Consider the following 57671-nt stretch of genomic DNA (forward strand, 5'->3'; position numbering starts at 1 on the left):
CAAACCCTGAAATTCTAACCCAAAGTTACCGTATTGGCTCAAACAAGATAAACAATGGGTAGAATGAAAAGAATCAAAATTTCTAACCTTAATTTGATATTTTTAATCGTAGCCAACCATTGTTCCAAAATCAATGGTTAAGAATCCTTACAGGACAGCGCACCATCCTCTTTAATAGTAGTCATAGGGTTCTCGATTATGTGATGTCTGAATTGGGCTCAAGAGAGGTAATTCAAGACGTTTTTTTAATTGACTGACCGCTCCGTGCAAGGCGTCTGGACCATCGTCATGGGTAGTGGGAAACAGATGCATTTGGGTGATAAATAATTCAGGCAATGTATTTGAGAATAGGAGGTAGCCATTGGAGATGAGAGGCTCTAAGGTAGAAATTCGCTTTGCCTTATTTTGAGTTTGGGTGACCGGAATGACGGATAAGCTTTGTTGTGGATATTCCAGGGCTTTGTCTTTGTAATTCATTTGCAAAATCCCTTGAAAGTTATTGGTTTCTAGATATAAGCGTTGAAATCCCCACTTGGCCTGTAAATGATAAGCTTGTTCCAATTGTCTGGACACCGGTACTTTTTCGAGGTAAGCGTCTAAACAGTATAAATATTCTTCTTTATCCAGGCCCACTACCACAATGGCCGCATAATCAGAGTCTTTGCTGGATGCCATTGCCGGATCATGGAAAGCTACGATTTGTTCAAAATCTTTGAAAAGTACTTGTCGGTTTGAGCCATCTTGCCAGCAAACCCCAACAGGGAATCCTTGTTCATAAAGGAAGGTAAACCGCTTGGCTTGGGGCATATTAAAAATCTGACGCTCTGGATCAAAGGGTTCGTTTTGCTTTTCAGATTGAAAGCTGGCCTTACCTTCATCTATTTGCATACAAAACAGCTTTTCATAAGAATCACTCTCAGGCCACAGAACTTTGACGCCTTGCATCATGGTCATTTCATGATTTTTAAAATATAGATGTGCTGTTTCTTTTCGGTGGAGATCGCTCAAATTGGTGTATCGGCTCTTATAGTCATTCCAAAGGCTTTGATGATCGGCGAAGTGTTCAACGGCCTGATAAAAATGGCTATTCCATCCCGGGTTTTTTAATAAGAATGAGAGCAGAGACTCTGGATGAAGAACTGTGCCGACCACCGTGATATTGGTACTGTTGTTGGATTGCCCTAATTTTAAAATGTCTTTTTGAAACCAGTCCAACGTTTTTTCTCGTTGCTTTAATTCGTAGACCCCTTCTAACGATTCGACATCATCGCAAATGATCAAAGAGGGACGATCTGCACCGTGTCGCATGCCTCGTGATGATTGCCCTCGGGATATGGCAACGACTCGACAGCCATTTTGTGCTGTGAAGTCAGAAGTTCCCCAGCGGGCACGCCCCAAATAACGGCCGGGCTTGGGGGCCAGCGCCCCAAAGACTTCATGTAACAGCAGATTATGAGTGAGCTCATCTAGTATGTCTTTGACTTTTTGAACGGCTTGAGGGCGTGAATAACTGGCAATCACGACAAAAGGCTCATAGCCATAAACAATGGCATGCACGACTTTAAATAGCGTTTTGAAGGTGGTTTTGGCATGACCACGAGGGGCGGCAATTACATCCCTACGCTGTCGAGCGTATGGATTCTGCTCGGCTTGGCAAAAATCCAGATGCATTCTAGAAAAAGGAAATTCGCAATAATGTGCAAAGAAATAGCGGACAAAAAACTCGAAATCATATAAGCCCCGGGCCTGAATGACTGCTTTAAGCTCGTCAGAAGTAAGCTGCTTACTGGTTATTTGTAGTTTCTCCAAAAAGCTTGGTAAGGCCATCGACAAGAGCTTTTGGGTTAGAAGCTTCTCGGCTGACATGATTTTTTTCTTCCTCTTTCTTGATGGATTGATAAATTTTATATTCTTCAACAAGGGCAGCGCGTGCGGCATTTAGATCGGGATTCACTTGTTGAAGCGCTAGACGATACAAATAACTGGTTTTGGAAAGTGTTTCGTATAAATACTCATCAGCTGAAAGTGACTTTATATCCAGACTTCGTTCTTTACGCACTAGCTGGATATCCCGATAAACTTGTCGATCAGAAATTGCAAATAATGGCTTTATCGTTTTTACAATCTCGGAGGTGCGAATGCCAATATCCAAGAGCTTATGAATGTAGGTTTTACGCTTTTCCTGGTCTATATCTTTGAAGGCTTTAGGCATGTTTCTTCTCCAAATGTTGATGACATAATTGAATGAACTGTTGCGTTTTCTCACCTTGATAGAGTGCCAGTGCTTCTTCAACGACTTTGGCGTCTGATTCAAAGAGCATAAAGGTGTAGGGAATGGGTAGCAGAGCCTTTTCAGCTTCTATCTGGGCTTTCACCGCTTTTTCCAGCTCTGCTTCATCCAGTTTCAAAATTGCCAGTAAATCTTGGATTTGGGTTTCGGTTTCTGGCAACAGATTTGCCAAATTAGTCATTCCATAATCTTGTTGCAGGATGTTAACTAGTTCTGCCCGTTTTCGGATATCGTCGGTACCCCGGAGCGTGTTGAGAGTAGCCAGGGCCAAGGTCGCATCTTGCTCATCCATTTCCCAGACCTGGCAGTCTACCTGGGTATGATTTAGTTTCCTCAGGATCTCAAGCCGATGATGTCCGTCGATAATGAGGTACTCCCCTGGGCGCTGCGGGTGGGGTCGTACAATCAAAACCGGATAGCAGTGAGTGCGCTTAATGTGGGTTTCAATTTTGGCCAGTCGATCTGGCGGACAAACATTACTGTTTCTGGGGTCGGGGTGAAGTTGCTGAATATCAATTTGCATAGGAAATTACCTTTCGTTCAGTGCTTGCAATAATTAGTAACTCTTGATTGTGGTTGGACTTGGAAACGTGTGCCAAGTGCTTATAGGCCTTGGCGAACCCCTGGACTTTGCGGGATCCCGCATGGCGTTGTACTAAGGCGATCAATGCATTTAAGTCCAGGACCTGATTCCCGTAAGAAAGCATCCAGGTGGGAAGATGCCGGACACTGTCAAACAGAGTGTCCAGACTTTCGGTACTTTTTGAGAAACTTGAGGGGGTGACCTGTTTGTGGCCGGTTAGAAGATGATCAATAACGGCAAAGGTCTTTTCATAGGCACTGGTGTGAGCGTAAGGTGGATCTGCATATAAGATGTCGCCTTGAAGGTTGGGTAAAATATTAAGTGCATCCGCCTGATGAAAGCTGATAGGTGCGCCTGAGAAGAGGCCCTGATTAACGGTTTTTATCTCTTTGGTCAGCCAATCACAGCTGGGAATCAGGAGACTATCCAGGCTGCCATCGATAAAACGCTTTGGGTTTAAGCTGTCCCAGCTTCTGATTCCATCTAATGCTTCGGCGAAAGGTCGGTTTGAAGTGTTTACACTGGTGGGAATGCAGATAAAACGGTAAATACAACGCCAGATTACCAATTTCATTAAAGCTTTCAGTGTTGTATTTTGCACCTGGTTTGCCCAATAGAGCCATTGGTCAAGAATCTGGGCGTGTCGACAGCTAAAAACAGAAGGTGAGTACATTGATTCGACTAGTCCAGGCTTTTGGTTAGTAGGAATCGGTTGGCTGAGATAAAGCAAATGCGATCTTTGCAGGCGCAGGGTTCCGTTCATTAGCGCTGCTTCCGCAACAATTTTTGAGCGGCCTGCGCAATCAACGGCACAGATTTTTTTGAAGCCTTGAGTTTTGGCAAACAATGAAATGGAGCCACCCCCCATAAAGAGATCAATGAACTCGGATTGATCCCACTCTTTTTGAGGAATGGCGTGTTGTAGGGTGTTGAAGATCCATGGCGCTAAGGTGCGCTTGCCTCCAAAGTAGGCAGGTAGTATCGATAAAAAACGGGATGAAACAGTTGTCATTACTGGCCTCGCTTGCTGTTTTTTTTAGAATGACATCAAACGGACGGGAGTATAATGATCAATACTGTCTTATTTCAGACAGCAACAAATGGCATTAGTCAACAAATAAGAGAATTGTCAATTATGCCTCAACCGACCATTCGAAGTACGCTGAATGCGTTTATACACGGCAAACTTCAAGACAGTGATGGGAAAGTCAGTAATTTTTCTCCATTGATATCAAAAGGAAATGCCATTTTGGTAGAGCCTGAAAGCCAAGAGCTACTTGCTGGCTTGGGGCTGAGAAAGCTGGAATTTGCAGAGCGTTATATTAAGCCATTTAGATCCTTTAGCCCAAAAGAACTCATGCAAATAGCAGAAGTTTTGAAGCACACTGTTTTTGATGATGCCCATCTTCTGTTGGACGTAAAACCAATCCGCATTTTTGAAGTGCTTAGATGGACCATTGCACAGGTGCATTTGTTATTGCCAAACGAAAACATTGTTGCACCTGAATGGGACGGTAACATTCTCATAGAGAACCCCTTGGAGCGAAGAGATCTAGGCGAAGGCTTTTGGGAATTTGTTTATTCTGACCATTATTCTAAGGACTATGACCTTATTAAATTGCTAGCCCCTGCAGAAGCGTTTATAGTCCCAATATTCCAATGCTGGATTTGTGGACAAATGGATCGCGATAAACGAGGAAAGCCTTTTCGAAAGAACTCAAAGACTTGCCATGTTGAAGGCTGTAATAGTTTTAGTTCGGATATGAGTGATCATAAGCAGGGTTGCTGCTTTTTGGCTTGGCGGAAGTTGAAAAAAACATTTTATTCGAGTCAGGAATATTACAAAAATAACTCTGAAAAATCCTTAAAAAAATTCAATGATATTTGCGAGAAGCAATATCTCAATAATCTCAACATCCTTCACCCAATCCGGGCAGCTGAAGAAAGGGATGAGAGTAGTAAATTTTTTCATGAAAAGAAGCCTCAGTAGCTGTTTAAACCCTGATCATAAAAATCTTAAGCTATGGGGTGTAGGATCGTCAGAATTGGGTGCTTTTTGTGTCAGTAAGCTGTCATCAACACGCTGTTGGGTTGTGCGTTTGATACAGAGTACGCTTTAGAATCTGGATTCTCTGTTTTCGCTGAGAGGGCAAGCTCCCGACAGACTTTTCCCCGTCTTTTCACCGGATACCTGGCTGCGTATGGACGCAATAATCTGCTCTTCTGTAAAACTGGAGATCTTCCTTGTTTAAGGTTCCTTTCTTTCTATGAATAAAAACCTTAAGTTTTAAATGATTCCCTATTATGGAGTGCAGATCAGTCTGGCCATCATGCCCAGCTCAAACCCATCTAGCAATGTTAGAAGGTGGTTCAGGTCTGATCACTAGGTGGGTAATGATCTGAATGAGGTTGTCAGTTTAGGGGGTAGCAATCCTTTGAGGGCTTACGGAGTCAAGGACTAATAAATTGGCTATTATTTGGCCCCAGCGGCATGAAGTGCTTCGGCAATTTCCGTATGCCCGTTTTCAACTGCTAATTGTAGAGGTGTATGTTTTGATTTTGAAGGAATATTAAGTTCAGCGCCAGCATTGATGATCAGTTTAGCTATTTCGGTATGCCCCCTGGAGGAAGCAATCCACAAAGGGGTTCGATTGTGCTTTACTTCCGAGGTATTTAGGTTGGCGCCAGCATTGATGAGCAGTTTAGCGATATCGGTATGCCCACAGCAGGAGGCTGCCCACAAAGGTGTTTGATTGCCCTCTACTTCAGGGGTATTTAGGTTGGCGCCAGCATTGATGAGGAGTTTAGCGATATCGGTATGCCCATTGCGGGAGGCCACCCACAATGGCGTTTGATTAACTGTTGTCGACCCTTTTTCCACAGTGGCACCCATCTGAACCAGGAATTCTGCGGCCTGCAGTTTCCCTTTTTGAGCGGCCCGGTACAAAGGGGTGCAATCATTTGAATCCAGCGCATCAAAATCCACACCCTGTTTTACCAATTTTTTTAGAGCCTGAATATTATCGTTGCTAATTGCCCCACAAAGTTTATCCACGCTTTGGGGGGAACGATCCAAGGGGCCCGGTAGCCGTTGTGAAAAAGGGGCTGTAAGTTTTTTAGGGAGACTGGGTTGGCTATCAAGCCCCAGTGCCTTCACGCTGAGCAAATCTCGAACAATATCGCTGTGGCCAAAAGCCTGTGCTACTCTCAGTGGTGTAACCCCATTCTCATCCGCCATATTAAATGCGGCGCCACTGTCTATAAGAATATTAACCACCTCGGTGTGCCCATTTTGGGCCGCAATCCAAAGGGGAGAACGATTTTGTAGTGGGAAGCCAAGCTGTAAATCTGCCCCATGCTCAATTAAGAATTGAGCGGCATTCACTTGGCCATGTTCCGCAGCCCGGTAAAGCGCACTGCAGTTCTGCTCATCCAGGCGGTTAATAGAGGCTTTTCTGCTGATCAATTGCTTGAGTTTATGAACATCCCCTTCCTGGGCGGCCTTCGCCAATGCATTCGCGCTGGCCTGGCTCCGGTCGTTGGCTTTTCCAAGGCTACTGCTCAACCCATAAGTGCCCCACCCCATCATGCCAACGCCTGCTGTGGTTACAGCGGTACTTTTTGCGGGTGTAGTGACATAAGGCAGCACATAATAGCCTGTAGCAGCCATGCCTGCCCCATAGCCTATTTGCCTTAAGGGCTCAAAATTTTGAAGTATCAGTCTGCGTCCATTGCGAACCGCATTGTTAATCAGTCTTGAGGCTGTATTTTCGGTGGCTGTTACCGCTGCCAAACTTACTGGCTCGTGCAATTGATTAACAGCCTGACTGGCAGACTCAGACGCAAAGAAACCCAAGTGCTTTGCCGCTTGTGGCGTCAATATTTGAAATCTGGCCTGGTCAGCGGTTTGGCCTGCCCAGTTGGCGATATGTTGGGCAGTTTGCGGCACAAAGAGCTGATTTCCGATGTGGAGTACCGTATTTGCGCCAAAATCAGCTAACTTTTTGGATTCGTCTTCTGTAAGAGTCAAATTGAGCGTTTTTTTCACAAAGTCTGCCAGATTTTGTGAATTCTCTGAATTCAGTACGGTTACTTTTAAGTCCTCCATGGCTGGGGCCATTAAGGTTTGAGCCAATGTGGGTTTCTTGTGGTAACCGAATATCCCTAGGAAGCCATTTCCCATTTTTGTAAAAAAGCCTGGGTTGCTGTCATTTCCGCTAAATTTGGGTGCAGTAGCACTAGAAGGCTTGTGGACTGCCGTCTGTATGGGGTAAGTTTGTCTGACAGGTTGCGTGGAGGTAGGTGGATGCAGTGGTTGAGTAGGGACAGTGAGCATAGCGGGAACCTTTTAAAAACGGGAGAGTGAACTTCAGAAGTTTATACATATTTAAATTCAAACTTGCTGATTTCGCAACTCCTATTGATGCTGAATCTTAAAAAATAATGCTTAAATTTACAGAGCGGTGCTTTTTTAGAGGTGACCTGAGTGTCGGTTTGGGAAGAATTCGAAATGAAACAGAGTACCCTTTAGGGCATCCATATGTAAGCCCTAAAGGGCAACGGCTTTGGGTAAATGGAAACAGAAATACGGTGGCATGTGCATTTAATGAAGCCCGGCGGCTGAAAGAGCTGGAGCATGCAAACACATGTTTAAAGCGGATTGTGGCGAATCTAACGCTGGATAAAGAGGTCCTGCAAGAAATTGCATACGCAGTCGTTGCCTGATAAGGCTTACGAATGTGGATGCCGCTCACGGTAAAAATGTGAAAGCTTCAATGGGAGACTTCGGGATGAATGCCTGAATATGGAGCAGTTTGACACCCTTAAAGAGGCTCAAGTCGTTATTGGAGCTAACACAACTCTTTTCGCTCCCATTGTGCATCATCCCCTTGGGGAAAGCGCTGTAGGCTACCATCCTTCCGACCAGTTTCGCCCATTACCGGCATGCTACGCATTCCAGCCATCCCCTAGGGGAGGTGATAGAATCCCAAACACGCTACTTTCTCATACTACCCAAAGTAAACCCTAATTACATGAAAATTTAAATTGGAATCCGGGCGCCTTCTAAATGGCACTGATCCAACAATTCATCAATTGTTATCCGTTCTACAAGCCTTTGAGTGTCCTCCGGGTTGACCTTGATCACTGAGTCTGGGTCTTCTGAATCAAACCGCAAGGAATACCAATGATTACCACCGTTCTTCTTAAGGGCGCTCCAGGTATCCACATTGCCAAATTCCCGAGTGTGGGGCAATTGTGCCACATATTCCTTAAATTGCTTGGCTCTTTTACGGAAAGAAAATTGAATACCCCCAATAAATTGCTTAGCACCGGGATTATTTTGCAGCTTGATGGCTTCTGTCTTGGATTGTTGCCAGCCAAAAATACGCTCTATGGCAGAGGTTGGATTGTCAGTTAGAAGAGTAGCACCCGGTGTTTTTAAATAAGCCTTTTCAATCAAGCGTATCCCCAATGGCCCCTCAGCCATACGGTCTGCCAATTCGGCATTCGATACCGGAATAGGGTTGGGCTGACCCGGGAATTTGACATCGTAGCCATTGGCTGTTCTGTAAACTTGAATCTTTTCTAATGCTTGACGACCGGCTGGATGCTGCATCAAGCTATCCAGGGCGGCTAGCAAATAACATGATAATGTCCCGGACTTTTGCTTGAAAAAGATTTGCCGGATGTCATTGGTTCCGTATAATGCCTCAAAGCTCAACGCGTCCTGATTTTGAGGGACTGCTGGCGCTGATACAGGCGATGCCGCTTCGGACCCTTGAGAGGGAGCGGTGGGTGGATGAGACTCCGGCTGATCTTCAGATAGAGGAGTTGCGGAGTCCGCTGTAATTTCTGGGGTTGGCGGGGTTGCGTTATCCGAAGGCCCATCGGGTTGAGCATTAGAAGCTGAGGAATCCTGTGGGTCATCAGACGGGGGCTTGGAATTGGATTGTTTATACGCCTGCACACCACCCCAACCCATCAACAACGCCCCAACCATACCCAGCCCTAATCCAACTGGAACCAATATGGGAGCCGCCAGAACAGTTGCTAGCGCAAATGCCTTAATGGCAAGCCCTGCCGCCAAGAGTACGGTACCCACAACCAGCTTAGGCACAGGCCCCTGTGTGACTTTTTCAAAAAAACTTTTAGCTTGTTGAGGAGATTGAGTGGGAGAGCCTTTAAATCTTGCTTGAAACAAATCCTGTGGAAGCGTTGTGTTATTAAAAATATTCAACTGCCTAGACGGTTTAACTTGCGTCAATACGTAGGAGTGGTAATTTTGCCCTTCGACCTTCAATTGAATCACTCCTATGCTTTACAAAACGTCTTGAGAGAGCCCTATCCATTGCCAGCTTTATAAAAACGCGGCGAATCGATTTGTTGCTATCTCTTCAGTGTTAACGAGGAGTGGCTTTAGTAAACAATGTCAGAAAGGAGGCTAATCCTGGTATACGTAAAAAGCCTCTTCTGGCACTGCCAGCCCAAGCAGTCCTTGCAGTTCGTCGGGGGCTTATCCATCTTCAATGAGATCGGCGGGTAAAAACAGCTACAAGGTTCCCATTGGATACCGTTCGCCCAAGGCGCCCGGTAAGGCATCAGGATCTTCAAACTGAAAGGTTATCTCGGTCTGCCCGCTTTGTTTGCGGGGTTTGACATACATCCCGTAGTACAGTGGGAAATCGACATAGGCCAAGGGTTTTTGGTTTTTTTGAGGTTGAGATACTTTGCTTATGAAAAAAAGCTTCGGTAGTTGTTTAAACGCTGATCATAAAAATCTTAAGATATGGGGTGCGGGATCGTCAGAATTGGGTTCTTTTTGTATCAGTAAGTTGTCATCAACACGCTGTTGGGTAGTGCATGTGATACAGAGTACGCTTTAGAATCTGGCTTCTCTGTTTTAAGAGATGGCAGTAAAATGGCTTTCTCTGATGACATTTTTGTGACCTTGAAAATTTAAAATGCCTTAAAAGGCAACTATATTAAGGTTTCTGACCACCGCTACGAACCATGAGGTCGGGAGTTCGAATCTCTCCGAGCGCACCATTTTTTTATATAAAAAGGCCTCGTCATTATTAAAATGAGGCTTTTTTAATATCTATAGATGTTTATGATCAAAGTTAAAGATACAAAACGCTGTAAGATAAAAAGCAGAATAGTTCAGATTGAGGGTGTGAGAGCACTGTGCAAACTTCTTGATGAACAAAAAACTTCTGACGAGGGTCAATTCAATTTAAGCTTTTCTATAACCTATAAAGATGATTCCCGCACGGAAAGCTCAGATAAAGCAATTTTCGGGGATGGTACTATTACGAACTCACAGCCAATATCTTCGATAAGACTTTACCTTCATGAGTTTTATACTGGAAAAAAAGTTGAAATTTATTTTGCAAGTGATTGTTATAGCGAAAGTTATTTTAGCGTGTCAGGTGATGATGATATTTGGGTTCGAGGCCTTTTTGATAAGATTCAGCAAATAATTCAATCATTCCCTCCTCAGTCGCCTTTGTGTAGTATTAATTATTTTTTTGCACAAATTGCTATGATGCTAGTGATTTCTATTTTTATATTGTTATTTTTTTACTACTTTACGGCTGCTTTTGTTACCACGGATTTGCTTAAAATACTTACTTTGCCTGCCCTTATTTTGAGCTTTTGGGCTGTGACTTTAGTACAAAAACTATTTCCTGTTGTTGAAATTCAAGTTGGGGCGCAACATGCTTGGAGAGAAAGAAATTGGAGAGCTCTGTTTGGGGTAATATTTTCAATGGTCATTTTACCTTTCGTTATAACGTTTATATATGATAGGATTTTCTCGAAATAAATATATGATTTCCAACTCTACGAATCATGAGGTCGGAAGTTCGAATTTCTCCGAGCGCACCCTGTATTATGCAAAAGCATCCATTGCGGGTGCTTTGCTTGCGTTATGGGGTATCTATGGGCATTACCCATGAGTTGCAATTACGGTGCTTGGTATTTCCCTTTTAACTTTTTGAAGAGAGGAATAAGAGTTTATGAAAAAGTTACTGGTTCTGGTGTATATGGCTCTAGCGGCGGCGGCGGCCTGGAATTTTTATAATCATCCCAATCCAGACCCCACCACCAATTTCATCAGTTTTTTACTGTGCGGATGGTTATTTGTGGATAAAGTGCAGGATATGACGGTAGAGGAAGATATTCGTTATCCCAGAAGAAGATTTTAAGGGTGAGTGAATGAGCGGCCCTACTCTCCCGCAAAATAACAAAAGTTTTTAGTTCTCTTGCAATTCAGTGGTCACTAAATGGTTGATTTTGGAGAGTGACCGGGTCCCTTTTTCAGATCCACTTGGCGTAGAGATTTTGGAAAATATTAGCACAAGTGAGACTGAGCATTTAATTTCTTTTTCCCTAAATGCTAAATCCAGCAGAAATCCGGATGTGTCAAGGAAATTGCGGCAGGCTAAAGTTGCTTGCTAGTGAGCAAGTTTCCTTGATACATCCGGATTGGCGCGTATAATATGCAGTGGGGAAAGGATTAAGCAGGGGTTGCTATTAGGTAGGGTGGTGCAGTCGCCCATTGCTGGGCAAATTCGTGTGGGGTCAATAATTTCAGAGCCCGGTGAGGTCGGAACGTGTTGTATTCTTTCCGCCACATCTCGATCAGGACTTTGGCTTCCCGCAACGTTCTGAACCAAGTGGCATTCAGGCATTCGGTTCTCAATTTGCCATTGAAACTTTCACATTTCCCGTTCTGCCAAGGAGAGCCTGGGTCAATGAAAATGGAGTCAATTCCTTTTTCTCTCAGCCATTTCTGAAGTGACTTTTCAATGAATTCAGACCCATTGTCACTGCGTAAATAGCAAGGATAACCTCGTTCTTTAGCCACTTGAGCCAGGGTTTCTTGCACATCTTTGGCTTTCAGGGAACGTTCCACCCGAATGGTCAGGCATTCTCGCGTAAACTCGTCCACCAATGTAAGCATTCTCAGCCGCCCCCCATGGCCCAGACGGTCCGCCACAAAGTCTAATGACCATACATGATTGGGAGCCATTGCCTGACAAGGATACTGCTCGACACAAGGGCCTCTTCGCCGTTGTTTAGGTTTACGTTGAGGTACTTGTAAGTGGTTCAATTTCCACAGACGTTTGACGCGCTTTAAACTGACGTCCCAGTGTTCACGCTTCAATAAGGCCCAGATCCGTCGATACCCGTAGTGAATATGCTCAAAAGCCAGCTCCTTCATACTAGCTACCAACGCCTCGTTAGGATTCCTGGCCACGTATTTGTCCACACTGCGGGAAATGCCTGCTAAATGGCAAGCTTGGCGGTGGGAGAGTCCTTTCTCCTGGAGCATTCCCACCACCTCGCGACGCTCACTGGGCCTTAAAGCTTTTTTAAAACTTCCTTAATGGCTTCATTTTCCAGCATGAGATTGGCTACGATCCGCTTCAATTGAGTGTTTTCTTGTTCCATTTCCCTCAACCTCCTGACTTCGCTTACGCCCAAGCCACCATATTTCCGCTTCCAGATGTACCAGGTGGCATTGCTCACGCCCAATTCACGCTGCTGGTCCACAGCCTTCTTGCCACCGGTTTCCACTGCTTGCAAGGCTTTGACGATCTGCTCTTCGGTAAACTGTCCAGAGCCGTTGCCTGTTAAGGCTTACGGATATGGATGCCCTTTAGGGTGCTCTTCTTCATTTCGAGATTCTCCTGCTTTCAATTTTAATGGAAAATCTCTACACTCCACTGGCTCTAATTTTCGGACGCCTGTCAGCATAGGTTTGCATCATTGTTTTGTGATGAATGAAATAGCTAGAGAGTCTATTTTTTGATCGATTTGATTTCATGTTTCTTTTGAACCAATGCTCTTTAATGTGCCGGTAACATTCTAACCCTTGAGATTCATATCGGTGGCGATTTTGGGTTGCAACGATAATCGAAGTGCGTTGAGAATCGCAATGAAATCAATTATCTCTTGAGCAATAGCACCCTGTACGGGCGAAAGATACCCAGCTGCCGCAAGCCCCATGCCGATGAAACTTAAAATCATCCCACCCAGCGCACATTGTAAAACGATGCGGCGGAGTGCAAGACTGATATGCATCAGTTCATCTACTTTTAACAAGGTATTTTCAAGAATAACAGCTCCAGCAGCTTCACTAGTAACGCTGCTATGCTGCCCAAAGGCCAGTCCAACCGTGGCAGCTGCTAGTGCGGGAGCGTCATTAATGCCGTCCCCCATAAAAAGCGTTGCTGCCTGAGCTGTTTCAGCACGTACAATGGCCACCTTTTGCTCAGGAGATTGTTCTGCCAACGTATCCTGAATCCCAAGCACTTGAGCCAAATAAGACACTTCTGAAGCTCTGTCGCCTGACAATAACAGAATTTTGTTAAACTGGTGCGCAGGACCTAGATGATGAATGAAGGGTTTACCATCCGTGCGAGGCGCATCCCGCAGGTGAAAGAGACCCGCATACTGTTCATTGCAGAGCAGGATACATTCCAAACCAACAGCAACTGAAGGTAAACCCCTTACCAGATCGGGCCATTTTTGTGCGACTTTATGGCGACTGGTTAGATTCCACTGGCGACCATTAACCATGCCATATAACCCTTCTCCAGGCTTTTCAGACACTTCAGTGGCTTTTGGCAAAGGAAGCTTCTCTTGGGCGGCAGCGTCCAAAATAGCGCTAGCCAAAGGGTGTTTTGAATAACGCTCTAAACTAGCGGCGGCTTGTAGGATTTCGCTCCTTTGAAACTCGGCTGCACATAATATTTCTGTTACTTGAGGTTTTCCATAGGTGAGTGTCCCCGTTTTATCGAAGATGGCGGTACGGCAAGTTGGTAAGCGTTCCAGTACCACCGGATCACGGATGATAATCCCCTCTTTGGCCGCTCGAGAAATCGCGCTGATTATGGCAATCGGGATAGCAATGAGCAATGGACAAGGCGTTGCAACAACTAAAACGGCCAAGAAGCGTGTGACATCTCCCGTAATTCCCCACGCTGACAATGCAAGTAAAAAGGCGATAGGAGCAAAGTACATCCCGATTTGATCACCCAAACGGCGCATCGTCGGACGTTTCTGCTCTGCCTCTTGCATTACGGTCATGATGGTGGCATAACGCGAATCTGCCGCCACTTTAGTGGCTCTGATGACTAAAGCGGCTTCCCCGTTGATGGCACCTGACAAAACGGAAGCGCCGGGTGCCTTTTCCACGTGGTAAGGTTCGCCTGTCAGGTAGGATTCATCCATCGTGCCATTCCCTTCCAAAACGGTTCCATCTGCGGGTGCCGTTTCATGGGGGAATATAACGAGTTGGTCACCGATTTTAATATCGGCCAGCGAAATCTCTTTGATTTGGCCTGCAAGCTGATGATGGGCGCTGACAGGCATTCGTTTTGCTAAAGCATCCAATACGGATGAGGCTTTCCGCAGAGCAAACTTCTCAAGAGATTGCCCGCTTGCCATCATTAAAACGACTAAAACAGCGGCCAGATACTCTTGTAATATCACGCTGGTGATTAAGGCGAGAACTGCCAGAATATCGGCGCCAAAGTCTTTCTGAAGTGCTTTTTTAAAAACTTGCAGACAGAGCGGGATAATCCCCACACCTAAAACAAAGTACAGAGGCCAACAGGAATAGCCTGGAGCGAGGAAAAAGAGCGCGCCGTATAGTAGGAGCCCAAGCAAAGCAATCGTTGTGAGCAATTCCGGCCATTTTTTTAAGCTTTTCATAAACGCATTGTATGACTAAAAACAGCATTAGCACAAAGTAGAACCAGGAGGGTGACATTTATTGATCAAAAAAGAGTGCCGTTTCCAAATCAAACTCACAGCTTTTTGATGACAAAGGACAGCGCCTTTACCTTACTGAGATTGAACGGGACGCTTTCTTGGCGGCTGCCGATCAGGATTTGAGAGGTGTACGGACGTTATGCCTGACCTTAGCCTATATAGGGTGGCGGGTTTCGGAGACCTTGGCGTTAACCCATCTTGCGTTTGTCTGGCCAGTGAAGCACCCATCCCCTGGCAGAATGCCCTGGACTTTAAATCTACGACATTCTGCCAGGGAATGGGTGGCGGTGCTGAAGGGGTTACTTTACTGGTTTCCCTTGTTTTTCAGGCATTGGCGGAAGCGGTAGCTATCGCCGTTCATTTCCAGGAGGTGGCGGTGGTGGGTCAGCCGGTCTACCAGAGCGGCGGTTATGGCAGTGTCCTTGAAGATGGTATTGACCTGAGTGTCGTTTTGGGAAGGGTTTGAAAGTAGAGATTTCCGTTTACAGCCTGGGTCCAGCCATAGATGACCGGCAAAACAATCAAGGTCAAAAAGGTAGAGGTGAACACCCCACCGATGACCACGGTAGCCAGTGGCTTCTGCACCTCCGCGCCTGCACCGTGTGATAAAGCCATCGGCATAAAACCCAAAATAGCCACCAGCGCTGTCATCAGAACTGGTCTCAATCGGGTTTCAGCCGCAAGTTGTATTGCCTGAGATAAAGGATGACCCTCTTTCAGGTACTGGTTGATGGTTGAAACCAGAACCAGGCCATTTAAGACGGCCACCCCGAATAGCGCGATAAAGCCGATAAAGGCTGGTACGTTCAGGTACATGCCTCTGAGCCATAAGGCGATCACACCCCCAATCAGGGCAAACGGAACATTTAGCATCACTAACAGGGAATGGCGCACCGAAGAGAAGGTAGCCATCAAGAGCAGGAAGATCACCACAATAGACAACGGAACCACCATCATGAGCTTTTGCATGGCCCGTTGCTGATTTTCAAACTGGCCGCCCCATTCAATGTAATAACCCGGAGGTAGCTGGACGAGTTCCTTGATCTTTTGCTGGCCTTCTCGCACAAAAGAGCCGATATCACGGTCATCCACGTTGCACATCACCACAATTCGGCGCTGAGCGGATTCCCGGTTGATCACCTCAAGCCCTTCTTCCGTCCGGATGGTGGCTACTTGCCCCAGCGGAATGCGCTGGCCCGTGCTTGTATCCAACAGCAGGGATTGTAATAAAAGCGGATTTGTCTGACTGCCCCCTGGGAACTTGACCCGCATCGTAAAGCGCTTGCGGCCTTCCAGCACTTCGGAAACAGGCTCTCCCAAAACAGCCGTGCCTACCAACGCTTTCATGTCAGAAATTTGAACGCCATAACGCGCCATTTTTGTCCGATCTGGCGTGATGACAATTTGAGAACTGCCTTCCAGTTTTTCAGTTTGCAAGTCCCGTTGGCCTTTTACCGATCGCATGACACGCTCTATGTCCTGCGCTTTTTCCGCCAACACCTTAAAATCCTCGCCAAATAGCTTGATGGCGATATCGGAGCGCACCCCGGATACCAGCTCATCGACGCGCATGGCAATCGGCTGGGTGAAATTGAAATGCGTGCCAGGAATATCCCGATTTAAACGGCGGTCAATTTCGGCAATTAATTTCTCTTTGGTGATACCACTTCGCCAAGTTTGCTTTGGGTTCAGCATCACATAGACGTCCGCCTGATAGACACCCATGGGGTCTGTGGCCAGGTCTGGACGGCCCAGTTTGGAGACGGCCGTTTCAATTTCAGGAATATCACCAATAGATTGCTCAACTTGCGTGGTCACTTTCAGTTTTTCGGCCAGTGAAATACTGGGCAGGTTGACGGTTTCAATCAGGATGTCACCTTCATCCAGTTGGGGCACAAATTCCGTCCCCAAGAAGGGCACGCTGGCCACTGTGACTATAAACAGGGCAACGGTAATGGAAACGGTCATGTTACGGTGCGCCAGTGCCTTTTTCAGCAGATTCAGGTAAGCCGGGCGAATTTTTTGAATGAAAAAACTTTCCCGTTCTTTGACTTTTCCCTTGAGAAAAAACGTGCACAATACCGGTACCAGCGTTAAGGCACAGATTAGAGAGCCCAACAATGCGAAACAAACCGCAAACACCATGGGCGAAAACATTTTGTATTCCATGCCCTCTAAAGCCAAAATGGGCATATAGACCACCGTAATAATCAAAATCCCAAACAGAATCGGTCGGGCCATTTCTTTCAGAGATTGTTGCACCACGGCCTCGGTGTTGTGGGTAACACCCGGTTCCGCATGGGCCAGCTTGCGCACGGTATTTTCAACCATGACAATGGCCCCATCCACAATCATTCCAAAGTCAATCGCCCCCAGGCTCATGATGTTGGCGGTCAAGCCCAATGCTTTCATCCCCATCAGGGAAAACATCATGGAAATAGGAATGACTACCGCTACAATCAGGGCAGCTCTCAGATTTCCCAGCAACAGCAGCAAAACCGCGATCACCAACATGCTCCCTTCTAGCAGGTTGGTTTGAACCGTGTGAATGGTTTGCTCCACCAAGCGGGTTTGATCATAGAAGGGTTTCAATTGGATGCCTTCAGGCAGGCTTTTGCGGATTTGTCGGACTTTCTCCTTGACCCGTTCAATTACTTCACGGCTATTTTCGCCCTTCAGCATCATAACCAGTCCGGTGACAACTTCTCCCTGACCATCTTTGGTCACAGCCCCTTGCCGTAAAGCATTCCCAAAACCAATTTGGGCAATGTTTTTCAGGGTAACAGGCATTGTCCCTTTACGGGAAACCACAATATTGCCAATATCGTCCAGAGTTTCCACCCGCCCCAGACCTCGAATGATATACTGCTCGGCGCCATGCTCGATAATGCCGCCACTGTAGTTCTCGTTGTTGTTTTTCAGTGCGGCAAATACGTTCTGTAACGTCAGGTCATACTGGGTCAGCCGCTCTGGAAAAAGCGTAATCACGTATTCCTGGGTCTGTCCGCCCCAGGTATTGACCTCATTAACCCCTGGCACGGTTCTCAGTTGATATTTAATATCCCAGTCATGCAGGGTTTTTAACTCCCTGGCTGTATAGCCTTTGCCTTCCACCACATACTGGTAAATTTCCCCCATGCCGGTGGTGATAGGCCCCAACTGCGGGCTGATTCCATCTGGCAGTCGGGAGCGGGCGCTTTGAAGCCGCTCATTAACCAATTGCCGGGCAAAGTAGGTATTTACATTGTCCTGAAAAACAACCGTGACAATGGAAAGTCCAAACTTGCTGACTGAGCGAACCTGCTCCACCTTGGGCAAGCCGTTCAGGATAGACTCAATGGGAACTGTCACCAATTGCTCCGCTTCAATCGGTGGCATGCCAGGGGCTTCGGTAATGACCTGCACCTGAACGTTGGTCAGATCGGGAAACGCATCAATGGGCAAATTGCAGTAAGCAAACACGCCGCCAATAATGACAAAAACAAAGGCCAGGCAAATCAAAAGCCGCTGCTTGATCAGGTTGGCAAGAAACTGTTCCATCTTATTCCTCCCCGAACTGATTTTTTAATAATTCGCCCTTCAGGGTAAAACTCCCGTGGGTCACCACAAGTGTTCCTGCTTTTAGGCCATTGCGAATCAAATACCCCGCCGAATCATGACTTTCAATCTCCACGGGCTGTTTGCGGTATCTGCCCTCTTTCATCGGAATAAACACAAAGGTTTCCCGTCCATATTTTTGCAGTGCGCTTTCCGGGATAAACGGCTTACTGCCCTTTGGGGCGGAATCAATTTCTGCCTGCCCAAACATGCCAGGCTTGAGGCTGTAATCCGGGTTACTCAAAAAGGCCCGAACCATAAACATTGGGCTTCGGGCATTGGTGCTGGCCGGAATGTAATTGATGCGCCCGGAGAACACTTTATTGGGGAGACTGTCGCTGGTAAAGCGAATGATCTGGCCTAACTTCAGCCCGGCCAGTTCTGGGGGATAAACCGTCATATCCAACCAAACCCGGGACAAGTCAGCCACTTCATACAAAATTTGGTCAGCACTCACTGTATCGCCCAAGGTAATGGTTTTTCGGGTGATCACCCCGCTTCGAGGGGCCAGGATGGGGCTACCGGTTTGTAAATGTTCGGACTGACTGTTGAAATCCACCCCATAAGTGCCCAGCAATGCTTTCGCCTCGGAAGTCACATGGGTCTCATGCTCCTGATAGCCGCTTAAAGTGGATTGGGCTAATTCCATCTCAGACTGGGCCTGTAGCAGATCTTTGTGGGGGGAAACCCCTTCGGCGTAAAGCGCTTTTTCCCGCTGATAATTTTGGCAGGCCAATTTAAGGCGGGTTTTTGCCTGTTGAATGGCGATTTCATTGTTATGAAGCTCATGAATCGATGCCGCTTGGGCTTTAACTACTTCCTGGTTGCGTATGATGGCCACGGTCTGCCCTTGCCGGATCGTATCGCCCAAGTTAGCCTTATCACTGATGACGCGACCACCCACAATAGAGCTGAGATGAAACACTTGGTTATCATCGGCCTTGACCTCCGCAATAGTCGTAATGTGGCTACTGTGAGAACGATCAGTGACTACTGCCACCTGAATACCACTTTTTTGAATGGCTTCTGGCGTTAAGCGAACGATATCGGATGATGCGGCCTGTTTCTCGGTTTGTGGCAATTCAGTTTGGGAGGCCCCGCAACCAGCCAGAAAAACTAGTCCGGTCAAGATCAAGCCACTGAAAGAGGGTAATGGATGAGAGATCTTCATAATCCGGTTCCTATCGCCTTTTCTAAATCACTAATCGCATCTTGATGATCGCTCATGGCTTGCAAATACCCCAGGCGGGTATTGATGAAGGCCTGTTGAGCGTTAATTGGCGTCAATATGGAGGACTTCCCTTCCCGGAAGCTTAACTGGGCCAGTTTGACAATCTGCTCCGCATCAGGGAGTAGTTCTGCCTCATAGCGCTTTAGCCGTTCCTGGCTGGCTATAAAAGCCGTATGGGCGTTGATGACTTCATAAGTTATCTGGGTTTTTAAAGCCTGTTGTGTAATCTGGAGCTGTCGTTGTCGGGCAGATTCCTCCTCGATAGGGCCTTGTTGCCGGTTAAAAACAGGGATATCCACTGCTCCAATCACATAGAGGTTCAAACGCCTTTGACCGGGTTCAGCAACCAAGTCTGGGCCAGCCGAAAGACTGAGGTTGGGAATTCGGTTACTCTTGGCCACAGCCAACCGCTGTATAGTTAAAATCTCGTTCAGCCTGTTTTCCTGAAGCTCAGGTCGAATTTTAAAGGCCTGTTCAATCAGAATACTCAGATTCAGCGCTGATTCGGTCAGCGATGCTTGCAAGGGCTGGCTAGGCTCCTGCTTCTGGGGCGTCAGCAACGCTTCTTGGGCAAAATTTGGTGGGGCTGCCAACAGCTGTTCTTGGGAGAGGGGCTGGAACAGCAAGGCGCTCAGTCGGTTTCTGGCAGAAACTACCTGATAAAAAGCGGTTTGATGGTCACTTCTTGAATTGGTAAATGCAATTTGAGCACTCAGAACATCCACCTTGGGAATATCGCCCACCTTCTCTCTTTTTTTGGCGATGGCCAGCAGGTGCTGTGTGGTTTCAACGATTTCTTCATAAGCTTTTTGGCGCTCTAAAGCGGTATACAGTTCCGTGTATGTTTTTCTGACACCCATCCTGAGTTCTAAAAGCTTGGCACTCGTTAGGATGTCCGTGAGTTGGCTTTGGGTTTCAGCGACCGCAATACGTTTTTTTCGTTTTCCACCCAACTCCAGTGTTTGTTGCAGGCCCAGGCGATAGGTTTTTTCGGCGATGCCGTTATCGGAAATCAACAAGGGATTCAAGCGTGCTTTGGCTGTTGTGATCTGGGCCTGACTGATGTCTTTTTGCGCCAATGCGGCTTGATAATTCAGGTTATTATGGGCGGCAATTTCAATCGCGGCCTCTAATGTAAAGACTGGGGGCGTGTCTGCCCAGCTCCAATAAGGCATCGTTACAGCCAGAGTGAGCAGCAATGCGTTTAGTAGTGGGGAACGCAAACGAGAATCTCCTTAATCCTTTTTATTGGCACGCTCAAGCAAGCTTCAGCCTGATTGCAGCAAAATGAAAGCAGATTAAGGTGATTTAAATAAGTAAGGCAATAGTTTGACGGAAACGCAAAGTCTGATTGGGCGGCGGTGGATGGGCATATAAATGGTGAAGGGACGTTTTTTGACCCGTCAAGGGGTTGGACATCAGGAGAAATCCAATGAGAACCGAGCCCAGAGGCTCAAAGGAAAGCGGAAGTCGATTTTCATTGGCGATAAAAGTTTTAAAATCTGCTTTAGACAGCAAAATCTTGTGGTCTGGCTTATCGGGATGATGATGGTGAAAACTGGTTTCCGCCGCGTTTGAGGCTTGCAGGCCATGGTGGTGAAGTACCAGGGCTTTGTTTCCCTTGGCATCAGCTTGAATTGATAGGGCATGAGGCCCATCCACAATAAGGGTGATGGCAGCCAGGGCTTCAGGTGTGAACACGCTCAAAGCCACATAAACAATTAGCCCCATCAGGGTATGCCATCGCTTTTGGTTGAATACCATTGCTTTCAAGTGTTTGTATTCCGGATTTTAGCTTGTGGTGGATCTTGTCTCTCTATTATGCCAGAGGCACGTGTAATGATCTATGCCCTGAAGACTCCTCCAAGCACAGTCAAATAATTCGGCTGCGTGGTGCAAATGGCAATCAAAAACTGAGCCAGTGGGGCCAGATCCTAAAAATGGGGGGACTGACTGGGGTTCAATTTGGGTCGCATGAGAAAATAGAGTGTTTGGTATTATACCACCTCCCGCAGGGCATGACTGGCATGCTACGCATCCCAGCAATTGTCAAATTGGTCGGGAGTTATGGGGTCTAAACGATTGTATTCACCCCGCCAGTAAGTAAGATAGATAGTTGTATTAAGGAAAGAGCCAGTTCCCAATCATGAGGCCAGCAGCGAGTGAGCCGATAACGAGAACGAGCCCCCCGCCGATCTGAGCATATAAAGCCGCAGCGCGGATTTTAAACAGTTCATTTTCGCATTGGGTTTTAAATTGCTTTTCCCAGCTCTGGATACGTCTTTCCAGGTGATCATCAAACTTATCCAGGAGGTGTTGGGTCTGTGCTTCAGCCTGCTTGGCGGCTTGCTGGCCCAGTGTGGTGGTTTCCAGATGGGCTTCCCGAAGTTTAGTTTGGAGCGCTTCCACATAGCGCTCCAAGATGACTTGATTCAGAAGGACATTGGCCAGAATGGGATCGTCCTTGTGGACTTTTTGATTGGCTTTCAGGTGTTTATTCACCTCCGCCAGTAGTGGCTCCATTTCCAGAGTGGTCATGACTAACTGACCACCGTCAACTGGTCATAGATGCCGCGCCGGTACATGGTAATGCGTTGCTTGGACATGATGCGGAACACGTCGCTTTCCAGGGCTTCGCTGAAGGTCAGACGTTCGGCGATCAATTGCTCGATGGTCTGGCCAAAGGTGTCTTCATTTTGGCGGGGGAGCTTGACGATGGCATGAACCCGGTCCTTGTACTTCTGGTAGGCTTTGGATTGTTCAAAGGTTTTGCCGTCGGACTCGATTTTGCCAAAGTGTTCATTCAGCCAGACAATGATCTGAGCCTCTTCCGGCATTTGCTCAGCGAGCTGGGTGAAATCGCTGAGGTGACTGAGTCCCTCGGCCGGTACCATGCAAAGCTAGAGTTTCAGAATATTTGGTCTTGACCCTAGAAGCGTACCAGTTCAAGTGAGAAAAAGGGGAGTTAAATAGCCTGGCACGCTAGCTATTTGCGGCGGCGAAGGAATGAGGTGCAATGTCTCCTAAAGCGCTATGCAGGCGAGGGACTCAGTCAACATGGGTCTAATTGGCGACGAAGGCACCAAAAACTTGCTCAACAATGCCACTTGGCTACACGACTCGCCAGGAACCAACTTAAATTACAGCTGCAGTAATAGAGTGGAAAAAAATAATACTTATGTTAATCTAACTGCTCAGTTTACTGTTAAAGAAGACTGCAGTCGCAGTAGGTGCTTCGGCGATCGCCTCAGGCTGCTATAGATTGGTCTATGGGTATATCTCAGTTGGGTGCAAATTCAGGTTCTATATCACTCCAAAATGGTAAAGCAATGATTACATCTGCTAATTTACCTCGCGGGACCGCTGTCTTAAAGGTCGGTGTATTTGCTTTGCCTGGTATCGCCCTAGATTGGGCGTATCAAGCTGGTCAGGCGACCCGGTCACATAACGAGAGCAACAATTGAAGATCGAAATGGGATTTAGGTCAAAGCGATGAAAAAACTTACATTTAAAGTCTTAAAAAAAAATAGTGAAACTGGGTTAATTTTCTTTTTACTTGGAGGCACGTATACGATCGCCTGGGCAATCGTAGGTGGAGCCGGCATGATCCTAGTATTATTGGGCTTGATTTCATTGATTCGAAGCTTGGGAGATGCAATAGTGCCTCCTGATCAAGACATCATTATTGCGGTAAGGGAAGCGCTTAAAATTATATTTCTTGCTCCTTGTGCAGGATTTCTAATGGCATTTTTTTCATGGATTTTAACAAAAAAGAGCATGAACCTTTTCGGGACAAGTAAGGGTGTTTACCTATTTATAGAATGCAACGTGCTGTTATAGAAAGTAATTTGGCGTTAAAGAAACTATACGAACTTTGTCTGAATAGCCTGCCTCAAATAGGGCCTGCAAGTGTAACAGTAATAGAATCGGATTTGAGTTCAAGTAAAAAAAAGCGCTTGTAAAAGGTTATAAGAAAAGGTTTTACCGAGGCGAAACAGTTGAGTTCTATTTTGTAAATTTATCCTCTGAGGAAATCCAGATTAATATTAAAAGTTACAGTAATGTCTTGGTTAAAGGAATGGACGGCGCTCAAAACATTAAAAACCTTCACGGTATTTGTGATTATCTGAAAAAAGAAAAGGAAAGTGGATAATGCCTGAATGGCAAATGTTTAAAAAAAAACTTATAATTTCTTTAACATACTTTTTATTACTCCCTGTTTATTTACTTTCGTTATTTGCTAGTTTTTTGCTTTATCCACACATGCATGGTGTTTTTTTACTAAGCACTAAGCCATATGAAGTAGTAGCGCCTAAAATACTTTTTCTGGGATTTGCCTTTAGTGTTTATTTATGTGCTCAGGTTTTTTATCAGAAACTACTAAAACAAAAAGAAGTGGTCGCTTTGGGTTATGACATTTTTGTTGTGGCATTTATTTGCTTGATTCTTCAAATTCAAGCAATAGTCAGTTTTTTATTTTAATTTAGCAATTTAGCGAGAGGTGCAATATGGCAAATACACAAAGTGATCTTGATTTGCTTTTACCTTCATTTGGTGAATTTTTTTTGAATCAATTACCAATGGCTTTCATGCGCTGTTTTCTGTGGACAGCAACCGTGATGATGCTATTACAAGTAGTGATTCTATCTGGAGTCAGTTGAGTGTTTGGGTCGACGCAGATCACGATGCCGATGTTGATTCTGGTGAATTGAAAACCCTTGCTGAATTGGGGGGGCTTAATCTTGTCAAGAATGTGACTGGGTCCCTTTTTCAGATCCAATTAGGGCAGAGATTGGGAAATTTTAGCACAAGGGTAATTAACCATTTCATGTCCTTTTTCCTAAACCGCCCCATTCAGCAGAAATCTATAGGCGTCCAGGTGATCTGAACCCCGTATCGGGATCCGTTTAAAGTAATGGGTCTTGTTTTTTGTCTTGCCACTAAAAGGTGATCCCTTCGCTGGCGCATAATAGAGGCACTGGCCGTGGGTATCAAAAAAGGGAGAGGGTGGGTGGGGCTAGTCGTTCCAGTCATCAGCATCAGAGGCATCCACGGTCAGGGGGGGCGGCTCAGGCTAGCCCAGTTCCTACTGGCGCAGCTTGTTCTGGTTGCAGTCCAGCCAATTGGCGGTAGGCGTTCTCCATATCCTGCCCGGCCAGAATGAGCGTCCAACAGTTACCCAAAGCTTATACTATGAGCCGTTAAAGCATGAATTGATAAAATCGCGGGGTTTAAATTGATAAAATCGCGGGACTTTTAATGCTAAAATAGCGGAGCATCAATTGTAAAAATCGCGGAAGTAAACCATGTATACACGCTGGCAAGAGTCTGTTCTTCAAGAGGCGCTTAAGTCTCGCCGGGTTATTTTGCTCACTGGGCCTCGTCAGTGTGGGAAAACCACCTTGGTCAAAACCCAAATGGGCGATAACACAACATATCGCACGTTGGATGACCAGAACTTACTGCAAACAGCTCAATTAGACCCCCATGGCTTTGTGAAGCATGAAGGCCAGCGGATGATCATCGATGAAGTGCAATTAGCGCCAGCTTTACTCTCAGCTATTAAAAAAGTAGTTGATGAAGATACCCGTCCTGGACAGTATCTGCTAACAGGTTCAGCCAATATCCAATCTCTGCCTAGCGTGAAAGAATCTCTAGCGGGGAGAGTGCGTAAAATTAGGCTTCGTCCGTTTGCCCAGGGCGAATTAGCCCAAAAAGCGCCCTCCTTTTTGGAAAAAGCATTTAAACAAGACTTTCCTTTGGAAATTACCGATGCCGATGACCGGGAGGCTATCCTACAAAGAGCTTATAACGGTGGATTTCCCGAAGTCCTTACCCTAAAAGAAGCTGAGCGGCGGCAATGGTATAACGATTATATCGAAGCCCTCATGGATAGGGACTTAACCGAGCTAATCAATATCCGTAGACGTGACGCTATGGTAGAACTGCTACGAATTTTGGCGGCCTGGTCCAGTAAGTTTATGGATATCACTGCCATTGGAAGCGGTTTAGGCCTTCAAAGAGCAACACTAGAGAGCTATATCAATGCTTTAGAAGCTCTTTATTTAGTAGAGCGCCTCTCCCCCTGGACTCGCACGGATTACGAGCGGGTTGGCAAACAACCCAAGCTATTTATGGCTGACTGTGGCTTGATGCGTTCTATTTTAGGCTGGCAGTTTGATCAAATCTGCTTAGACTCAGATCGTTCCGGCAAATTGTTAGAAACTTTTATCTTTCATGAACTCTCTTCTCAAGTGGATGCCAGTGAAGGCCTATACTCACTTTTCCATTACCGGGACCGTGAAAAACGGGAAATAGATTTCCTTTTGGAGCGCGAAGGCGGCGGACTGATAGGTATTGAGGTCAAGGCAGGAACAACGATAGGAGAGAATGCATTTAAACATTTGGAATGGTTTAAAACCCACTTGGCCAAGGCACAGTCGTTTGTTGGAATTGTGCTCTATACCGGTAAAACAACCATTTCGTTTGGTGAAGGACTGTGGGCAGTACCAATTTCCATATTATGGCAATGCGGCTGAAGGTGATGAACCAGCAACAAAAAACGGCCTATTTTACTCTGTTTTATGTCCGATATGTGTCCAGTTATGTCATCAATCATTTGTTGATTATGGTTTAAAACGCAAATGCTATCAGCATTTTTAGCCTTGGCTTTTGAAAGTGCGTCACTAAAACGGTATGTAAAGTGACATAAAATTTGAAAAATTTTTGGTTTTTGCTCTGAATTGACTGATAAAACCTGGAAAGCCAATCAGTATGGGTCATCCCTACGAACCATGAGGTCGGGAGTTCGAATCTCTCCGAGCGCACCACTTTTAAAGCCTCTCAAAACACCCCTTCTCGGGTGTTTTTTGCATTTTGGCCGGTTTTAGATATGCTTTTCAAGAGGATCAGTAATTAAAGACTCATCCCATAAGGATTTCAGCTGAACCGGGCATATAAATTATTCAGGTTTAAAAAAGGAATATGGGAATGTCTGAAACTCAGTTTGACTTAGATGATATTTCTAGGATTGCACTTACTGGAATCAACAGGGCCTATGTGTTTTTAGGGCTTGGTATTAATCTGGTTAATGATGATATGCAGCACCCTTTTCACTTGTCTGGCGGCCATCATATGATGTTGGTTCCAGAAGAAGTCTCGGATGAGACATACGCAGATTTTAAGACTGGCTTCGGGCAATGGATTGTAGGTAATGGCCTGAGAGAGCTTATAGAAAATTTTGAAGTCTATTTAGATAATATGTATTGTGTTTTGATGAAAGTGGAATCTTGGGCTATAGCGCAGCAAAATAATGGCTGTGACGGGAAAGCTCAAACAGCTAAGTTCAAAAGTTTTAAACATTTAGGCGTAACGAGTAAGTTTCAGAGATTAAAGGCGGAATTTTCGATCGAGTCAGAATTTGAAGAGGAATTGGATTCGATTAAACGTGCTAGAAATTGTATAACACATAGGCTAGGGATAGTCGGAGTTGAGGATTTGAAACAAAATCAAGCTAAACAAATTATAGAGCAGCAGTTAATTGTAAAGTGGCGTGCTGCTGAGTTGTATGGCCATCATCCTGATGGCTCGGAGTATATTTCTCCTGATTATAATATGCCAATTGCCTTTCCTCTGGGAAGTTCAATAAAAATGAGATTTCCACAGAAGCAGCGGGCTTTTAATGTCGGAGAGATATTATTGCTAAGTCCTGCTGAGCTGCATGAAATTTGCTTCTGTTTTCGTATGGTGGTTGGACAGATGCATAAATCTATAATCAAAGCGCTAGAGCTATTAGGGGTTGTTATCGATATAAAAGAGCCTATCACTACGGTTGAAGTGCCAGAAGCCGTAATTCGCCGAGCGGCAAAGATTAATTCAGAGGCTAAAATAATTTCAATTAAACTGGATTTTTGATTATGCGTATTCTTGTTGAAAAACAAACATCCGAAATTGAGTTTAAAGCTGGTGATTCTAATTTAGAAATTTTTGAAAAATTGTTGGAACATCAAAAGTACAAACTGTTATTTAAAATTCGTTTGTCTCTTACCGAAACAGAAGCTGAAACGTTGAGACAAAAAGGCACTGGGGTGATATTTTGATTAGGTGCCAGATGTGGAAAGATAGAGAATGAACGTTTTTGAAGAGAGGGATAAGAGGTTATGAAAAAATTACTGGTTCTGGTGTATATGGCTTTAGCGGCGGCGGCGGCCTGGAATTTTTATAATCATCCCAATCCAGACCCCACCACCAATTTCATCAGCTTTTTACTGTGTGGATGGTTATTTGTGGATAAAGTGCAGGATATGACGGTAGAGGAAGATATTCGTTACCCCAGAAGAAGGTTCTGATTTTTAAATAAATGGGGCCTTGTTCTTCCCCAAAAATAATACCCGCTTTTCATCTTTTTGCATTTCAGTCCTCACTGGACGGTTAGTTCTGGATGGCTTTCCAGCTTCTGAAGCCGCTGGACTGAAGCTGGAAATCGTCATTGCCATAAGCGCTATGGGGTCGTTACGGCTTGCCAGATGAGTCTTCGTCAGCAAAGTAAAAAGGCTTATTTTACGAGGGTGTTTACTAGCCAGTTCAGGAGTAGACAAAGCATGAATGGCTTGAAATAATAAACCGCCAAAGGAGACATTTATGAATGTTTTTAAGCCGAGCCAAAAAATAAAAGCAGGCATCTATGGCGGTCTGATAGCTACTTTGTTGATGAGTGTTTGGATGCTGGCCGCGAACACTTTAATACCAACGCGTCAATCTAAGCCCCTACCACCCGAAAAAATAACTGAAGAGCTGGAAATCAAAGCAGGCCTAAAGCCCATCCTTACCAAAAATCAGCATAAAAGCCTGAGCTTGCTCAATCACTTTCTTTATGGCTCAGTACTTGCGATTCCGCTCAGTTTTATCAATGCTCACGTCAAAACAAGGTCATTGGGTAGCGGTTATGGTCTGGGTATATGGCTGAGTCACTACCTTGGCATTTTACCGGGCCTAAAGCTTTACCCGCCCGCCACCCAAGCGTCCCAGCGCATGAATTTCATCATGATTATTGCTCACCTGATTTGGGGAAACACGGCCAATTTTGTGATCCGAAAACAATTAAGCTGAATAAAGTGTGAGACACCAGCTTTATAGGCTGCTGTCTCAATGAAGGCGGAATAGGTTTGTCTGGGCGCTTTTTAACTGGGGTGGTCATCAGTTCGTTTTTTATTGAATGGCAAGCATATCGGATAATGTATTTTGTTTTTCGTGTGGCTTAAATGCGATATTGGGTGAAGGTTGTTCAGTTAATATGGGGTTGATTCCATGTCCTGGTTTGGCCTTTTTCAGGATGTTTAAAATAAAATTTTCATCCTCAAATCGAGTGGAGGCGCCAAACTGTTTCAAGACTGGATCGTGGCCCGTAATACTGGGAATTGCTAATAAAGCACCCATCAGCAATCCCATCCCTTTCCACAGGCTATTTTTCCGGGAGATTCCCCGGTATATTAAGGCAGTTCCAAAAATACCCCGAATGACCCGATCCAAACCGCCTACATTCTGATCAAAACTGGCCGTCGTCATCGTTAAAGTCCTTCTATTTATTACAAGTGCTATTCAGCCTGATAACCGGTGAGTGCGGCTTCACGGCGGTGTGGTACCTGCTGACGCAATAATCCTTGTGGATCAAATACAAATTTTTGGGCAACGCCTTGTTCAAACTGGCTATACGCTTCTTCAGCCTGCTCAAAAGAAATGGGCGTGGTATTGAGGATTCGGCTTAGCTTAACCCGATCAAACAAGATTGCCGTCATCAACTGGCGATTATATCGCATAACCGGTGTTTGGCCGGTTGCGATTGAGAGGCCTTTATCCCAGGCTCTTCCAAATTCAAAGGCAGGGCGGCCTATCTTTCCAGTCAAGCTTGCGCTTTTTGGATCTAACGACAAGTAAACACCCGGCACACCCAAATGACCCCCTGAACGGGTAACGGATACAATCGTATCCAGCGCGTCCGAGGGGACTTCTCGATTGGATTTGTGCCCATGACCATGCGCTTCATACCCAATGGCATCAATGGCACAATCGACTTCTGGCACACGGAGGATTTCGGCGATTTGATCCCGGATAACTTCATGCTCGGTAAGATTAATGGTTTCGCAACCCAGCGTATTTTGGGCGTGCTCTAACCGGTCATTATTGGTATCGCCTATAATGACACAAGCCGCACCCAGTAAGTAACTGGAAATAGCGGCGCATAAACCCACAGGCCCAGCTCCCGCAATATAAACTGTTGCCCCGACGCCGACCCCTGCCGTGATGGCGCCATGAAAGCCCGTGGGAAAGATATCGCTTAACATGGTGAGTTCAATCAGCTTTTCTCGAGCCATTTCTCGATCCGGGAATTTTAATAGATTGAAATCAGCGTAAGGAACAAATATATATTCTGCCTGTCCACCCTGCCAAGGCCCCATCTCTGCAAAGCCATAAGCAGCCCCTGGCTTCAAATCATTCGTGGTTAGGCAGATATGGGTATCTTGCCCTTTGCAGTTACGACATCTGCCACAGGCCACGTTAAAAGGTACGGAAACAATATCCCCGATTTCTAATTGCTCAACATCGTGTCCTTTTTCAATCACCATCCCGGTGATTTCATGACCCAAGGGTGTCTGTGGCTCTATATCGGTTCTGCCTCGGTACATATGAAGATCGCTACCACATATATTGGTGGCTAATATTTGTAAAATCACACCATGGTTCACTGATTTTCCTTTTACTTTCATTTCAGGATAACCAATATCTTCTACCTTGATGGTGTAAGGTCCTTTATAGACCACAGCCTTATTAGCGGACATGCGTAAGACTCCTATCGTAATGTTGTTGGAATATTGTAATGATTAATGCCCACTATCTCTTTTACCTGTCTGGACAGTAATAGGAGTAATCTTTTGCGTGTTCGGATTTTGGGTAATGTTTTAGTTTTAATTTAAAAAATAAGCCTGCTAGGGAGGTGAAACTTTTATGACCCGGCACCCACGAGGTTTTTCGGAAAAGAAAGTTAGAGTTATCCGCTTATATTGCAGCGGGATTCGTTTTCGGCAAATCATCTTTTGGCGACTTTACCTGCGAATCCAGCAGCAGTTTCACTTCAAACTCTATTGTACCGACCACTGGGAGGCTTACCGCCAAGTGACTCCTTGAAGAGCGGCTGATTCAAAGCAAGGAGGGTTATAGGGCCTGTCAGTTCGCCCCAGTTTCAGGCGTAAACTATCCCTGGTATATCGTTTTAGTCTCTATTGCACTTCTGCAGGGAAAAATGACCTAAGCACTCAATTGGTTGTACTTCTCAGACAGCCTCTTACCCGGTCGCTCTTCGCAGAAGTTTTTGTGGAGGGCTTTATTGTTTGCCAGATTTCCTGGGCCAGATCATTGGATTGCTGGTCTACCGAGGTGCCGTGGCCTTTTAGGGTGACTTGCGCCAGCATGGATGGATTCAATCCGCACAGCAGGGGATGGTTGGGTTTATTTTCGATATGAGTGGGAAGGAGCATGGGTAAATCGTTTTCAGCATTTCCGGCTGTCACCAGTTTTTGAATGCCGGGTAACGCATTTATTAGAAAGCGGACGGGCGATGCCTTATCCCGCCGGGCTGGCATGAAACTATAGCATCGTGTTTGCAGTTCTCTGGAACCGTTTTTTTTATCCTCGGTGTCACAATGAGCCTGAATCCCTGATTTTTGTAGGGAGAGGATGATGCGATTGCTTAGCGCTTGTCCAAAAGAAGCAACGGTTTCTGGTGAGCCTTCTAGCCGATATTCCGGCTCATTGGGCCACGGTCGAACCAATTTAACCACTTTTCCGGTCGGCAAGGTTTTGGGGTTTTCCGTAAATTCCGCATTCAAAACCTCGTTTACGATGTGAGCTGTTTTGGGCGCCTGCCAGCCGGTCTCCTGAAAAACCTGGGCCCGCCACTCCGGCTGCTCATCTTCCTCGCAAAGCCCGCCTAGCCATTCAGGGGTGGCTTGCCCCCGCAGGTTTTCAAACAGCATAGAACCGTTCATTAAGCTTAGAAACTGCAGGGGTAGAGTTAATTGAGGCGCGATGCTTTGGACGCTACTCAGTGTGCGACCCGTATTCATATGCAAAACGAATCGGTCCCGGTGAGTCTCGGCTAGTTTGGTGACTGAAGGCAAGTGGCGAGATAACGTCCCATCGTAATCGAGGCTGATCAGGGTGCGCGGATCGTTTTTTGGGGAGGCCTTCATCCTCACGGCAGAGTTGCCTACCCCGAAACGGGGTAAAAGGGAAGCTTTGGTTGCGCTATAAGGGGACAATGTTGACTGAATCATTTTTTTAATCTCTTTTTGCCTGTAATCTTTTTTTGGAGAGGCGGGGATAATGAATTGGAGAGAGGCTTCCCTACTCGCCAATTCTGGATTGGGTAGCAGGCGGCTTGATATAATCGCTGAGCTTGATCAGCGCAGAGTGAAGTCCCGGCTCCTCGGGTTCGATAGGTCGCAAGGTCAGTTGAGGCGGTTTGGGTATCGCGGTAATCACCTTGGGATCAAGCACCATGATTTCCCCTTCTTTTAACCCTCTATACCCGGATGAGAGGGCCTTAATGCCCGCCTGCTCCATGATGCTGCAATAGACGATTTTTTTGGCCTTCATTCGGTACTCTGCCTTTACGTTGTAAAAGAGAGGGAATTGCTCGGCCAGTTTGTCCAGCTTTTCGCTAAATTGATGCTTGATTTCATCGTAACTAAGCAGGGGGTGGGGAATATTTAAAATGCAGCAAACCACACACATCTCATCGTCAGCAGAATTGCCCGCTGCTGAAGGTTGCCCTGTTTGGCCTAATCTGGCGCTCATCAGGTTATTAATGACTTCTCGGGACGGTGTTAAGAACGCTGCCGCCCCTGATGAGGCGAAATATTTGCTGAACCCTTGCGATTCGATCTGTTCCTTACTTTGCCTGGAAGTCAGGTGATACAGAATTTTTTTGAACTTGCTGGTGGCGGCCCACTCTTTTGCCTCAGTCAGCGGCATGCTGGGCTTCCACTGTTCAACAACGTGCGCCTTCACCGGATACTTTTTTCGCAAGTTATGGAGAAATTCCTGAATGGTGGATAGGTACTCCGGGGATAATTCGTTGAATTTGGCCTGCGTGTAGGCTTCTATGGCTTGAGCGTGATCTTGCTCAAAAGTGGGAATCTGGCCTGGTTTGAGCTTCCAAAAAGCTTTCATTTCATAAATTGAAAAAGTTTTGATGATTTCCCTCAGCGCTTTTTCCGCCTCTTTTTTTTCTTTAGGGTTCTGGCCAAAGCGAATGACCACTTTTTCCTGGGTCAATGGAGAGGGTAGCGCATACAGGGGTGGTTTTGCCGACTGGCCATTGGGTGCAGCCGATTGCTTTGGTTGCGAATGCGTTAAGGTAAAAGAGGCAATGTTATTGAGCATCGTTGGTGGCTTTCTGTTGAGGCGAGTTTTTGGGTAACAGCAGCGTTACTAGTTTCGGGTCGGTCAGCATCACTTCACGGTCTTTACGATAAGCCGCGTAAACGGCTCTTAATCCCGCTTGATGAAGAACATGATTCCAGATAATACGGCGCCGGTGCTTTTGGTCTGGCGGGATTCGAAGGGGGTAATCGCTCAGATGCTTTTCAATTTCAGTAATTCGGTCTCCAAATTGTGCTTCCAGCGCCGCCAAATCAGCCATGGGATACGGGATATTGAGTTTCAGCCTGCAAATATGGGGCCGCATGTCTTTTTCGGCTAATTTTAGAAAATATGACGGTTTTTCCGGGTTCAACAGGTCGTTGAGGACTGCTTTGTCGGGGGTTACAAACAGGTTAAATCCATAGCGGGAAAACATGGCGCCAAATCCCTTTTCCCGCAAAGGCACACTGTTTTTTTGGGTGGTTAAGTGATACATGGGCCCTTGATAGTGACTTTTTTGGGCCCAGGCATTGGCTTCATCTTCTGTCATGGCTGGTTTCCAGCCTGCCACGGAACGGGTTTCCGTGGGGTATTGCTTCTGGATATCGTTAATCAGTGTGGTCAGCGTTTTAGTGAATGGAACATTCTGGCGAACGCGTTCAGTCACTAACCGTTCAATCTCCGTCCGGTTCTGGTCAAGATAGTGGGAGATGGCCTGAGGGTTGTAATCACGATGGCTGGTATCAAAGCGCTGGTGCAAAACGACGGTTTCAAAAATAGCGCGCAACGCTGTTTCTCCGGCAGAAGCTTTGTTTTGCCGGGAAAATTGCACGATATCCAGCCTGGCTGGGGTAGGCCGAACCGGATTTGGCTCAGGGGCCTTGCAATCAGGGGCGGAGGTTGAGGCTGGTGAGCTTGAATGAACAGGGCGGATCATCATGGTGGGTTGTTGAAGACTCAGGGATTCATGGGTCATGTTTTATATTAATGCAAATCTAAATTTAAAATTAGCAGTTTCAGAGGCAGTGGTGACAATTCGTTACACCTGCAACGCCCATTGAGTGAGCCACTGGGGGCCTCAATTACCAAACGCTTGGCACCCCTTTGCAACCGGTGAAGATCCTGATGCCAATGAACGTTGGTCCCTTGCTCAATTAGGGGATATATTTTGAGTGACCGCTTTGCTATTTTGAGTTGCTGAATTGGCAATGAGGCTACCATGGTTTTATTTGACAAGCTGGACAATCTCCAGGAGTTAAAACGGCTGGAGCATTTACAGGAGCTGAAAAAGCTGGATCAGCTTGACCATCTCAATAGTCTCGAACATTTAAAAAAACTTGAATATCTTGACAAGCTGGATAAGTTAGACAAGCTTGACGGTCTGAATCAACTTCAACAGCTGCATTTATTAGAGCCTTTGAATAAACTGAACCAGATCCAGCACTTGCAAGAGCTGGATAGGCTTAAATATTTGGAGCAATTGACTCATATGCAAGCGTTAAACAAGCTTCAGAATTTGACGATGCTGAAGCAAATGAATCAGCTCGAGCATCTTCATCACCTGGACCGCGTACAGCAGTTACAGATACTTCAAAGACTGGAAAAGCTGGAGCATCTCAATCAATTGCCTCAATTACAAGCGTTAAACAACCTGAATCAATTGTCCAGTACAGATAGTCTCTATCAATTAAGCCATTTGAAACAACTGGCTCAACTGCATCCACTAAACGAACTGAGCGCCATTGACCGTGTATGGGACTTTAACTATGCCTCTCTCCTTTATTTGGCCAGTGTTATTGTGCCGGGTCTTGTTTTTCAGGAGGCAATTACTCTTTTTTCAAAAAAAAAGCTTGGGGTGAGGCGGGCCATTGTATGGATGTCCATTTATAATGTGTTCACTTTATTTCTTTGTATTGGTTATGTTTACAACCGTTTAACCCTAACCCTTTTAAGCTCAGATCCCGTGTATTACTACTTTGTCTGGTTTTGTATCATTTTGTTTTTCCCTTTTATCTTTGGGCGTTTGGTTGCCTTTTTGCTGAATCGGTCTATTTTAAAGATTAATCCCAAAAAAGTTTTGGCGCCTGAATCCAGACTTTCTATTGCAAATGGCTGGGGGGCGTTTTTAACAAAAGCCAAAAGTTATCAGGTGATTATTACCCTAAAAAACGATACAAAAATTATGGGCACTTATAGCAACGAGATGCCGATGCCTGAAGCCTCTAATCCCAATGATATTTATGTCAAAGAAACCTCACATTTTGATCCTTTGACTCAAAGCTGGAAAGCCTTGGAGCAGCCCAGAAGTGTTTGGGTGAAAGGCACTGAAATTAAAATGGTGGAAATCACGCCTCAGGCTTGAGGTGCTTCAACTGGTGAGCGGGGTTCATTGGGGGGTGGCCTGTTGAATTTCTCAAGAATCTTTACCCACTACTATTGTTCCCCTATCCCTGACTTGCTGGTGAGAGAGCAGACCCGTCATGGTTAGTGCTGCCTACGGTGCCAAGGGTGATGTAACCCGGCTCAAAAGGGTGCTTAAAGTCAAAACCCACCAGGGAAGGCCCGTACGTTTCTCGGTGGGCCAGTCGAAGCTTGGCTTCTTCCAATGTGGGGAGGCTGCCCGCTGGAATCCACCACAGAACATAATTGGGGGTATTCATGCTCCCGAACCACTCCCGGCGTCGTTGCATCATTTGGGCATGAGCGCCTTTATACGTATATTCTTTTAACGCTTCCACCGATTCCCAAACCGATAAATTGAATAGCAAGCCCGGAACACCGTATAAAGCCAGATCGGCGGGGTTGTTAATATCAATTTTCAGGTGCCACACAAATCCGGGACTGCTGTAAGCCAGTTCGTTAATTCTTTCCAGATTTTCCACAAAGCCTGACATTTCAGGAGCTGAGAGGGGCGCATTGGCGGGACCAATATTTAAATGGCAAAGATGATACTGGGGGATAGTCATTGCGTTTAATCCTTATCAATCAACATCAATCAACAAAAGCTGATTCAACCCACAAAAATTTAATCGAGTCAGAAAAAGTTTAACTTAGCGTTATTGTATTGTATAACTATTTATACAGACTGGCTCAACATTGCCTCTGAAAATAAATCAAAAACCCGAGAGAAATATTAAGGATATACTTATAAATTCAGATTTTGACAAATTAACAGGTTTTATTCTTTCAAAGAGTGGGTAGAAACAATTAGAAGCATTTAATTGTTACTGAAATCGTTGTTAAAGCGAAAAGTCGAGGACCGTCTGGCCAATGGTACCCAAAAATCTTGTCAATGGGCGTTTAGCCTCCCCAGACGTCTCCTTGCCCATTCATGCATTTATCAGCACGGCATCGCCCAGCCAGAAACCCATTGCGGAAGCGCTGGTAAAGCTGATTCAGAACCGGGCCAGGGGCTTCAATCCGCCCGATACCTTTGGGAGCAGCCAGAATGTTCAGGCTCTGGGTCATGAGTCCTTATTACCGGCTTTGGTTAAATCTAAATCCATGGCAGAATCGCCCCCAAAAATAACCATTGGAAGCCGACAATGTCAAAAGCCCTATCCTGCATCCTACCTCAATGCCTCCGCCCTTAGTTTTGGCCCTATGGGCAAGCCTTTTATACTGGCCTTGAATCAGGCCGCCCGTCAGGGAGGGTTTTATCAAAATACCGGGGAGGCTGGATTAAGCCCCTTCCATTTGGGGCGGGATGTCAACATCGAAGACCCTGATTTCAACGCCAATGCGTTTTTTGCCACGCTAACCCCGGAACAACTGGAGGAAACCGGCGATCTGGTTTGGCAACTGGGAAATGGGTACTTTGGTTGCCGAAACCCGGATGGATCTTTTGCCCCTGATTTGTTTGAGCAAAAAGCCCTCCTGTCCCCGGTTAAAATGATTGAAATCAAGCTGTCTCAAGGGGTAGAGCCTGCGGCCCACATGCCTGTAAAAGAAGTTACTTTGGGAATGACCCGACTGATGGGCATAGAGCAAGGCGCTCACGCCAAGCTGGAAAGCGCTCATTCCGCTTTTTCAACGCCGGTGGAGCTTTTGCGGTTTGTGAAGACCTTAAGGGCATTATCTGGCGGAAAACCCATTGGGGTTAAAATGGGTGTTAGTCACCGTCATTACGTTTTTGCCCTGTGTAAGGCCATGCGTAAAACGGGTATTTTGCTGGATTTTATTACAGTGGATGGCATGGAAGCTGGCACCGCCGCCGCCGGGGCAGGAACGCTGGGCTTTACAGGCACGGCTTTGCATGATGCTGTTTTATTTGTGCATAACGCTTTAACGGGTTGTCATTTGCGCTGCGAGGTAAAGATTATTGCCTCCGGGCAAGTGTTTACGGAGCATCAAATGGTGTCGCTACTGGCCCGTGGCGCCGACAGTTTTGCCACCGCCAGAGCCATGCTGCTGGCCGTAGGCTGTGATCAGCAACTGGAATGCCAAAAAGGAAACTGCACCCGGGGAATCGCCACCCAGGAACCTCACTTATTGAGTAAGTTTAATATTGAGCAAAATGTGAAAGCCCTTTATCAGTTTCACCGTTTAACCATTGAAAGCCTGCAAGGCCTGATTGCAATCGCGGGTCTGGAACATCCACAGGCGCTTCAGCCTTTTCATCTTCAAAAACGGGTCAGTATCAGCGAGGTGCTGCTGCTGGATGAAATTTATCACTTTATAAAGCCCGGTTCCCTGCTTAGCTGGGTGCCTTGGCGATTTCCACGTGAGTATGCCCGAGCCTGGCGCAAGGCGAACCCCGTAGACCCGTTTACGGCTCCCCGGCTTTAGCGCCCAGCAGTGAGATAACCGGATACCCCTGAGCCAGAAAAGCGGTAAACCCCTCTCGTTGTTCAATCTCAATGGACTCAAACCCTGGAATGGCTGAATGATTGGCCGAAACAGGAATGCATTGCCATCCGGCCTCTTTTAAACGAACGCCCCACATTTCACCCGTTTCAAACTGCTCAATGCGTGCCTGATCTTTGCCGATGACATCCATAATTTCTCGCCCAAAGAAAACGGTTTTTAGCAGGTTACGACTTTCCAGCGGGGCTTCAATTTGATCGATGGCCCAGAAGGCCAGTCCATAATGACGCCAAGCGTGTTGAAATCTGTCTTTCAGGCTGGGTGTCAAAAAATCGGCGTAAGGCTCAATAAACCCAAATATAGCGGGTTTTAAGGTCTGAATTTTCTTGAAAAATACGGTTCTGGTTGTGGTGGGGTGAATGTGGTGCAATGCAAAAGAAGCGTTGGCAATCCATTTCCCGGAAAAATCAGCGGTTAGCGCGGCGATTTCGGCCCAGTCCGTTGGCTGAAGGGCCTCAACCGTTTTGGCGATTCCTTTAAAACGCAATGAAACCCCCGCGGCATCACAAAATGCCTGTAGGGCCTTCTCCGCTTCTGTCAAGCTCTCCCCAGAAGGCTCTAGACCAATGATTGTAATTTCCTCAGGTCCAGCAGCGTTGGCTTCCTGAATTAAAGCTTGCAGCAATCGCACGATTTGCTGGCCGTTGCCCATTCCGATATCCCACAGCAAAATGCGGGTTTCTCCTCGCAACACCTGAAGATGCCATTGGTTCATCAGTTCCTGGGCATAGCGCACCACTGGAAATTGCTGCGCCATAAACGTGAACATTTGAATTTGTTGCCCTTCATCGGGCAGTAAATACAGGTTGTCATCCAGAGCGGGTGAGCCAGACAGCCTTTGCTCAAGCGCTTTTAGAAAAAAGGAGGTGTGAATAGACTCGGCATCAGATTGCTGGGCGGGCAAACTTTCTGAAATGGCTTGCAGTAAGGCGCCCGCCTCCGCAAGTTGATGATGCTCTATGGCCTGAATGACCCGTTCAAACTGCTCAAACCGTGATTGATGAATTTGGCCAGCCATGGTTTGCATTCCAATTCCCCACACACATTAATATTAATGATCAGTATAGAGGACTTCAGCCAGTAAGGTTAGTTTTGGATTAAGGGTAATTCCACATAAAAAGTTGCACCCTGACCAGGGCTGCTTTTGGCGGTTATTCGCCCATGATGTCTCTGCACAATGCGCTCGCAAAGTGCCAAACCAATGCCGGTACCCGCATAAGCCTGACTACTTTGCAAACGTTCAAAAGGCTTGAACAAATGGGGCAAATATTTCTCGTCAAAGCCAATGCCATTGTCAGTGACTGTAATCAGGCATTGTTGAAAGGCGGTAATAACGGCTGTTACTTGTACTTTCGGCACGTTGTCTGTTGCTTGAAACTTGAGGGCGTTGCTAAACAGATTAATCAATAACTGTCTCAGTTGAAAAGAATCGGCCATGAGTTCTTGTTCAACCCCCAGTAACTCGAAATGCTCTATCAGACTTTTGGGACCGGGGCTGACTTCCTGAATGGCCTCCTCAATCAAGTGCTTTAGGTGGACCATTCGATATTGAGGCCGTGTCTGGGTTACCCGAGACAAGCTCAGTAAGTCTGTAATCAGCGCACTCATTTTTTTGGAGGTTTTTTGTATACGCAGTAAATAATCTTGAGCCTCTGGGGTGAGCGATGGGCTTTCTCTATCTAACTCGTTGGCAAAAAATATGATTTTCCTGAGAGGGGCTTGCAAGTCATGAGAAACCACAGAGGTAAATTGCTCCAGGTCTTGATTGCTTCGCTTTAAGGCTTGCTCTGCCAGCTTGGTTGCCGTGATGTCTCGAACGACATTGATAATACCCAGCGTTTCGCCCATTTCAGAAACGTAAGCGCATTTCATGGCTTGAAAATAGCGCTCCTCGCCATTGAGAGGGCGTAAAAAATCCTCAAAAATCTGGGTTTGACCCGAATCAATGACACGTTGGTCACTTTCCGCAATAAATCCGGCTGTTTCTTGCGTAAAAAGCTCAAAGTCGGTTTTGCCAACCACCTCAGAGATTTCTCTTCCCAGAAAGGCCGTCCCAGCGGCGTTAATCGTGAGATATCGACCCGACAAATCCTTTACGGCAATGCAATCGCTAGCCTGTGCCAAAAGAGCGTTCAGCACACTATTGGCAAAGCCACTGCTGAGTGACCTGGGTTCAAGTAGTGGTGTTTTCAGTGATTCCTGGACGAGAGGAGTGGCAATGCTCATACAAAACCCTTTTGGAAGCGCTCTGGAGGCACGCTAACAAGCTAAGACTTTTTTAAGTGATTTAAATTGTAATGGTAACACCCTTGCGTTGCAATATTAAGCATGCCGTTTCCACACAAAGATTAACCCAGAACACATAAAGAGATGGGATACAGGAGCGTCAATATATTTGGTGCTTTTTTTAGTTGCCTAGGGAATTGTAGAGTAGAGCATCTTGCTTTATTTTAAGCTAAGCAGGGAGGAAATTATGTATTTGTTGCAGGCCTCTGTCACCAATCACGCATTGCAAACAGTCCAGAAGATGGTGAAAAGCCTGTATGATCATTTGCCGTATTTAGTTGCGGGGCTGATCGTCTTTCTCTGTTTTTTGATTGGGGCTAATATTGCCAAGCGAATACTCGTTAAAATTGGTGAGAGGACCCGTTTGGACGTTACGCTGGCTTGTTTGCTAGGGCGGCTTGCGTCCGCCGGAATTGTCATTCTTGGCATTTTAGTCGCTGCGGTCATTATTTTTCCAACATTCAAGCCCGTGGATCTCATGGCTGGTCTTGGTTTAACCTCGGTTGCCATTGGCTTTGCCTTTAAAGATATTCTTCAAAATTTCTTTGCAGGCATTTTCATCTTGTGGCGTAAGCCTTTTCGCATTGGGGATCAAATCAATGCCAATGGTTTTGAAGGAACCGTGGAGGATTTAAATATTCGCTCTACCCATATTCGAACATATGATGGCACAGTGGTGGTCATTCCCAATGGGGCGCTCTACTCCAGGCCGGTTCAGGTAAAAACAGCCTATGAGCACCGTCGGGTTATGGTTAGCGTTGGCATCGGGTATCTTCATTCCATTGAAGAAGCCAGAAGTCGAATTCAAAAGATTTTGACTGAGAATGAAGGCGTGGAAAACGATCCGGGGCCGTGGATTTATGTGGCTGAACTGGCGCCCTCTTCTGTCAATTTTAATATTTATTTCTGGACCGGATCGGATCAGGCGACTGTTCTGAAAGTGACGGATCAGGTTATGACCGCCATTAAGCGGACTTTGGATGAGGGCGGCATTGATATTCCTTACCCACATCAGGTGGTTCTGTTTCATGATGCCACTGGCACCCGTCAGGACGATATTCAGCGCTCGGCTTATCTCGCCTCTTTAACCGGAGGCAACGGGGGAGATGGGTCGGGATGATTTTTGCGTGATATTTCCATGGCTTTCTGAACCAGATGAAATCTCTTTCGGATGACGGAACGGTCATATTCCTCGGGAAATGCCTCCTGGCTTCCCCGCTCAATCATCTCCGCTTGTTGATAGAGCGCTATTCTAACCGCTTCAGTTCTGGCATCCAGGGTAATTTGAGAGAGGGCTTCCATTAAATGAACCATGACCGGAACGCTGGTGCGCCCATACTGACGAATTTGATTGAAGGCCGTACCAATCACCTCCGGGGCCGTAACATTTCGGTGAATCACTCGCAAATTGCCACGGTCGTCCAAATGCTCATCGGATGGGAGATGTCGCCTGAACAGCAGGGCCAGCGCGTTTGCCAAATGATCAATGCAGGTGATTGCGGAAAAAGGATCGTTAATACCGGGAGATAATGCCCGAATGGCGATTTCAACCAACTGATTAATTGAAAATTCAACATCCTGAGTGGGTGTTTGCCGGGAGCCCAAAATAAAACCGTTGTTCACAGCACCGGTGAGTTCTTCCATCTTATCCGTTTTAGGCTGGTTAGTTGCAGAATCGATGAACAGCAGAGCGTGCTCATGAATAATATAATCGCCGGGCCGCAAAGAAACATGAAAGCAAGTATCAAACTCAACGGCCGCATTCACGAGAGCCGGATAATCAATGGCTTGTAAATAACCATCATTCATTGATTTAACCGCAATTTGCTCAGGCCGCGATGGCTCAGCCTCAAATTTTGGTAGCGGGGTTTTTTGGGGCCATTTGTTGATTGCCGCTTTCTCTGGGTAGAGTCGGCAGATAATTCCTTGTAATTCCTGGCTGATATCCGCCACGATGGTGTTTACCTGGATGGTGGACACCACGTGATCAATGAAGTAGATGAGAACCCCAATACTTGCCAGCAGAAATACGATGGCAAGACTGATGGAAATTTGTGGCACAAACGAATTATTTTCTAACCCTTTGACCGCACGTAAAACATTCAGGCAAAAGATATAAGTCGCCAGAAAGGTTCCCAGCACGATTTGGTTGCCTGTATCCTTGATGAAGTTACGCAGGATTCGTGGGCCAAATTGGGAGGACGCTAAGGTGAGCGCCACGAGCGTCATGGAAAAAGCCAAAGCGGCTACGGTGATAATTGAACTGGCAATGGTGGAAAGAATCTGACGAGCCGCTTCCGGGCTGCCTGTAAAGACCCAGGAGTAGGTGGTTAACGATTTTTCAAGCAGTAGTTGATCCAGGTACAAGGCCCCCAAAGATAATCCGATAGACCCTAACACCATAACGGTTGGTATAAACCAAAGGCTGGTCTGCAGGGTTTCCCATAAATTGAGTAATCGATCATTTAGACTGAAAATCATTAGTTTTTGGGGTTTGTATCAATGACTTGTTTCCAGGCACTGTCTTTTTTTGCGGTGGGAGGCGCATGTTCCCCTTTTACCAAGGTGGCTCGTCCACCCGTATTCATATCCTCGTAAATGCCTGAGTCTGGAACAATTTCTCCGGGCTTGACTGTAATCTGTGTGGTCATTTGGGATATGAACCCTCATTTTTCTATCACCAGACTATTGTAAGGCAAGGATGATCTCTTTAAAAGTCCCCCGATGGCTTGATCCAATTAACTCCCGCCCTGATTTCTGAAGTGGTCACAAATTTTTTCCCTTGGCAGGTTTTATTTTTTGAGTTAGTTGAGGCGAAAGGTTTGTTGCAGGGGTGGGGTTATTTTTCTTTGGACAACCACGTTTTTCAAATGATCAGAGGGCACCCAGTTGCAAAAAAAACAACAAACTTCCTCTTGCCGGACCTCAATAAAATCGTTTTTTCGATTTGACATTTGTACCCGTATTTCAACCTCAATGGTCATAAAGTGAGAAGAGGCACACTCAGGGCAATGAGAAATCCGCATGGTTTTATCTCCTCTTCAAAAAAGTGCGGTTTAGGGTCGCTGTCAATGTGTATTAATCTCTCATCTATAAAAATTGCTTGAGCTTCATTCTTCAGAAAGGCTACTAATGAGCGCTACAAATTTACCGTTGGGCCCTCTTTCAATAAAATCCACTTCCAGAATGTCTACCTCTAATTGAGGCGAAACATAGTCCTTGACTCTTGTGGTCAGTAATTTTTTGGTGTGCGCCGAATAATTTTTGGAGGGTATGATTTTAATTTGAAGGGAATGTTTGTTGTCCTGATAAAATTGCGCTTCGGTTATTTCTTTAATGCCTTTCAAAATATTGGCGGGCGCATTTCCAATCAAGTCCCCTTCCGGGGTTACAATATAGCTTGGCTTTCGGCCAATTACTTTTTTAACCATTCGGAATGGACTGCCACAACTGCATGGGCCTTCATTTTCTGCCAGTTCTATCAAGTCGTGTGTTCTATAGCGTAGCAAGGGCATGGCGTAATTATTTAAATGGGTGCCTATAATTTCATAGAGACGCTGGTTATGGGGCGTATGATTAGCGGCAGGAACCAGCTCTACAATGGAATAACTTTCGTTGATGTGGTAGTGCCCTGAGGCGCATTTAAAAATGGAGGCCACTCTTTCGGCTTGCCCATACCAGTCAAAAACCTGACAACCAAACGTGGTTTCCATTAACTCCAGTTCCGCCGGATTCAGCATTTCAGAGGATGTAAAAATAGATTGAAACGAATAGTGAAACCCTTTTTCTTGAAGCAACTTGGCCAGTAACGCGCCGGTGGAAGGGTAGCAGTATAAAACGTCTGGTTGAAACGCCTGCATTTGATGCATATAGTGATCAATATTTTTAGCGGATAAATGATAAGAGGACATCACCAGCTCATTATTTTCCCCGTTATAGGTCCAGAAGGGTGGATTGCTTTGACTCACTGGTTTGAGCATCTCTCCCCGCAAAGTCATTCTGCGATAATTGTGATCGCCAGCCTGATGCCAATAGTGCCAAATAGCCGCATTTTCAAAGTTGATGGCATTATAATCTCTTAAAAATTTAACTGGCGTACCGGTAGTACCACTGGTATAAGCCTCTTTGTTTAAAAGGGAGAGAAAGTTCTTTTTGTTAAAGGCTTGCCAGTGCTTTTTGATGGTATGTTTGTCAATAATGGGTAGCTGTTTTAAGTCGTTCAGCGTATTTATTTCCCGATAGTTTATGTTTCGCGCATCAAACTGTTCTCTGTAATAAGGAATGTTTTTATAACAGAATTCTATCAGTTTTTTTAATTCTTTTTCCTGACTGCTTTGTAACTCTGGTATCGGGGTTTGGCTGAGGCGTTGAAAGTAATTGTAATGCTGCTCAAAGCGTCTGCCATGACGGTAGTGCTTTTTGATTTTATTTCTTATGCTGGCAATAAGCATAAAATTATCTCCCAAAGAATTCAGGGTGGTAATTTTATTGTTTTAGAGAAGTGATTTCGAAATGAGGTTGAGGATTCAGTAGGAGCCTACAAAAAAATAAAAAAGATTACGAATTGACCGTTGGTTGCATTTTTGAAACTGAAAAATAGTCCATCCACTTTATCGAAACAAGCGTTGATCGTTTTTTTAAAGTTGTTTGCAAAATGGACGCACGTTGAATGAATGAATTTCGCGGGAAATGCATTCTGTGTTTGTAGTCTCACAGTAACGCTCCAGAGCGCTAAGCGTTCAGCACTTCATGAGTGCAGGCAGTAAATTCGCCCAAAGAAGAGTTTTTGGTTTCATGAAAGCTGAATGAGATATTGGTGTCTAAACAAGCAGCCTCAGGCCCTATCCTGATTCTTGAGGATAAGAGCTTGCATTGCCGGTTTAAGCACCCCCCTTGAAGCCCATTGATTCTTGACTTTAAGAAGCGCGTAAACGGTCAGGACATTGCCCGTTAAATATTTCTTAACCGGAAATCAATGCCTTTTTTCGCTCTTTTAAGGCCAACATTTTTTCTGTAATTTCTTGCACCTTATCTTGCTGAATCCATTTTTCAGCTTTGGGCAACACTTCTTTTTCTTCCTCTTCAATATGATGTTCAATTGCCAGCTGAAGCATTTCCAGTTTTACCTTGTATTCGGTTTCATCCAAGTTTTTTTCCAGCATGGCTTTAATCAGCTTTTTGGCCTCAGAATGCTCAAGCGTTGCCTCTTTAGAGAGTTCCTTGGTTGTTTTATGCTCCTGCATCACCGGATAAAAATACTTTTCTTCCATCTCCATATGCACTAACAACTTTTGACATAGCACTTCAGCTTTTTGCGGGTCAATCTCGGTTTCCTGAAATAGTTCTCTAAAGGTGCCTTGGGCCTCTTTGTGCTCATCTTTCAGCAGGGTGAAAAAATCCATGTGAAATCCTCCTATTTCCGTCGATACATCAGTGTAGAAATTTTGAGAGAAAAGCGATACTCCACACGAGGCGAATCTTTTATAGACGGATGAACTAGCCCACCCTGCTAATATCAATTCGCTGAAAAGCTTAACTTCAAGGTGTGGCTATTGTGTCGGTTGGAGTGATTGCCTGCGAGTTTAAAAAACGATTCAATGAAGTTTGATAGTCGGAAATGGAAAGGAATGTTAGATGTCTTCTTCAGCAACCAAAGAAAATCTTCAACAGCGTCCGGCACAGCACCAGAGCCAAAAGCCGGGACTGGATTCGCTCTTGACACCACAGCCTTTAATTGATGATCCACACTATAAGTCGGCTGGTAAGCTTCAAGGCAAAGTCGCTTTAATTACCGGGGGGGATAGTGGCATTGGCAGCGCAATTGCTGTGGTTTTCGCCAAAGAAGGGGCTGATGTGGCCGTCCTTTATTTAAATGAGCATGAGGACGCCAAAAAAACGCAGCAATTGGTAGAGCAGTATGGCCAGCAATGCCTCTTGATATCGGGAGACTTGCGCGATCAGCGTTTTTGCCAGCAGGCGGTTCATCAAGTGATTCAGGCTTATGGAAAGCTGGATATTTTAATTAATAACGCGGGAGAGCATTGGGAAGAAGAGTCTATTGAAAATTTGAATATGGCGCATATGGAGCAAACCTTTCAGATTAATATTTTTTCCATGTTTTATCTGACGCAGGCAGCGGTTCCTTTCTTACCGGAGGAGGGCGCTATTATCAACACAACCTCAGTAACCGCTTATAAAGGTTCCGCTCATTTGCTGGATTACTCTAGCACCAAGGGGGCCATTGAGACGTTTACTTATTCTCTGGCCCAACAGTTGGCCCCTAAAAAAATTCGAGTCAATGGCGTTGCGCCTGGACCTATTTGGACGCCCTTGATTGCATCGACATTTTCGGAAACAGAGGTTCAGCAATTTGGATCCGATGTGCTGATGAAGCGAGCTGGCCAACCTTGCGAAGTGGCCACGTGCTATGTATTTCTTGCTTCATCAGACGCCTCTTATATGACAGGCCAAATTCTGCATCCCAACGGTGGAACCATTGTGCATTCATAGCATCAGTCCATTCATGATTTCATGTGCAAGCGCAACGGCTTAAAGTCGTTTAATGCGGGAGTTTAATGTTTTTCTCCCGTTCCCACAGGCGTAGCTTTTTACAGGCGTTTACAAATTTTGTAGCATCTTCCGGCTGCCGTAACAGGAGGATGCCTTTATCTCCTGATGCCTCAACCCCGGCTTTTTCCAGTAATGGGGTGGCAGTGTTGTTGTAGGCAATAAATTTTAAATGCGCATAAGCGTCGGAAATAAAGTCTTTTGCGGTCGCTTCTTTCTGAAGCGCTTTGGCGCCATCTTTAGACGTTAAAATGGCCACTGCGTCAAACAATACAGAGGGGCCGCCGTTGATGCGGTGATTGGCGGCAATCAGGGTTCCATCATTGGCTGTAACACCCTGAATGGTTGGCGCGATAATTTCCATAGTCGCCCCTTCTCGCAGAATGGATGCTTTTAGAGAGGCCAGTAATTGGGCATCCACCCCATCAGAAACCAGTACGCCAATTTTTCTGCCTTTAATACTCTCTGGCCCGTTTTTAATAATACTGAGGGCAGGAGATGGTTTGAGATCGTTTCGGGTAGGACGCGCGGCAGGTGCCGGAGAGGGCAGCGTTTTCATTCCCAAGCCATTGGCCACATTTTTGGCGAGTTGTGAATCAATATTGAGCAAGTGAGATACCATTCGTTCTCGAATGGCGAGATTTTCCACTTTAGAAAGCTCAAAGACCAGCGCATCCCCAATATGTTCTTGTTCAATGGGGGTTTGGCTAATATAAAATTGTCTGGCCTGACTATAGTGATCGGCAAATGATTCAGGCCGAATGCGAAGCTTCGGGCCACTTTCTTGCGCTGGGTAGGTTTTAAATCCTTTTTCCGGATTTTCGCGAGGGCCTGTTTTCCATGAATTAGGCTCATAATTGACCCGGCTTTTGGGATTGGCAAATGCCATATGGCCATCTTGCTGAAAATGGCTAATGGGGCAGACCGGCGCATTAATAGGTAGTTGTGTAAAGTTAGGCGATCCCAGGCGTTTTAATTGCGTATCCAAATAAGAAAAATTGCGGGCTTGCAACAGCGGATCATTGGTAAAATCAATGCCGGGAACAATGTTTTGCGTGCAGTAGGCCACTTGCTCTGTTTCGGCAAAGAAATTATCCACCATTCGGTTTAAAACCAGTCGGCCCACTGGGCGCACGGGTACCAGCTCTTCTGGGATGATTTTGGTGGGATCCAGCACGTCAAAATCAAATCTTTTCGCAAAGTCTTCATCAAATAGTTGCATGCCCAATTCCCATTCGGGATAGTCTTCTTTTTGAATGGCGTTCCATAAGTCTCGTCTGTGGAAATCGGGATCCGCACCATTGATTTTAACGGCTTCGTTCCATAACACCGATTGCAGCCCTTGTTTTGGCTTCCAGTGAAATTTAACAAACGTGCTTTTTCCCTGATTGTTCACCAGCCGGAAGGTATGCACTCCAAAGCCTTCCATAAAGCGGAACGATCTTGGAATGGTTCGATCCGACATAATCCACATCACCATGTGCATGGATTCGGGTGTTAAAGCAATAAAATCCCAAAAGTTATCATGGGCCGTTTGGGCTTGCGGAAAGGCACGATCCGGCTCATCCTTGGCCGCGTGTATGATGTCTGGAAACTTGATGCCATCCTGAATAAAAAATACAGGAATATTATTGCCGACTAAATCCCAATTTCCCTCCTTGGTGTAAAGCTTGACGGCAAACCCACGCACATCACGGGCCAAATCAAACGACCCCTTATTGCCCGCCACTGTGGAAAACCGAACGAAAACCGGTGTTTTCTCACCCGGCCGTTGAAATAGGTCAGCCTTGGTAAGCTCTGCAAGAGACTGGTAGGTTTCAAAATAGCCATGGGCGCCATATCCTCGGGCATGAACAACCCGCTCTGGAATGCGTTCATGGTCAAAATGGAATATTTTTTCCCTGAAATGGAAATCCTCCAGGAGCAGAGGACCTTTGGGCCCTATTTTAAGTGAGTTCTGGTCATCAGAAACGGGGATGCCTTGTTGGGTGGTCAGGGTTGGTAAATTGCTACCGGCGGTTTGATGCAGTTCTCCGCCAGTCCCAATGATGGTTTGTGGTGAGCCAGAGGCTGGAGAGCCATTATTGGTAGGCTTGATTTTATGGGCGCTGTTATTGTGGAACTCTTCTGCCGGAGGGGCTGGTTTGGCATTGGGTTCGTTGGCAACGGATACCGTTGAACGCAACTCGTGCCCGGAAAGCAGATCGTTTTTTGGGGCTGCGGCGTTCAAAACACTGGACTGTTTTTGATTGTCAGCGGCATCTGGATTCTGATTGGCCGCCCCAGCGAATGAACCGCTGGTCAGGTGAATTGAAGCGGCGATTAGCGCTGTGCTGATTAAAAATGCAATGCGTGGCTTTAAGTTTGCGTTTGCTTTCATGGTCCCCTCATCGGTAGTTTAGAATCATTTTTAGACTTAGAAAAGTCAGGTGATATGCCTTGGTTTGATTCTTTTTCTGGATACTTTTAGTTCAACCATTATTATTGAAAGCAGCGCCTTTTCTTGTCAATTACTCTTGTTTCTAGTCTGTCTGCCCAGTTGGCTTGCTAGCATTTAGCGCATTCGGGAACCTACAAGAAAGAAACCATGGATTTCTCAGCCCGCTTTTCAGAATAATTTAACCGTTTTCGCGGAAAGTGCTTTCGGCAGGGACCAAAATTTGAATAACCCTTGCTATGCGCTGTTGGCTCAAGAAGCGTTCTTGCAATCGGATCAGCCTGGTGCGTTTTTACGGTGGTTAATCGACCCTGAAGGGCAACGTATTATTAGCACCTTTGGGCAGGCGGAATTCGGGGCCTCTGTGGTGCGTCCTAAATCGGCGCTTGAATAACTGAATGATGCGGATAACGCTGTGGTTTGGCTCTTAAGTTTGCGTCAGTTTAATCAGGACGCATTGCCCTGTCATGAGCGCTAATTTAGCAAACTGCGCGGCATGTTGATGGGCGTACTCATCCACCGCCCGTTTGGCGCCTGGGCAGGAAGAAAATCCGTAGTCATCCACTAAAATAATGGCGCCCGGTTTCATCCGAGGACCGAAAAAATCCAGCGCAAACTGGGTTGGCTGATAAATGTCCATATCCAGGTGGACAAAATCAAAACTCAGCGCCCCCATGGTTTCAGTGGCGCAATCCTGAATGCGGCTTTGAATCACCTTGACGAATGGAAAAGGCTCCAGGTAGGCGCGAACCGATTCGTAACTGGTCTGGTTGAATCCAGCCGCGCTATGTTCGCCATCCTCGCCCGTTGTAATATCTCGCTCGTCATGGCCCTCAAACGTATCGATTGAAAACATGGCAACCCGGTTTTTAAACCATTCGCTGGCCAGGCTTGCTAAAAAATAGCTTCCGCCCCCTTTGTAAACCCCAACTTCAGCAATAGTCACCGTTTGATCTGAGGGTATTTGGGAAAGTCTATTTTCCAGGGCTTGATACAGAAAAAACAGGCGATCGTAATAGAGGAGTGTTCGTTTGTGACCCCGAACGGCGGTTGCTTTTTCGGAAAAGGCCGGATTGTCTCGGATGTCAATCAGCTTGTGACTGGACTTGCCATAAATATCAGGCACATAGTGATACCCTTTTTGGGGTGTAATCAGGTCTCGGTTTTTGACAAGCGTGTACCCAAAAAGATGGGCAACCTGATTAAATAGCCGTTTAATCAGGTTAAAAGATGCTATCAGGAATGCCTCCTCAGCTGCGGCAGTGGCAGCAGGTATAGGTTTTCGGGCTGCCTGAACGATACGTTCTGGTTTTGTCTCAATTAAACTTTAAGCGATTTGCCTGTAAATGGCAATCAAAGTAGTAGTCCAGGGTATTTTGGATAGGGGATTACTTTGTGGTGGCGGTTCCGGCATTGATATAGTAAGATTTGAAAACGGAGGAGGTTAAACCGTCAGATGGAATACTATGAATCGAAGCACCCTCTTGGTTTTATAGAGGCTTTTCCCAAGCCTTCAGAAAATGAACTGAGTGCTCATTATGAGAGTAAATATTATCAAAATCCCAGCGGCTCCTATTCAAAACAGTATAGTGCAGAAGAGCGGCAATATTTTTATAACATTGCCAGTGTGGCTAATAAAACTTGCGAAAAGCTGGCCCTTAAAAAAACACTTTTGGATATTGGTTGCGGCGAAGGATATTTTGCAAAGGATTTTCTGGATTTTGGATGGGATGTATTGTGCTCGGACTATTCGCAGTTTGGCATGGAAAGCCATAATCCAGCATTATTGCCTTTTTTTCGTTCCGGCGGTATTGATGAAACGCTTGGCTTTTTTGAATTAAATCATCATAAATTTGGATTGGTTAATCTTCAAAATGTTTTAGAACATGTCCTTAACCCTGCTGAATTGCTAAATGGCTTGAAAGCGATTTTAGAGCCAGCGAATTCTGCCGTGCGTATTAAAATACCCAACGATTATTCCGGGTTTCAATCGCAACTTTTAGAAAGTGGTTTTACAACCAATACTTGGTTTGCGCCGCCTGAGCATTTATCATATTTTAATATAGAGAGCCTTCAGCGTTTGCTAGCGCATTGTGGTTACAAGCTGCTGTCTTTGCAGGCGGATTTTGCCATTGAAATTTTTCTTGCGAATTCTAATTCCAATTACTGCCATAATAAAGCCTTGGGCAAAGAGGCTCATTTGGCCCGTGTTTTTGTCGAGAATTTTTTGATCTCTAAAAATATCGATGATTATATCGCTTATGCAGAGGCGTGTGGCAAGCTTGGCTTTGGAAGATGTTTGATTGCCTACGCAGCCCCTGTATAGGCTTCAATCAATGTGGTTCATGACGGGTAAAAACAACCATTGTGCGGCCTTCAAAGTTGAGCTATTTCTCCTTGATCCTGTTTTATTTTTGGATTATTATTTTGAAATATGAAAATTACTTTTATTTCAAACGCCTGTTGTATTTATGAGAGTGGCGATTATAAGTTATTGACGGACCCCTGGTTGGTTGATGGGGTTTTTGAAGGGGCCTGGTTTCATGCGCCTGCTTTGAAAACAAGTCCTCAGGATTTGGTTGGCGTGGACGCGCTTTATATTAGTCATATCCATCCGGATCATTATGATCTCAATACGTTGAAGTTCTTTCCCTTCGATATTGCAATTTTTGTGCTGGACCATCCCCCTAATTTTTTGTTGAATAATCTGAAAAATCTGGGCTTTACCAATATTATTCCAATCAAGCCTGAAACCAATTATTCTTTTGGTCCTTTTGAATTAACGCTTTTTCAGCCTTTTGAAAAGCATGTTTATCACGAAGCGCAAATCGGGAATCTGATTGATAGTTCTATATTGGTTAGGGCTGATGGGTGTAGTATTTTTAACGCCAACGACAATGTGTTGTCCGTGGAGGCCGCCCAAGCGCTTCACGCACGCTATGGCAACTTGACCCTTGCTCAACTTAACTATAATGCGGCAGGCCCTTTTCCCAGTTGTTTCAATCACTTCAATGAAGCTGAAAAGCTGGAGAAGCATGGCCTGGTTTTAAAGCGAAATTTGGCGCACATGCTTAAAATTGCGGAAATTTTGCAGGCGGATTACACCATGCCGTTTGCGGGCGCTTATGTTATTGGGGGTAAGTTCTGGCAAAAAAATCAATACTTGGGAACCACTTCCTGGGATGAGGCCGCCACTTATATTCAAGAGAATGGCAACGGCCAAACCAGGCCCTTGGTGCTTCAGGAAGGGCTGACCTTTGATCTAAAGACTCATCAAATCACCAACGGCACTTACCAGCCGGTTGATACGCAAGCGCAGTGGGCTTATATTACGCAAGTTCTTGCCGATAAAAAGTATCCTTATGAACTGGATGCTACTTTGAATCAGTTCTCAAACGAAGCGCTTTCCTCGTTGCTTAAGTCTTTTTTGCCGTATGCCCGAATGAATTTATGGAAAGCACAAGCGCGTTTTGACCATTATAATACCTGGACAATTGCCATTCGTTTAACCGACTGTGTGTTTCAATTTCGATTTGACCAACCGGGCTTCCAGTTTTTGCTGAACGATCAGGCGCTTCAGGAGCCTTATCTGCTTTGTGATATGGACATTCGGTTGCTCGCCCAGATTTTGCAAAGAAAAGCTCACTGGAACAGCGCTGAAATTGGCTGCCACATTGATTTCATTCGTCAGCCGGATCAGTATCTGCCCGATATTCATACCTTGATGTCCTTTTTTAATTTGCCCCCTAAAAAAATTGAAGCATTCAACGCACTTCTGGAATCCACTGTACAGGATGAAAATTTGGTTTTGGAGTATTCGTAGCATTTTTGCCATTGTAAGCTTTGGCAGGAGTGAATGTTTTGAGATGGGCGCGTTCGACTAGCCTCTGTTCTGACGTAGGGGGAGATGCCAGGTCCTAAGGGAAGTCGACTGGCTGTTTTGCAATCTCTGCGCCAATGTTAGCTCATTTTTGTATCTAGCTTGGGATCGTAGATGATGAAAGTATTCCGCTTTTCTTTGGCTCGATATAAGGCGGTATCGGCGTGGCGAATTAACACTTCCTCATCCAGTCCGTGTTCTGGAAAAACGGCAATGCCCATGCTGATTCCAATGTAGTATTCTTTGCCCTGTAAGGTAAAGGGTTCCTGAATGGCCGTTAAAATTCGCATACACAGGGTGGCAATGGCTCCCCGATCCTGAAGGCTGGGACAAACGAAGGCGAATTCATCGCCCCCATACCGGGCAATGGTATCGGACTCCCGCATAATATTTTGTAATCGAATCACCACTTGTTTTAGCAGCATATCACCTGCGTCATGGCCCAGGGTATCGTTGATGGGCTTGAATTTATCCAAATCCGCCATCACCACGCAAAAACGAGTTTTATGGCGGGTGGCCAGCTTCATGGTTTGTAGCAATCTATCTCTAAATAAACGGCGATTGGGCAACTGGGTGAGCGGATCGTAAAACGCCTGATTTTCAAACTGGGACATGGTATTTTGTGTTTTTCTGCTGGTGTTTTCGAATTCCTGTTTTAACTGTTTGTAGCGTTGCAGCAGTATTAATAGCGCCCCGAATTCCAGTGCCGCAATGATGAGGGCTGCCCATAGATAGAGGGTTTCAGGGCTTTGTGCCACTACCGCTTCCGCTGCGTTGGCGGTGCCTCCACTCAGGCCCGTTGCCGATAACCCCAGCACGCTGAGGGCCAGTTTTCTGGTTAGAGAGTCCATCAAAATGCCTTTAGATAGGATGATAGGGTCAATGGTCAACACTGTGTCACTGCCTTACCGCCAAGCTGTATCCAAAACAGGCTGGAGGTCGTCTCATTGCCAGTGGCCCTTGGGAATATCCCACAATGAGTAGTCTGGACAAGGCTGACTGGTATCAGTATAACATTTTTTAAGCATAGTTCCTTTTGGGCTTTTGAACGTAACGCCAAGGGCAGAGGGCATTTTTTTAATCAGGTTGGTTAATTTGAGTTGGCTTTGTTTAGACGTTCGTTTGATCAAAATGCTTTAAGGTGAGTCAGAAAAATAACGTCCAACTTGATGAACCACCTGGTGAATGACATCAGCGGGCATTCCTGTCCAAAAGGGCAGACGAATCAGTTGCTCGCTCAGGGCTTCTGTATAAGGCAGTGGCACTGGGGCCTTGCAATATTTTTTACCCGCTGCGGAAAGGTGCAGCGGCGCATAGTGAAACAGGGCGTGAATATGATGGGCCTTTAAAAAGGCGATGAGCCCTTTTTGCACCGCTGGGCTATGGGTGAGTATGTAGTATAAATGGCCGTTATGCTCGCATTGATCGGGAATGGTGGGGCGTGTAATAAGCCCTTGTTGTTCCAGTGGCTCAAATGCCCGGTGGTATTCGTTCCATACCTGCAAGCGGCTTTGTAAAATCAGGTCGCTTTTTTGAAGCTGGGCAAACAGCACTGCCGCGGTTAGCTCACTGGGCAAGTAAGACGAACCGGGCCTGACCCAGGTGTATTTATCCACTTCGCCCCTGAAAAACTGAGCCCGGTTGGTGCCTTTTTCCCAAATGATTTCAGCCGATTGCAGCCAGTGGGGGTGGTTAATAATCAGCGCCCCGCCTTCGCCCGCAATGATATTTTTGGTTTCATGAAAACTGTAAATCCCCAAGTCTCCCCAGGTACCCAGGGCGCGACCCTGATACCGGGAGCCAAAGCTATGGGCGGCATCTTCAATAATACGAAGGCCATGCTGGTTGGCCAGTTCCTGAATGCGTTTCATCTCGCAGGAAACACCAGCGTAATGAACCACCACAATGGCTCGGGTCCTCTCGGTGATGGCGGCTTCTATTTTGGTTTCATCCAGATTGAGCGTATCGGGCCGGATATCCACAAACACCGGAACCGCTCCCGACATTAAAAAAGCGCTGGCGGTAGACACAAAGGTGAAAGATGGCATGATCACTTCATCACCCGGTTTTAACCCCATCACCAGCCCGCTCATTTCAAGCGCCGCAGTTGCGGAGTGGGTTAACAGCACCTTGTGAGCGCTGATCATGGTTTCCATCAGCCGTTGACACTGTTTGGTCAAAGGTCCATTGCCCGAAAGATGATTTTGAGACAGCGCCTGCTGCAGGTAAATCAACTCATCTCCGGTTAAAAACGGTTTGTTAAATGGAATGGTATCAACCATAACGTCCAATGGCACAGTACCCTCAAAAAATCATGAATGGCTGAAGTCTGAAATCCCGGATCACGCAACTGCGCTTTGGATTGGGTCGGCATTTGCTCAGGCATGATGAGCGCTCAATTCAACCCGGCATCACTCTCATCCCTCTGTCAAATTATAGCACCCGATTGCTGAATGATAGGAGACAGGAGGAGGCGCATGGACTGGAGGCAATAGGGCTAACTTAGGGCGGAAAGTTGTGTAGGGAGTGCTTGTGTATGGGCATCAGCAACGTGCGTTCTATAGTATAATAATGATGGTTGGGTGGCCGTGTGGCCTGTTATTTAGAATCGATAAGGATAAGGTTGCCTTGTTGTGATGGGCCTGTGTAACGTTGTTTTTTCAGATGGTTTTTGCTTGTGGGTGATTCGTTTTTGAGATGACTGATTTTGATAAGGCTCATTTTTTATCTGAAATTAACCTGAACGGCTTTTGTGTGCGAGAGCGTGTGATTCCAGCGCCTTTGCTGCTGCGGTTGAAGCGGGACTTGGAAGCGGCCATTGAGAAAGAGGCCGCCTATCATGCTGGCACCGATTATCAGGACTACGGCATGGTTTTGCTTTGTCCCCTTTACGGAGATTCTTTTTTAGAGTTATTGGCTCTGGATGCTTTTATTAAACCCGTGGAAGCGGTGATGGGAGAGCATTGCATTGTTTATTCCTATACTTCTTCTTCCATGCCGCCTGAAGGCAGTAATTATTCGGCTCGCATTCACAATGATTGCGCCATTCATATGCCCTCCGATTATTTAACCCGCTTTGGGGCGCTGATTACCCTGGATGATTTTACCGAGCAAAATGGCGCTACCTGGGTGTTGCCGGGTTCACATCATCTCGAGGAAGCACCGTCAGAGCAGGCGTTTTACGAGCAGGCTGTTCGGCTCAAGGTGCCTGCCGGTAGCGTTTGGTACGCCCATCCCAAAGTGTGGCATTCTGGCAGTTTAAATCGCACTCAGTTGTGGCGACATGCGGTTACCATAGGCTTTTGCAGGGCTTACATGAAGCAGCGTCTGGATATTCCACGGGTTTTGCAAGCTCAGCCGGTAGAGTTAACCCATTGCCAGCCCCGTGTTCTCCAGAAGCTGGGTTTTCATGCTCAGGTTCCGGCTTCTTATAATGAGTACTACGCCCCGCCGGAACATCGTTCCTTCAGGCAGCTTGCCGACTAGTTTACGCACTCCCCTTTCATCGTATAAAAGGACTTGAATTATGACCTCTTTAAAAACAGATCATCACTATCAGGAAGTGATCAACGCCAACATTGAAGTGCATTCCCGCACAGCGGATGAGTATCATACTGAACCCCATTTTCGCCCGGAAAACATTGCCAAAGTAAATGAAAAACTGGGCAATCTGGCTCGCCAGACTCAAGCCCAAAAAATGCTGGATTTGGGGTGCGGTACGGGTTTCATGATCAATATCGCCAAGCAGTATGTGCCTCATATTGATGGGGTTGATGTGACTCAAGCCATGCTGGATCGGGTGGATACTAGCGGTGAGGCCAACATTCGTTTGTTTAACCACGATACGGGTTCGTTTACGGTGGAAAAAAACGCTTACGATCTGGTGACTGCATACTCTTTCTTGCACCATTTGTATGACATTGTGCCTACCCTGAAAACCGCTTATGACGCGCTAAAGCCGGGCGGTAAATTTTATGTGGATCTGGACCCTAATTACTATTTTTGGGCCGGTATCGATCAGCTGGATCGGGATGGCGCATATGATGCCATTGTGAAGCGTGAAATTGAAATGGTGAGCCATATTGATGAGCAGGTGGGGAAGCGTTTTAACATTGATTTTGAGCTGATTAATCTGGCTGAGTATGGCAAAAATGTGAAAGGCGGCTTTAAGGCCGAAGAGTTAGATCCCCTATTGCGGAGTGTGGGCTTTCAGTCGGTGGAGCTCCAGTATTACTGGTATATCGGGCAGGGTTATCTCATTAACCATGAACAGTATTCCCCCGATAAAAGACAGGAGTATGCGGAAGTGACAGAAGACGTTCTGCAAAAACTGCTGCCCCTTTCCAAAGGGTTGTACAAGTATTTGGGCTTTGTGGCCACCAAATAAACCGCCGTGAAGGAGTCAACCATGCCAGAGCCATTAAATGCCTATTTGCCCGCCTATCAGGATGAATTTTTATACGCGCTGGACAATCGTCTGATTCTGAACTGGTACCCCCAGCGCATTATGTCTATGGCTCAAGGGGATTCTCTGCTTGAGCTGGGGGTGGGACACGGGTTTTCCACGCATTTGTTTGCCCAGCATTTTAAGCGGCATGTGGTACTAGAGGGTTCTTCGGCGGTGATTCAGCAGTTTCAGCAAAATTTCCCCGATTGCGGCGCTGAAATTGTGGCCGGTTATTTTGAAACCTTTGAAACCACAGAGCGCTTTGATGTGATTGTGATGGGCTT

The 57671-nt window shown here is 46.0% G+C and carries 52 protein-coding genes and 2 pseudogenes (1 of these 54 running past the window's edge); 21 read left to right on the forward strand and 33 right to left on the reverse strand.

Annotated features, from left to right (window positions below; translation table 11 throughout):
* Positions 1-171: 171 nt before the first annotated feature.
* The 4 genes from terL to ACEW81_RS08220 are packed head-to-tail and all read right to left on the reverse strand — an operon-like array spanning position 172 to position 3885.
* Complete coding sequence (gene terL, locus ACEW81_RS08205; RefSeq protein WP_373532497.1) at positions 172-1866, reverse strand: phage terminase large subunit; 1695 nt, start codon at positions 1864-1866, stop codon at positions 172-174.
* Positions 1784-2212, reverse strand: a complete 429-nt coding sequence (locus ACEW81_RS08210; RefSeq protein ID WP_373532498.1) for a hypothetical protein — start codon at positions 2210-2212, stop codon at positions 1784-1786. The genes terL and ACEW81_RS08210 overlap by 83 nt, the downstream gene beginning before the upstream one ends.
* Positions 2205-2813: a ParB/RepB/Spo0J family partition protein gene (locus ACEW81_RS08215; RefSeq protein WP_373532499.1), complete on the reverse strand. Its 609-nt coding sequence runs from the start codon at positions 2811-2813 to the stop codon at positions 2205-2207. The genes ACEW81_RS08210 and ACEW81_RS08215 overlap by 8 nt, the downstream gene beginning before the upstream one ends.
* Positions 2803-3885 carry a DNA adenine methylase gene (locus tag ACEW81_RS08220; RefSeq protein WP_373532500.1) on the reverse strand — a complete coding sequence of 361 codons (1083 nt, stop codon included), beginning with the start codon at positions 3883-3885 and terminating at the stop codon, positions 2803-2805. The genes ACEW81_RS08215 and ACEW81_RS08220 overlap by 11 nt, the downstream gene beginning before the upstream one ends.
* Before the next feature lie 123 nt (positions 3886-4008).
* Here ACEW81_RS08220 and ACEW81_RS08225 point away from each other — a divergent pair, with 123 nt between their 5' ends.
* The gene (locus ACEW81_RS08225) at positions 4009-4863 is read left to right on the forward strand and encodes a hypothetical protein (protein ID WP_373532501.1); all 855 of its coding nucleotides are present in this window, start codon (positions 4009-4011) and stop codon (positions 4861-4863) included.
* A 483-nt stretch (positions 4864-5346) separates the two neighbouring features.
* Here the strand turns inward: ACEW81_RS08225 and ACEW81_RS08230 are convergent, their stop codons facing one another.
* Positions 5347-7008, reverse strand: a complete 1662-nt coding sequence (locus tag ACEW81_RS08230) for an ankyrin repeat domain-containing protein (protein WP_373532502.1) — start codon at positions 7006-7008, stop codon at positions 5347-5349.
* A gap of 636 nt (positions 7009-7644) precedes the next feature.
* Here ACEW81_RS08230 and ACEW81_RS08235 point away from each other — a divergent pair.
* Positions 7645-7902, forward strand: a pseudogene (locus tag ACEW81_RS08235) (integrase core domain-containing protein); the annotation flags it as partial.
* 12 nt (positions 7903-7914) lie between these two features.
* Here ACEW81_RS08235 and ACEW81_RS08240 read toward each other — a convergent pair.
* Both ACEW81_RS08240 and ACEW81_RS08245 read right to left on the reverse strand, forming a co-directional pair.
* On the reverse strand, positions 7915-8991 hold the full coding sequence (locus ACEW81_RS08240) for a hypothetical protein (protein WP_373532503.1): 1077 nt from the start codon (positions 8989-8991) through the stop codon (positions 7915-7917).
* Positions 8992-9423: 432 nt separating this feature from the next.
* The gene (locus ACEW81_RS08245) at positions 9424-9570 is read right to left on the reverse strand and encodes a hypothetical protein (RefSeq protein ID WP_373532504.1); all 147 of its coding nucleotides are present in this window, start codon (positions 9568-9570) and stop codon (positions 9424-9426) included.
* A 414-nt stretch (positions 9571-9984) separates the two neighbouring features.
* Between ACEW81_RS08245 and ACEW81_RS08250 the strand changes: the two genes are divergently transcribed.
* Both ACEW81_RS08250 and ACEW81_RS08255 read left to right on the forward strand, forming a co-directional pair.
* Positions 9985-10698, forward strand: a complete 714-nt coding sequence (locus ACEW81_RS08250; protein ID WP_373532505.1) for a hypothetical protein — start codon at positions 9985-9987, stop codon at positions 10696-10698.
* A 193-nt stretch (positions 10699-10891) separates the two neighbouring features.
* A complete protein-coding gene (locus ACEW81_RS08255) occupies positions 10892-11080 on the forward strand; it encodes a hypothetical protein (protein ID WP_373532506.1) in 189 nt (62 codons plus the stop codon).
* 311 nt (positions 11081-11391) lie between these two features.
* Here the strand turns inward: ACEW81_RS08255 and ACEW81_RS08260 are convergent, their stop codons facing one another.
* The 10 genes and pseudogenes from ACEW81_RS08260 to ACEW81_RS08305 all read right to left on the reverse strand — a co-directional run bounded on the left by ACEW81_RS08260 (position 11392) and on the right by ACEW81_RS08305 (position 22379).
* The gene (locus ACEW81_RS08260) at positions 11392-12210 is read right to left on the reverse strand and encodes an IS3 family transposase (protein WP_373532507.1); all 819 of its coding nucleotides are present in this window, start codon (positions 12208-12210) and stop codon (positions 11392-11394) included.
* 29 nt (positions 12211-12239) lie between these two features.
* Positions 12240-12482 (reverse strand): annotated as a pseudogene (locus tag ACEW81_RS08265) (transposase); the annotation flags it as partial.
* A 264-nt stretch (positions 12483-12746) separates the two neighbouring features.
* Positions 12747-14597, reverse strand: coding sequence for a heavy metal translocating P-type ATPase (locus tag ACEW81_RS08270; RefSeq protein ID WP_373532508.1), 1851 nt, complete (start codon positions 14595-14597; stop codon positions 12747-12749).
* A 364-nt stretch (positions 14598-14961) separates the two neighbouring features.
* Positions 14962-15156: an ATP-binding protein gene (locus ACEW81_RS08275; RefSeq protein ID WP_373532572.1), complete on the reverse strand. Its 195-nt coding sequence runs from the start codon at positions 15154-15156 to the stop codon at positions 14962-14964.
* Positions 15066-18197, reverse strand: coding sequence for an efflux RND transporter permease subunit (locus ACEW81_RS08280; protein ID WP_373532509.1), 3132 nt, complete (start codon positions 18195-18197; stop codon positions 15066-15068). Before ACEW81_RS08280 ends, ACEW81_RS08275 begins: the two co-directional genes overlap by 91 nt.
* Before the next feature lies 1 nt (position 18198).
* Positions 18199-19425, reverse strand: coding sequence for an efflux RND transporter periplasmic adaptor subunit (locus tag ACEW81_RS08285; protein ID WP_373532510.1), 1227 nt, complete (start codon positions 19423-19425; stop codon positions 18199-18201).
* Positions 19422-20708, reverse strand: coding sequence for a TolC family protein (locus ACEW81_RS08290; RefSeq protein ID WP_373532511.1), 1287 nt, complete (start codon positions 20706-20708; stop codon positions 19422-19424). Before ACEW81_RS08290 ends, ACEW81_RS08285 begins: the two co-directional genes overlap by 4 nt.
* 85 nt (positions 20709-20793) lie before the next feature.
* A complete protein-coding gene (locus ACEW81_RS08295; RefSeq protein WP_373532512.1) occupies positions 20794-21258 on the reverse strand; it encodes a hypothetical protein in 465 nt (154 codons plus the stop codon).
* 348 nt (positions 21259-21606) lie between these two features.
* Entirely contained in the window at positions 21607-22023 is a 417-nt protein-coding gene (locus ACEW81_RS08300) for a hypothetical protein (protein ID WP_373532513.1), read from the reverse strand.
* A gap of 2 nt (positions 22024-22025) precedes the next feature.
* Complete coding sequence (locus tag ACEW81_RS08305; protein ID WP_373532514.1) at positions 22026-22379, reverse strand: P-loop NTPase family protein; 354 nt, start codon at positions 22377-22379, stop codon at positions 22026-22028.
* 598 nt (positions 22380-22977) lie between these two features.
* On the opposite strand from ACEW81_RS08305, the gene ACEW81_RS08310 reads away from it, so the two are divergent.
* The 7 genes from ACEW81_RS08310 to ACEW81_RS08340 all read left to right on the forward strand — a co-directional run bounded on the left by ACEW81_RS08310 (position 22978) and on the right by ACEW81_RS08340 (position 28593).
* Positions 22978-23325 (forward strand): hypothetical protein, encoded by a 348-nt coding sequence (locus ACEW81_RS08310; protein WP_373532515.1) that lies wholly within the window; start codon positions 22978-22980, stop codon positions 23323-23325.
* 312 nt (positions 23326-23637) lie between these two features.
* Positions 23638-23967: a hypothetical protein gene (locus ACEW81_RS08315; protein WP_373532516.1), complete on the forward strand. Its 330-nt coding sequence runs from the start codon at positions 23638-23640 to the stop codon at positions 23965-23967.
* An 824-nt stretch (positions 23968-24791) separates the two neighbouring features.
* Positions 24792-26024: an ATP-binding protein gene (locus ACEW81_RS08320; RefSeq protein ID WP_373532517.1), complete on the forward strand. Its 1233-nt coding sequence runs from the start codon at positions 24792-24794 to the stop codon at positions 26022-26024.
* A 451-nt stretch (positions 26025-26475) separates the two neighbouring features.
* Entirely contained in the window at positions 26476-27399 is a 924-nt protein-coding gene (locus ACEW81_RS08325; protein WP_373532518.1) for a hypothetical protein, read from the forward strand.
* 2 nt (positions 27400-27401) lie between these two features.
* Positions 27402-27584 carry a hypothetical protein gene (locus tag ACEW81_RS08330; protein ID WP_373532519.1) on the forward strand — a complete coding sequence of 61 codons (183 nt, stop codon included), beginning with the start codon at positions 27402-27404 and terminating at the stop codon, positions 27582-27584.
* Between the two features lie 60 nt (positions 27585-27644).
* Entirely contained in the window at positions 27645-27833 is a 189-nt protein-coding gene (locus ACEW81_RS08335; RefSeq protein WP_373532506.1) for a hypothetical protein, read from the forward strand.
* 292 nt (positions 27834-28125) lie between these two features.
* Positions 28126-28593: a DUF1440 domain-containing protein gene (locus ACEW81_RS08340; protein ID WP_373532520.1), complete on the forward strand. Its 468-nt coding sequence runs from the start codon at positions 28126-28128 to the stop codon at positions 28591-28593.
* Positions 28594-28692: 99 nt separating this feature from the next.
* Here the strand turns inward: ACEW81_RS08340 and ACEW81_RS08345 are convergent, their stop codons facing one another.
* From ACEW81_RS08345 to ACEW81_RS08365, 5 genes are all read right to left on the reverse strand, one after another.
* Entirely contained in the window at positions 28693-29049 is a 357-nt protein-coding gene (locus tag ACEW81_RS08345) for a YgaP family membrane protein (RefSeq protein WP_373532521.1), read from the reverse strand.
* 29 nt (positions 29050-29078) lie between these two features.
* Complete coding sequence (locus ACEW81_RS08350; protein WP_373532522.1) at positions 29079-30320, reverse strand: alcohol dehydrogenase catalytic domain-containing protein; 1242 nt, start codon at positions 30318-30320, stop codon at positions 29079-29081.
* 474 nt (positions 30321-30794) lie between these two features.
* Positions 30795-31526, reverse strand: a complete 732-nt coding sequence (locus ACEW81_RS08355; protein WP_373532523.1) for a hypothetical protein — start codon at positions 31524-31526, stop codon at positions 30795-30797.
* Between the two features lie 358 nt (positions 31527-31884).
* Positions 31885-32925, reverse strand: coding sequence for a hypothetical protein (locus ACEW81_RS08360; RefSeq protein ID WP_373532524.1), 1041 nt, complete (start codon positions 32923-32925; stop codon positions 31885-31887).
* Positions 32915-33880 carry a hypothetical protein gene (locus ACEW81_RS08365; protein WP_373532525.1) on the reverse strand — a complete coding sequence of 322 codons (966 nt, stop codon included), beginning with the start codon at positions 33878-33880 and terminating at the stop codon, positions 32915-32917. The genes ACEW81_RS08360 and ACEW81_RS08365 overlap by 11 nt, the downstream gene beginning before the upstream one ends.
* A gap of 243 nt (positions 33881-34123) precedes the next feature.
* Here ACEW81_RS08365 and ACEW81_RS08370 point away from each other — a divergent pair, with 243 nt between their 5' ends.
* Positions 34124-35266 carry a DUF6338 family protein gene (locus ACEW81_RS08370; protein WP_373532526.1) on the forward strand — a complete coding sequence of 381 codons (1143 nt, stop codon included), beginning with the start codon at positions 34124-34126 and terminating at the stop codon, positions 35264-35266.
* An 82-nt stretch (positions 35267-35348) separates the two neighbouring features.
* On the opposite strand, the gene ACEW81_RS08375 is transcribed toward ACEW81_RS08370, so the two are convergent.
* Complete coding sequence (locus tag ACEW81_RS08375) at positions 35349-35870, reverse strand: DUF3291 domain-containing protein (RefSeq protein ID WP_373532527.1); 522 nt, start codon at positions 35868-35870, stop codon at positions 35349-35351.
* A gap of 304 nt (positions 35871-36174) precedes the next feature.
* Here ACEW81_RS08375 and ACEW81_RS08380 point away from each other — a divergent pair, with 304 nt between their 5' ends.
* Complete coding sequence (locus ACEW81_RS08380) at positions 36175-37692, forward strand: glutamate synthase-related protein (RefSeq protein WP_373532528.1); 1518 nt, start codon at positions 36175-36177, stop codon at positions 37690-37692.
* On the opposite strand, the gene ACEW81_RS08385 is transcribed toward ACEW81_RS08380, so the two are convergent.
* Both ACEW81_RS08385 and ACEW81_RS08390 read right to left on the reverse strand, forming a co-directional pair.
* A complete protein-coding gene (locus tag ACEW81_RS08385; RefSeq protein ID WP_373532529.1) occupies positions 37673-38797 on the reverse strand; it encodes a GRAS family protein in 1125 nt (374 codons plus the stop codon). The genes ACEW81_RS08380 and ACEW81_RS08385 overlap by 20 nt on opposite strands.
* Before the next feature lie 59 nt (positions 38798-38856).
* Positions 38857-39996 carry a PAS domain-containing sensor histidine kinase gene (locus ACEW81_RS08390; protein ID WP_373532530.1) on the reverse strand — a complete coding sequence of 380 codons (1140 nt, stop codon included), beginning with the start codon at positions 39994-39996 and terminating at the stop codon, positions 38857-38859.
* A 247-nt stretch (positions 39997-40243) separates the two neighbouring features.
* Here ACEW81_RS08390 and ACEW81_RS08395 point away from each other — a divergent pair, with 247 nt between their 5' ends.
* Positions 40244-41176, forward strand: coding sequence for a mechanosensitive ion channel family protein (locus ACEW81_RS08395; protein WP_373532531.1), 933 nt, complete (start codon positions 40244-40246; stop codon positions 41174-41176).
* On the opposite strand, the gene ACEW81_RS08400 is transcribed toward ACEW81_RS08395, so the two are convergent.
* The 4 genes from ACEW81_RS08400 to ACEW81_RS08415 form a co-directional block, all read right to left on the reverse strand.
* Complete coding sequence (locus ACEW81_RS08400; RefSeq protein WP_373532532.1) at positions 41128-42537, reverse strand: DUF2254 domain-containing protein; 1410 nt, start codon at positions 42535-42537, stop codon at positions 41128-41130. The two genes, ACEW81_RS08395 and ACEW81_RS08400, sit on opposite strands and share 49 nt — an antisense overlap.
* Positions 42537-42707, reverse strand: coding sequence for a hypothetical protein (locus ACEW81_RS08405; protein WP_373532533.1), 171 nt, complete (start codon positions 42705-42707; stop codon positions 42537-42539). Before ACEW81_RS08405 ends, ACEW81_RS08400 begins: the two co-directional genes overlap by 1 nt.
* A gap of 459 nt (positions 42708-43166) precedes the next feature.
* A complete protein-coding gene (locus ACEW81_RS08410; RefSeq protein WP_373532534.1) occupies positions 43167-44507 on the reverse strand; it encodes a phenylacetate--CoA ligase family protein in 1341 nt (446 codons plus the stop codon).
* Positions 44508-45017: 510 nt separating this feature from the next.
* Positions 45018-45458, reverse strand: coding sequence for a hemerythrin domain-containing protein (locus tag ACEW81_RS08415; RefSeq protein WP_373532535.1), 441 nt, complete (start codon positions 45456-45458; stop codon positions 45018-45020).
* 232 nt (positions 45459-45690) lie between these two features.
* Here ACEW81_RS08415 and ACEW81_RS08420 point away from each other — a divergent pair, with 232 nt between their 5' ends.
* Positions 45691-46566, forward strand: coding sequence for an SDR family oxidoreductase (locus ACEW81_RS08420; RefSeq protein WP_373532536.1), 876 nt, complete (start codon positions 45691-45693; stop codon positions 46564-46566).
* Between the two features lie 49 nt (positions 46567-46615).
* Here the strand turns inward: ACEW81_RS08420 and ACEW81_RS08425 are convergent, their stop codons facing one another.
* Positions 46616-49003, reverse strand: coding sequence for a catalase (locus tag ACEW81_RS08425; protein ID WP_373532537.1), 2388 nt, complete (start codon positions 49001-49003; stop codon positions 46616-46618).
* A 280-nt stretch (positions 49004-49283) separates the two neighbouring features.
* Between ACEW81_RS08425 and ACEW81_RS08430 the strand changes: the two genes are divergently transcribed.
* Positions 49284-49454, forward strand: coding sequence for a hypothetical protein (locus ACEW81_RS08430; protein WP_373532538.1), 171 nt, complete (start codon positions 49284-49286; stop codon positions 49452-49454).
* Between the two features lie 33 nt (positions 49455-49487).
* On the opposite strand, the gene ACEW81_RS08435 is transcribed toward ACEW81_RS08430, so the two are convergent.
* Positions 49488-50186: a TylF/MycF/NovP-related O-methyltransferase gene (locus ACEW81_RS08435; RefSeq protein WP_373532539.1), complete on the reverse strand. Its 699-nt coding sequence runs from the start codon at positions 50184-50186 to the stop codon at positions 49488-49490.
* Positions 50187-50516: 330 nt separating this feature from the next.
* Here ACEW81_RS08435 and ACEW81_RS08440 point away from each other — a divergent pair, with 330 nt between their 5' ends.
* Together ACEW81_RS08440 and ACEW81_RS08445 are read left to right on the forward strand one after the other, a co-directional pair.
* A complete protein-coding gene (locus ACEW81_RS08440; RefSeq protein WP_373532540.1) occupies positions 50517-51386 on the forward strand; it encodes a class I SAM-dependent methyltransferase in 870 nt (289 codons plus the stop codon).
* A 108-nt stretch (positions 51387-51494) separates the two neighbouring features.
* Positions 51495-52883 (forward strand): MBL fold metallo-hydrolase, encoded by a 1389-nt coding sequence (locus tag ACEW81_RS08445; RefSeq protein WP_373532541.1) that lies wholly within the window; start codon positions 51495-51497, stop codon positions 52881-52883.
* Positions 52884-53020: 137 nt separating this feature from the next.
* On the opposite strand, the gene ACEW81_RS08450 is transcribed toward ACEW81_RS08445, so the two are convergent.
* Both ACEW81_RS08450 and rffA read right to left on the reverse strand, forming a co-directional pair.
* The gene (locus tag ACEW81_RS08450; RefSeq protein ID WP_373532542.1) at positions 53021-53791 is read right to left on the reverse strand and encodes a diguanylate cyclase domain-containing protein; all 771 of its coding nucleotides are present in this window, start codon (positions 53789-53791) and stop codon (positions 53021-53023) included.
* 285 nt (positions 53792-54076) lie between these two features.
* A complete protein-coding gene (gene rffA / locus ACEW81_RS08455; RefSeq protein WP_373532573.1) occupies positions 54077-55222 on the reverse strand; it encodes a dTDP-4-amino-4,6-dideoxygalactose transaminase in 1146 nt (381 codons plus the stop codon).
* A 415-nt stretch (positions 55223-55637) separates the two neighbouring features.
* On the opposite strand from rffA, the gene ACEW81_RS08460 reads away from it, so the two are divergent.
* The 3 genes in view from ACEW81_RS08460 to ACEW81_RS08470 are tightly spaced (at most 40 nt apart) and all read left to right on the forward strand, a layout consistent with a single transcriptional unit that may run on beyond the window.
* The gene (locus ACEW81_RS08460; RefSeq protein ID WP_373532543.1) at positions 55638-56426 is read left to right on the forward strand and encodes a phytanoyl-CoA dioxygenase family protein; all 789 of its coding nucleotides are present in this window, start codon (positions 55638-55640) and stop codon (positions 56424-56426) included.
* A gap of 40 nt (positions 56427-56466) precedes the next feature.
* Positions 56467-57327 (forward strand): class I SAM-dependent DNA methyltransferase, encoded by an 861-nt coding sequence (locus ACEW81_RS08465; protein ID WP_373532544.1) that lies wholly within the window; start codon positions 56467-56469, stop codon positions 57325-57327.
* Positions 57328-57348: 21 nt separating this feature from the next.
* Positions 57349-57671, forward strand: the 5' portion of a protein-coding gene (locus ACEW81_RS08470) for a class I SAM-dependent methyltransferase (RefSeq protein WP_373532545.1). It continues 409 nt past the right edge of the window; 323 of the gene's 732 nt are visible here — the first part of the coding sequence; the start codon lies at positions 57349-57351; its stop codon lies off the right edge, out of view.

Source organism: Vampirovibrio sp., from assembly GCF_041737375.1.
Lineage (GTDB): Bacteria > Cyanobacteriota > Vampirovibrionia > Vampirovibrionales > Vampirovibrionaceae > Vampirovibrio.

Bases quoted from the DNA above. Each gene is read 5' to 3' on its own strand.
- terL (WP_373532497.1), bottom strand. From the start codon at position 1,866: ATGTCAGCCGAGAAGCTTCTAACCCAAAAGCTCTTGTCGATGGCCTTA.
- ACEW81_RS08210 (WP_373532498.1), bottom strand. From the start codon at position 2,212: ATGCCTAAAGCCTTCAAAGATATAGACCAGGAAAAGCGTAAAACCTAC.
- ACEW81_RS08215 (WP_373532499.1), bottom strand. From the start codon at position 2,813: ATGCAAATTGATATTCAGCAACTTCACCCCGACCCCAGAAACAGTAAT.
- ACEW81_RS08220 (WP_373532500.1), bottom strand. From the start codon at position 3,885: ATGACAACTGTTTCATCCCGTTTTTTATCGATACTACCTGCCTACTTT.
- ACEW81_RS08225 (WP_373532501.1), top strand. From the start codon at position 4,009: ATGCCTCAACCGACCATTCGAAGTACGCTGAATGCGTTTATACACGGC.
- ACEW81_RS08250 (WP_373532505.1), top strand. From the start codon at position 9,985: ATGATCAAAGTTAAAGATACAAAACGCTGTAAGATAAAAAGCAGAATA.
- ACEW81_RS08255 (WP_373532506.1), top strand. From the start codon at position 10,892: ATGAAAAAGTTACTGGTTCTGGTGTATATGGCTCTAGCGGCGGCGGCG.
- ACEW81_RS08260 (WP_373532507.1), bottom strand. From the start codon at position 12,210: ATGCTCCAGGAGAAAGGACTCTCCCACCGCCAAGCTTGCCATTTAGCA.
- ACEW81_RS08270 (WP_373532508.1), bottom strand. From the start codon at position 14,597: ATGAAAAGCTTAAAAAAATGGCCGGAATTGCTCACAACGATTGCTTTG.
- ACEW81_RS08280 (WP_373532509.1), bottom strand. From the start codon at position 18,197: ATGGAACAGTTTCTTGCCAACCTGATCAAGCAGCGGCTTTTGATTTGC.
- ACEW81_RS08285 (WP_373532510.1), bottom strand. From the start codon at position 19,425: ATGAAGATCTCTCATCCATTACCCTCTTTCAGTGGCTTGATCTTGACC.
- ACEW81_RS08300 (WP_373532513.1), bottom strand. From the start codon at position 22,023: ATGACCACTCTGGAAATGGAGCCACTACTGGCGGAGGTGAATAAACAC.
- ACEW81_RS08305 (WP_373532514.1), bottom strand. From the start codon at position 22,379: ATGGTACCGGCCGAGGGACTCAGTCACCTCAGCGATTTCACCCAGCTC.
- ACEW81_RS08310 (WP_373532515.1), top strand. From the start codon at position 22,978: ATGAAAAAACTTACATTTAAAGTCTTAAAAAAAAATAGTGAAACTGGG.
- ACEW81_RS08315 (WP_373532516.1), top strand. From the start codon at position 23,638: ATGCCTGAATGGCAAATGTTTAAAAAAAAACTTATAATTTCTTTAACA.
- ACEW81_RS08320 (WP_373532517.1), top strand. From the start codon at position 24,792: ATGTATACACGCTGGCAAGAGTCTGTTCTTCAAGAGGCGCTTAAGTCT.
- ACEW81_RS08325 (WP_373532518.1), top strand. From the start codon at position 26,476: ATGTCTGAAACTCAGTTTGACTTAGATGATATTTCTAGGATTGCACTT.
- ACEW81_RS08330 (WP_373532519.1), top strand. From the start codon at position 27,402: ATGCGTATTCTTGTTGAAAAACAAACATCCGAAATTGAGTTTAAAGCT.
- ACEW81_RS08335 (WP_373532506.1), top strand. From the start codon at position 27,645: ATGAAAAAATTACTGGTTCTGGTGTATATGGCTTTAGCGGCGGCGGCG.
- ACEW81_RS08340 (WP_373532520.1), top strand. From the start codon at position 28,126: ATGAATGTTTTTAAGCCGAGCCAAAAAATAAAAGCAGGCATCTATGGC.
- ACEW81_RS08345 (WP_373532521.1), bottom strand. From the start codon at position 29,049: ATGACGACGGCCAGTTTTGATCAGAATGTAGGCGGTTTGGATCGGGTC.
- ACEW81_RS08350 (WP_373532522.1), bottom strand. From the start codon at position 30,320: ATGTCCGCTAATAAGGCTGTGGTCTATAAAGGACCTTACACCATCAAG.
- ACEW81_RS08355 (WP_373532523.1), bottom strand. From the start codon at position 31,526: ATGAACGGTTCTATGCTGTTTGAAAACCTGCGGGGGCAAGCCACCCCT.
- ACEW81_RS08360 (WP_373532524.1), bottom strand. From the start codon at position 32,925: ATGCTCAATAACATTGCCTCTTTTACCTTAACGCATTCGCAACCAAAG.
- ACEW81_RS08365 (WP_373532525.1), bottom strand. From the start codon at position 33,880: ATGACCCATGAATCCCTGAGTCTTCAACAACCCACCATGATGATCCGC.
- ACEW81_RS08370 (WP_373532526.1), top strand. From the start codon at position 34,124: ATGGTTTTATTTGACAAGCTGGACAATCTCCAGGAGTTAAAACGGCTG.
- ACEW81_RS08375 (WP_373532527.1), bottom strand. From the start codon at position 35,870: ATGACTATCCCCCAGTATCATCTTTGCCATTTAAATATTGGTCCCGCC.
- ACEW81_RS08380 (WP_373532528.1), top strand. From the start codon at position 36,175: ATGGTACCCAAAAATCTTGTCAATGGGCGTTTAGCCTCCCCAGACGTC.
- ACEW81_RS08385 (WP_373532529.1), bottom strand. From the start codon at position 38,797: ATGCAAACCATGGCTGGCCAAATTCATCAATCACGGTTTGAGCAGTTT.
- ACEW81_RS08390 (WP_373532530.1), bottom strand. From the start codon at position 39,996: ATGAGCATTGCCACTCCTCTCGTCCAGGAATCACTGAAAACACCACTA.
- ACEW81_RS08395 (WP_373532531.1), top strand. From the start codon at position 40,244: ATGTATTTGTTGCAGGCCTCTGTCACCAATCACGCATTGCAAACAGTC.
- ACEW81_RS08400 (WP_373532532.1), bottom strand. From the start codon at position 42,537: ATGATTTTCAGTCTAAATGATCGATTACTCAATTTATGGGAAACCCTG.
- ACEW81_RS08405 (WP_373532533.1), bottom strand. From the start codon at position 42,707: ATGACCACACAGATTACAGTCAAGCCCGGAGAAATTGTTCCAGACTCA.
- ACEW81_RS08410 (WP_373532534.1), bottom strand. From the start codon at position 44,507: ATGCTTATTGCCAGCATAAGAAATAAAATCAAAAAGCACTACCGTCAT.
- ACEW81_RS08415 (WP_373532535.1), bottom strand. From the start codon at position 45,458: ATGGATTTTTTCACCCTGCTGAAAGATGAGCACAAAGAGGCCCAAGGC.
- ACEW81_RS08420 (WP_373532536.1), top strand. From the start codon at position 45,691: ATGTCTTCTTCAGCAACCAAAGAAAATCTTCAACAGCGTCCGGCACAG.
- ACEW81_RS08425 (WP_373532537.1), bottom strand. From the start codon at position 49,003: ATGAAAGCAAACGCAAACTTAAAGCCACGCATTGCATTTTTAATCAGC.
- ACEW81_RS08440 (WP_373532540.1), top strand. From the start codon at position 50,517: ATGGAATACTATGAATCGAAGCACCCTCTTGGTTTTATAGAGGCTTTT.
- ACEW81_RS08445 (WP_373532541.1), top strand. From the start codon at position 51,495: ATGAAAATTACTTTTATTTCAAACGCCTGTTGTATTTATGAGAGTGGC.
- ACEW81_RS08450 (WP_373532542.1), bottom strand. From the start codon at position 53,791: ATGGACTCTCTAACCAGAAAACTGGCCCTCAGCGTGCTGGGGTTATCG.
- rffA (WP_373532573.1), bottom strand. From the start codon at position 55,222: ATGGTTGATACCATTCCATTTAACAAACCGTTTTTAACCGGAGATGAG.
- ACEW81_RS08460 (WP_373532543.1), top strand. From the start codon at position 55,638: ATGACTGATTTTGATAAGGCTCATTTTTTATCTGAAATTAACCTGAAC.
- ACEW81_RS08465 (WP_373532544.1), top strand. From the start codon at position 56,467: ATGACCTCTTTAAAAACAGATCATCACTATCAGGAAGTGATCAACGCC.